This is a genomic window from Candidatus Tumulicola sp., assembly GCA_036490475.1.
In the GTDB taxonomy this organism is placed as follows: domain Bacteria; phylum Vulcanimicrobiota; class Vulcanimicrobiia; order Vulcanimicrobiales; family Vulcanimicrobiaceae; genus Tumulicola.
In genome coordinates, this window is sequence record DASXDT010000002.1 from 230,685 (window position 1) to 285,071 (window position 54,387).

Here is a 54,387-nt window from a genome sequence, read left to right on the forward strand (position 1 = left end):
TCCTCGTGATCGTGCGTCACGTAGATCAACGGTCCGGCGAAGCGCTGCCGGATACCGATGACTTCATCGCGCACCGAACGTCGCAATACCGGGTCCAAATGCGCGAGAGGTTCGTCCATCAGCAGAACGACGGGATCCGAAAGCAACGCGCGCGCCATTGAGACGCGCTGGCGTTCGCCGCCCGACAGTTCGCGCGGCTTGCGACGGCGCAGATGTCCGACGTGCAACGCTTCTGCAACGTCCGCCGTGTCGGTTTCGCTCTTTTTCGAATGCGAACCGAATCGAAGATTCGCTTCGACCGTCATGTGCGCGAACAACGCATCTTCTTGAAAAACGACGGCGATGCGGCGACGCTGCGGCGGCACGCCTAGGAGGCTGCGTCCGTCGAGATTGATATCGCCGCTGCGAATCGACAGCAGGCCGGCGATCGCGCGTAGCAGCGTGGTCTTACCTGCTCCGGATGGTCCGACGATCGCTAAGGTGTGTCCCGACGGGACGGCGGCCGAGACGCGATCGAGCGCGGCCGGGCGGTTCGCGCCGTAACCGGCGACGACGTGGAGAATACCGAGGGACACTCAGCCGACGATCGAGGCGTACTCGCGCCTGGCCGACTCGTCACCGGCATGAATGCGTTGCACGGCGTCGCGAACGGCGGTTACCGCGGCGTCATCGGCCACCTTCCCAGCCAAGACGAGACGCACGGCCATGAGTGCTAAGTCGGGCGTTCGCTCGCCAAGCAGGCGTATGCCCTCTAAGAAGGGCGCAGCCGGGCCGGAGGGCGGCAGTTTTGCCAATTGTTCGACGACCGATGCCTTCGCCGGCCGGCCGTCGAGAAGATAGCCGTCGAGCAACTCGAAATCCATGCCATGGGCTTCGTCGTCCGCGCTGCCGTGCTCTGCGTGCTGACTCTAGGAATCATTGCCGCCGCTCCATCGAGCGATCTCGGCCGGTTCCTCGATCGCATGCGCTCTGCGGCCGGTCCGGTGTGGAACGCACACTTCGTCTCGGTTTCGCGTTTGAACCTCGAAGGGCAAAGCACCGTCGTCGCCAGCGAAAGCCGCGGACTGGCGTTCGTATTGCGGCGGTGCAACGGCGAACTGTGTGCCGGGTCGTATTTCGACGGCGCGCACCTCTACGCGATCAACATCAACGATAGTGCCGTCCGCAGCGGCGACCCCGAGCCGTACCTTCGATCGCTGCGATTGATCGCATCGCTCAGCTTTCTTTCGCCATCGTTCTCGTCGCAACAAAACGGCCGCATCGTGGATGGCGGGATGGCCGCCTATCGCGGGGTACGATATCGAACGTTTTACATTACCGATACGATCGCGATACCGCTGCGGTTATACGTCGACCCGCACGACGCACTGATTCGATACGCTCGCGATCTGAACGGTGACGATACCTTCGAGTATCGCGACTACCGTCGAGCCGACGGATTCGACGTTCCCTATGAAGTGCTGCACAACGGCGTCGTGCTCGAACGCTACGACGACCGCACTGCCGTCGCGTCGGCATTCCACGCTCCGCACGGCTTGCTGCCGCGCTTCGCCGGATCGCCCGCACCGATCAAGACCGATCCCGCACACGTCACGCCGGTCGTCGACTGCACGGTTGCGGGCGTTCCGATTCACTGCTTGATCGATACGGGCAACTCGGGGATGTCGATCAGCACCGAACTAGCGGCACGCCTCGGCGCCGACGTGTTGGGCACGTATAACGTACGCGGGTTGGGCGAGTATGCCACCCAGGTGGTGCGAGCCGGCCCGCTACAGGTCGGAAATGCGACCTTTCCCGAGGCCTATTACGTCGTACTGAACGACATTTCGCGCTATGGCTACGACGTCGTTCTCGGGGCGGACTTCGTGGGATCCAGCGGCTTGACGATCGACGCTCACGATCACACCGTGTCGCTTGGAAAGGCGGTTCCAGCCAACTCGATCTCGATACCGTTATCGTTCGAAAATTTCGTGCCGGTCGTGAACGTACGCTTGGGCGACGTCGACGCCCGCCTAGCGGTCGACACCGGCGATGAGTCAAATATCAACTTGTCGTACGGCTTTTACACGTCGCATTCGACGCTGTTTTCGGTCACCGAACGCAAGCTCGTTAGTGGCATCGGCGGCGAGAGCGTCGAGCTCATGGGCAATATCCCGCAGGTCACGATCGGCGCGTATCAGACCGGGCGGCAAACGATCGGCACCACGCAGATGCTGCACGGCACGGCGCTCGGGCATCTAGGCGCGGCGTTCTTGCAGCAATTCACGGTGCAGTTTGATTACGACGCCGGCGAATTGCACTTGCTCCCGAATCCGCCGCCCGGCTAGCGATCTAGGGGCCTCCGGTGCGTTCGACGATCCAATGGGCGATCGTCGCCTCCACAAAAGCGGCTCGGTCCCGGTGCGGCGTGTGCCCGCATTTTGCGAGGACGAGCGAGTCGGCGCCGCGATGGCGACGAACGATCGCGTCGACCTGGCGCAACGTTCCGTACTCGTCATCGCGCCCTTGCAGCAGGAGCATAGGGGCCGTTATCCGGTCGACCGCCGGTTCGATGTTCCAACTTGTGAACTCGGGCGAAAGCCAGACGTCGTTCCAACCGTAAAACGTGCTGTCGGCGTTGGAATGGTGGCGGCCGAGTCGGTCGCGCAGCGGTCCGTATTCGTATTGCGATCGAATCGCCGCGATACTGCGAACCGAAGTTTGTTCAACGAAGACGTGCGGTGCCTCGAGAACCAGGCCGGCGACGCCGCGCGGATATTCCGCAGCATAGAGCAGCGCGATCGATGCGCCGTCGCTGTGGCCGATCAACACCGTCGACTCGATCCGTAACGCGTCGAGCAGCGCTGGTAAAGCCTGCAACGCCTCCTCGTGCATGTACTCCGGGCGGCGCGCTCGGTCGAGCACGGTTGAAAAGCCGTTGCCGTATCGAGAGTACATCAGCCCTGGGGACTTGGTGCGCGCGCAAACGTTCGACGGAAAGTCGCGCCACGTGGAAATCGACCCGAGGCCCTCGTGGAGAAATACGAGCGTTGGCTTAGAACGATCGCCGTTTATGAGCGCGTATTCGAGGTCGACGCCGCCGATGCTCGCCGTCGAACGGGGTAGCATCGCGGTTATTTCGTGCGGACCGCCATCATGCTCCAGGCCGGAAGCGTGATCGTAAAACTCCCATTCCATGCTGCGAGCACCTTGGTTACCGGCTTTTTCCACACGTTCTTCTTCGACGCGTCGTACAGCGCTTTGTCGTACAACACCGTCGTGCCACCGGATCCGGAACTCACACCGTCGATCGACACCGGAACTTGAATCGAGGATCCTTTGTCGAGATTGAAGAGCATGAGAGCATATCCGCCGTCGTAGGTGGAGGCAAAGGCGCGCACGTGCGGAGCCGACGCGATCTTCACTCCGAGCATCCGTTCGCCGTTGCGAATGAAGTTGGAAGCGACTTGGAACGCGCGCGCGGTCGGAAGCACGGTCCCGCGTGGAACGTCCGTGCCGGAGCAACCCTCTTGCACGGTGCCGTCCGAAAAGAGCATGTAACCGCCGAAATCTTGCCATCCATACAGGCTCGAATCGAAGTCGCCGCCGCCGCCTTCGGCATTGCAGCCGCCGTAACCAAGCCACCACGTCGCGCGGGCAACGCCGTTTTCGAGCAGCTCTCCAATAACCTGTCCGGCGTACAGCGCCTGCGTGATCGACATCGTCTGCTTGCCGGGCGTCCCGTACGTCGAGCCGATTTCACCCACGTAGATCGGCGTGTTAGCGCGGCCGGCGGCCTTTAGCTCGCTCTTCAAGGCGCCGAGGTATTTGTTAAGGCCGGGCGCCGCTTTTTCGATAAGAAATTGATCGTCGACCGTCGTCCCTTGCGGATAGTAGTGCAGCTCGACGCAGTCGTACTTTGCATTTGCGAGTACCGTAGAATCCCAACCCGCCGTTTCGGGATCGACGTCGACGCAGACGTCGATCGGGGATTTCGATGCGGCCTTCATTTGCGGATAGAAATCGCTCGCAACGTTCTGCGCGTACTGCGATGGATCGTGTGGCTGGGTGTGCAAATCGGTTTCCCACGAACCATATTGTTCGTTGCCTATCGACCACCACTTGATCCCAAGGTTCTTGGTGTTATTCGCGTACTTCACCCAGCCGGCCGCTTCGCTTGGATCGGCGCCGGCATCGCACGACGGATTCGAGCCGTAGTTGACGGTGATGGCAACGTCGAGATTCGCCCGGTTGACGATATCGTGCAAGAAGCTATCGAACGTCGTGTTCGGATTGACGTAACCGGAATTGCACGATCCGCTCCCGAGCGAGTTCGTTTGCCAATGATAGATGTCCGACTCGGATCCGCCAGGCCAGCGCGTGGCCGTCATTCCGGCGGTCTTGAAGCCCGGCGCCAAGTTCGACTGTGTGACATCGTACCAGGTCGCCATATTGGCGCCCAAAACGAGCGACGACACGACCGCTCCACGATTCGATGGATCGACGGTTATCGCGGCCGATGCTTTCGACGTAAACTCAACGATCTGTGGCGTGACGGGTAGAGTGCCGTTCACCGCGGCAGTTTTTCCCGAACACGCTGCCAGGCCGGCGACCAACAGCACGGAAACCTTCGCAAGCATACGCATATAGTTCTTATACCGCCCGCTCCTCAAATCGTCAATGTAACCAAGCGCTGGGCCGCGCTCATGCTTTCTCGTCCAGGCTGCGATATAATGCGGCACAGACGAACGTATGAACTCTTGGCTCGTGTCATTAACGGTAGGCGCCCTCGCCGTGGCGGCGGGCGCCCCGACACGGCCGGTCGCAGACATCGCACAAGACGCTCCCGCTACGTACACCTTTCATATGGGAATCCAAATGGCGATGCGCCATTTTCCGTGGTTCCATTTTCATATGGAAGGCACCGGCGACTATACGCGTGGCGACCGGTACGTCGTTCATCTGACCCAAACTCCGGCGCTGTTTTCAAAGATGCGCGACATCGATCTGTCGATGATCGACCCGGCAATGTGGCCGAAGCGATATCGATACGCACGTCAATCCGACACGAGCGGGACCACAGTCTATGCGTTGAGCGCACTCGACGATCCGTCGATGCGCGGCGCCACGGTCGGCTTGGGACCGAATGGAAGCGCGCGCTGGGTCGACGCGCACTATTCCGACGGCATGCACGTGCACATGTCGCTCACCAACGATAGCGTCGACGGTTACGTCTTGCCGGTCTCACTCACCGCGGACGTCGACTACCCGCACATGCCGATGTCGGCCAACGCGTCTTTTACGAACTACATCTTTCCGACGGCCCCGCCACCGGCTCCCTAATCGCTCGGCTACGCGGCTACGCTTCGCTCGACGTCACGACTGGGTCGTTCCATCCTCCGGGGGGCGCGAGCGACTGCTCGGCCTCGGGTCCCCAGGTACCGGGTTTATAGGCATTTACCGCCGTGGCGTCTCCCAGAATCGGGTCGACGATGCGCCACGCTTCTTCCACGTAGTCCTCGCGCGCGAACATCGTCTGATCGCCGATCATCGCGTCGCCTAAGACGCGCTCGTACGCATCTTCTTCTTCGGCGGTCGGACGGCGGCTGACCATCATCTCCATCGGGCGGGCCGCATCGTCGTGCTCCGATAACGCGGTGACGCCCATCGCGAACTGCACGTCCGGGCTCAAGCGCAACCGAACGTAGTTGTAGTCGGCCGCCACCGTAAAGATATGTGGCGCCTTGCGCAGCCGGATCAAAATTTCCAACGCCGTGACCGGAAGATTCTTGCCGGCGCGGATGTAGAACGGCACGCCGCTCCAACGGAACGTGTTGACGAACAGCCGCACCGCGGCGAACGTCTCCGTCGTCGAGTTGTGAGCGACCCCCGGCTCGTGCTGGTAGCCGTCGAACTGGCCTCGGATCACATCTTCGGGACGCAGTGAGGGGACCGATTCCAGCACTTTGACTTTTTCGTTTCGCACCGACTCGCTGTCGGTTCGCGTCATCGGCTCCATCGCAACGTTGCACAGCACTTGAAAGATATGGTTTTGAATGACGTCGCGGATCGTGCCGGTCGCGTCGTAGAACGCGCCGCGTCCCTGGATGCCGAAGTCTTCGGCCATCGTGATCTGCACGCTCTCGACGAAGTCGCGGTTCCAGAACGACTCCAGCAACGGATTCGAGAAACGAAAAAAGAGCATGTTGCGAACGGGTCGCTTTTCGAGATAGTGATCGATCCGAAAGATCGAATTTTCGTCGAAATAGCGATGCAACACCAGGTTGAGTTGCTGAGCCGACGCTAGGTCGTGTCCGAACGGTTTTTCGACGATGACCCGAGCGCCGGTCGAACAACCAGCCTTGGCTAAGCCTTCGGCAACCGTCTCGAACATGGACGGTGGAATCGCGAGATAATGTGCCGGATGCACCGACGACCCGAGCTGGCGCTTCAGCTCGGCGAACGTTTCGGAGTCCCCGTAATCGCCGTCGACGTAACGCAGCAATGCGCACAGTTTGGCGAACGCATCGGGATTGACGCCGCCGTGCTCTTCGAGACTATCTTTAGCGCGCGCTTTGAGCTGGTCGAGGTTCCAGCCCGCCTTCGCGACGCCGATGACCGGCACGTCGAGCTTGCCGCGCACGATCATCGCCTGCAGCGACGGAAAGATCTTCTTGTACGCGAGATCTCCCGTTGCGCCGAAGAAGACCAGCGCGTCCGAATGTACTTGACTCATTTCTGTTCCAGGTGCCCGCCGAACTCGAAGCGCATGGCCGACAGCAACTTGTTTTGAAAGTCGGCATCTCCGCGCGAAGAAAATCGTTCGAATAGCGCGGACGCCAGGACCGGAACGGGAACCGCTTCGTCGATGGCCGCTTTGATCGTCCAGCGTCCTTCGCCAGAATCCGAGACTCGGCCGCCGAACTTCGAAAGCGCCGGATCGCCGTGCAGCGCCGAGGCCGTGAGGTCGAGGAGCCACGATGCAATCACGCTTCCGCGCCGCCAAACCTCGGTGATATCCGGCAGATCGAGCTCGTATTTATAGAGATCGGGATCGCGCAGCGGCGTCGTCTCGGCGTTAACTTCTTGCTTCTGATTACCGACGTTGGCAGACTTCAATATGCCGAGGCCCTCAGCGTAGGCTGCCATGATTCCGTATTCGATACCGTTGTGCACCATCTTGACGAAGTGACCGGCGCCGTTCGCGCCGCAGTGCAGATAGCCGAGTTCGGCGCTAGTCGGCGCACCGTCGCGTCCCGGCGTGCGATCGATCGAGCCAATACCCGGAGCCAGCGTTTTAAAGATCGGATCGAGGCGCTGCACGGCCTTGTCGGGACCACCGATCATCATGCAGTATCCGCGATCGAGCCCCCACACGCCGCCGCTCGTTCCGACATCGATGTAATCGATGCCGGCCTCCGCTAATGCTCGCGCACGCCGGATATCGTCGACATAATATGAGTTTCCACCGTCGATCAACGCGTCGCCGCGCTGCAGTAGCGGCCGCAACTCACCGATCGAGTCGTCGACGACGCCGGCCGGTACCATGAGCCACACGGAGCGTGGAGCGTCGAGCTGCTTGACGAACGACTCGACCGAGTCGGCGCCTTTAGCGCCATCTTTTGCCAGCGCGGCGACGGCATCGGCGTTACGATCGTAGACCACGCAAGTATGTCCGTCGCGCATCAAGCGGCGAACCATGTTAGCACCCATTCGGCCGAGGCCGATCATACCGAGTTGCATGTTACGACTTCTCCTTGAGACGGCGGTACTGCCGGATAAGCGCGTTGGTGGAACTGTCGTGTGTAAGGTTTGGCTCGGTCGCCGCAGTCAGCTCCGGGATGATGTTTTTCGCTAACACTTTGCCCAGTTCGACGCCCCATTGATCGAATGAGTCGATGTGCCAAATCGCGCCCTGCGTGAAAACGTTGTGCTCGTACAGAGCCACCAATTTGCCCAATGCTCTCGGATCGAGCCGTTCGAGGAGTAGGGTGTTCGTCGGCCGGTTGCCTTCGAACACGCGATGCGGCACCAGCCATTCAGGCGAGCCTTCGGCGCGAACTTCGTCGGGGGTCTTGCCGAATGCCAGCGCCTGTCCTTGCGCGAATACGTTCGACATCAAGATATCGTGATGCTCGCCGAGCGGGTTGAGGGTCTTTCCGAATCCGATGAGATCGCACGGAATCAGCCGCGTTCCTTGATGGATCAGTTGATAGAACGAGTGCTGTCCGTTCGTTCCGGGCTCGCCCCAATACACCGGACCGGTGTTGGCATCGACGGGAACGCCTTCGAGGGTCACATGCTTGCCGTTGCTCTCCATTGTGAGCTGTTGCAAGTACGCCGGAAAGCGCTTCAAGTATTGCTCGTACGGCAATACCGCGACGGTCTGCGCGTCGAAAAAGTCGTTGTACCAAACCGACAATAGACCCAATAGCACCGGTAAATTGCGCTCGAACGGCGCCGTGCGGAAATGTTCGTCGATTTCGTGGAAGCCGGCAAGCATATCCGTAAAGTTGTCGGGGCCGATGGCCAACATGGTCGTCAGGCCGATCGCCGAGTCCATCGAATAGCGGCCGCCGACCCAGTCCCAAAACTCGAACATGTTAGCGGTGTCGATGCCGAACTGAGCAACGCCGGGTCCGTTAGTGGACACGGCAACGAAATGTTTGGCGACCGACGACTCGTCGCCCAGCGCTTTAACCGACCAGTCGCGGGCGGTGTGCGCGTTCGTCATCGTTTCCAGCGTCGTGAACGTCTTCGAGGAGATCACGAAGAGCGTCTCGGCCGGATCGAGATGGCGAACGGCTTCGGCGAAATCGGTGCCATCGACGTTAGAGACGAAGCGGAACATCATATCGCGACGGCTATAGTGTTTGAGCGCCTCGTAGGCCATGACGGGTCCGAGATCGGAACCGCCGATGCCGACGTTCACGACGTTGACGATGCGCTTACCAGTATGGCCGAGCCATTTGCCGTCGCGAATCCGGTTCGAAAAATCGGCCATTTTGTCGAGCACGGCGTGCACGGCGGGAACGACGTTTTCGCCATCCGTTAGAATTTGCTCGTCTTTGGGAGCACGCAAGGCGACGTGCAAAACCGCACGCCGCTCGGAAACGTTTATCTTTTCTCCGGCAAACATGGCGTCGATGCGCTCGCGCAAGCCGCACGCCTCGGCCAGTTTCAGGAGCAACGAGATCGTCGTATCGTCGATGCGATTTTTGGAATAATCAAGATAGATGCCGGCGGCCTCAAGCGTCAATCGCTCGCCGCGCTGCGGATCGCCGGTGAAAAGCTCGCGTAGATGCTTGCCGGCGATCGCAGCATGGTGATCGCTGAGCGCGGTCCAAGCCGCGGATTCGGCTTGCGACCGCGTCGACGTGGTCATGATCGTGCCTACCTCTTCTTTTTACGTTGCTAGGTACATCGTGCGCTCGGGGATATCGAGCGTAAAGACTTTATCGCTCCAAAAATTGTTACCGACGTTGCAGTCGTACACGAGATCTTCGAAGACTACGGTGGGATTGTGTAACACAGCGCCGGACGCCGCACTCAGAGCGAGCGATGGGATTGTGGTTTCGATCCCGTCGCCGAGCGGCGTTTTGACATGTCGCAGTCCCGGTGCGTTTAGGTTCACACCCATCTTTTTGGCGAACCGGCGGTCGATAAGAATTTGCGGGAATCCGGTGTTGACGACGCACGTACCGGTTTGCCCGTTGCCGAGATCGAATTGGGCAAACAGGCCAAGCGCGATGCCGAGTTCGTCTTGCAACACCAGCGGTACGCGAATCGCCGCTCTGCGCCGTTCCGGAAAACTCATCGCGTCTTCGATCGTAATCTGGTTGGCATGATAATCGAACGTCGCGGTTACCGTGCGGAACGCGGTCGCCGAAACGATTCCTTGATTGGGACTTCCATCCAGCCCGTCCCAGATGCCGACGGTCGGATTGTCGAGCTTATACTCGCCGAGCGCGAGCGATACCACCGTGCCGATCGGCAGGTCGACCCGCTGACCTGTAAGGCTCAAGGTGACGTATTTTCCGTAGAGGTTGATTTCGCGCGTACCGAGATGGCGAGAGAGCACGTCGACGCCCGCCCCAAGGTCGACCAGCATCGGCGCAGCTTGGTTGTTGACGGTGGCTTGCACGGTCAACGCGCCCCCCGTCATCGTAAATGGAATGTGCTCGATGGCCCGCGCGGTCCATGGAACCGCGGCAGCCACTGCGCACGCAAAAAAGGCCGTGAGCCGAAGAACTACCCATCGCATGGGCGGCTGCTTCGCTTATCGGCCCGACCGCTCCGCCCCAAGATACGCAAAGAGAGGCTACCGCATCGCGGTAACCTCTCTTCCCCATTCACGCTAGTCTCTCGCTAGGTCGCGTCGCGTACATTCCTCTTGGCCTCATCGTAGCTGGCCTGTGTCGATTCCTTCACCTGATTCGCCACCGAACCGACTTTCTCGCCTGGCGTCATCTGATCGCCTGCAACGTCGCGTTTTACTTGTTCCGCTTCGGCGTTACTCCGATGCGTCGCCTCAGCGATCGCGTCCTTAACGTCCTTCACTCCCTTGACGATCTCGTCTTTTAATCCCATTCGTTCCACCTTCCACTCGGCTCGGTCGTACGTTGCCTCAATCGTTGTGTAACTGTCGTACCCGCCGACCCACGATCTCAACCGTTACGGCGAATGCTGAGGATTAACCGACAATACGTGCTTAACGTTATGGAGTCGCCGATCATCCGCTCTCCGTAACCGACATCATCAGATTACACTCGCGGCAAACCGGCACGAGCTTATCTTGCGCGCGCCGGACATTCCAATCCATCGGCCCGTCCCACACGCCTTCGGTCTCTCCCCACGAGCCGCTTTCGCCCCACGATGGAGCGTCGGCAGTTGAAGAACAATTCTTTTTGCCGGCGTGCGGGGTTGCCTTACAGCCCGAAACGTCGCATCCGCAGTGTACAGTCGGCATGAAAGCCCTCCTATTTCGACGAGGCACGTTAATGCGGTTTGCGTTCGTCGTCGAACTGCTGTTGCTCTGCTGGGCGCCGCGGCCCGCAGATCTTCGTTCGTGGATGATGTCCGGCGTTGCCGGTGGCAGGACACCTCCGAGGCCGTCCTACCCGGACGGTTGGCCATTCAATCGCTGTGACGTAAACGCTGGTAGCAGCAACACTATGGTATGATGGACGTAGCGTATTCATCCTAAACCGAAGTCTCGCTTATAAAGCGAAAGGAGTCCACGTGCCTCGAGGCCGTCTCAGCAAGAATAATTTTTACGTGGAACGCCGCCCCGGCGGGGATTACACCGCCCGGCGTGGCGGCTCGGAGCGAGCCAGTTACATCGGCGAAACGCAAGGAGAGGCTGCGCGCAAAGCGCACGCCGGCGACCCGAATGCCGAAGTGTTTGGCTTACGCCTTCGCGCCCGCAACGGCGAACCGGCCGGAATATGGCGTAAATTGTTCTGAGCCTACAGCGGCCCGCTTAGCCGCATTCGCAACGCGTGCGTAACGAACCGAGTAGTAGTTTTGGGGCGACGTCCCTCCCCCTTTAGCGGTTAATCGCCTTCCGAAAGCCAAACAAGCGATCCATGATTGAGCCGCCGATTATGGTGCTCGGTGCTACCCTCGGGGGCATAGCCGGAGTCGCTGAACCGCTCGCAGGGATTCTCGTCGCAATTAAGGTTTTTTTGTAACCCAATAATGGCTAAGCCGCTCGAGCAACCCGCATCGCACGAAACGCTGGAAATCCGACTCTTCGGACAGCTCGAGATTCGGCGCGGCGGTGTACCCGTCGTATTTTCGACGCCGCGCAAGTCGCTCGAAGTACTGGCCTATCTTCTGCTCAACCGCAGCGCGCCTGCCGGCCGAGAATACCTGGCGTTCATGCTCTATCCCGACGACGAGGAGTCATCGGCTCGGGCGAAATTGCGCGCGACGCTCAACGACATGCCGAAGATTTTGCCCGCACCCTTCGCGCAGTACGTGATCGTCGACAGCGATAAGGTGCGATGGAATCCGGACGCGCCGCTATGGTTGGACGTCGATGCATTCGGAGCTGCCGCTGCGGATCCGCAACGCCATGCGGACGCCATCGATCTCTATCGCGGCGACCTCTTACCGCAGATATACGACGAGTGGATCGAAGCGCCGCGCGAAACGTATCGCAACGCATACGTGCGTTGCCTCGACTCCGCTATTGCGGCGGCCCGATCCAAAGCCGATTTTCCCGCTGCGATCGAAGCCGCGCGCAAGGCGCTGACCATCGATCCCTGGCGAGAGGATGTCGTGCGCCGAATCGTGTCGATTCGATATCAGAGCGGCGACCGCGCCGGAGCGCTCACCGAGCACGACGCATTCGTAAAACGTCTACGAACCGAAATGGATGCCGAGCCGATGGCCGAGACGATCGCGCTAGCCGATCGAATTCGCAAGGGCCTCGAGCCCACGGACGAGCCGGAAACCCTGGCGCCGTCGCCCTCGGCCACGCCCGTATTGCCATTCGTGGGCCGCGAAGACGAGTTCGCCGAGTTGATCGATGGTTGGAGCCGCGCGGTACAGCGTCAAGGAAACATCGCCTTCGTCGGCGGTGAAGGCGGGATTGGTAAGTCACGCCTTTCGCTCGAATTTGCACACGCCGTCGAAGATCGCGGCGGCCGCGTGTTAAGCGGCGCGACGAGTTTCCCAGAAGCGATGCCCTACGAGGCAGTGACCGACGCGCTGCGTTCCGCAATACCGCTATTGAGTGCGTTGCCGCAGAACCAAACGTTGGCAACGCTTGCAACGATCGTGCCCGAGTTGCGCCGTCGCTTCACGCTACCCGAGCTTGCGCAGTTGGCAGCCGATAGCGAACGAATTCGACTCTTCGACGCCGTAGCCCGAGCGCTCACCGACCTCGCCGCGCAACGCCCTTTGCTGTGCATACTCGAGGACCTGCAGTGGGCGCAGCAAGCCACGTGCGACATGTTGGAATTTCTAACTCGCCGTATCGCCGGAACGCGGATCATGCTCTTGATCACCTATCGAAACGACGAGATGCCGTCTTCGCATCCGCTGCACAAGGTGCGCGCGGTCGCGCAAAGAGCGGCCGGGATCACCAGCATTACGCTTCGCCGGTTAGACGCAAACGATATCGCGAAAATGCATTCCCTGCTCGGCGCCGCTGCGAAGCTCGGCGTCGCCGAACTCGCCGAGGTGTCTGCGGGTCATCCGCACTTTTTGACGCAGCTAATCCTCGAAGGCCGTGAAGATCCCGGAGCGACGGTTTCCGAGACGATCGAACTCGCGTTAGGACGCCGCCTCGAACGGCTTTCGGACCAAGCACGTACCGCAGCAGAGATTGCTGCTTATATGGGCGACTACTTTTCGATCGATGCCGTTCGGGAAGTGAGCGCCTGGGACGATACGACCCTAGGGAACGCGCTCGACGAACTGCTCGACCGTCGAATCGTGCGCGAAAACCCGGCACGCAGCCTATTCGATTACGCGTTCGCGCATCACGCAATACAACAAGCGATCGTTAAGGATGTTCCGCCGCAACGCGCGGCGACGCGCCGGCGACGAATCGCGCGCGTCCTAGAAAGCCTGTATCTGGAGCACGCACCGGAACTCGTTACGTCGATCGCTCGACAATACGATCTTGCCGGCGACGCGGAAAACGCCGCTCGACGATATCTCGATGCGGTTCGCTATTTGATCTCGGTCGGCGCCCTCGAGGAGGCGGGGGACCTCGCCGAGCGAGGCACCGAACTCGCGACCGAGCCGCGCCGATTAGTCGATCTTCGTTTCGAGCGCGTCACGGTCGAGTCGCGCCGAGGCGATCGTGACGCCTGGGAACGAGCCCTTGATGCTCTCGAAGCAGCGGTCGCCGCCGATGGTGATCCAGAAAAATCGCGGCTCGCACTATTGCGACGCTTCGAATTCGCCGACAACAGCAACGACACAGAAACCGAGTCGCGAATCATCGAACGGCTGCGCGCTGCCGTAGACGGATCCGACCCGCATTGGCTGGCGCAGCTGCGGCTCGCCGAGTCGACGGCCTCGTACGACGCCGGACATTTGGCCGAGGCGGCAACCGCTGCCGAACATAGCCTGGCTGCATGCCGCGAAGCAGGCGACGTGGAGATGGAAACGCGCGTACTTCTGCAGCTCGCGGCCGTGCAAGCGGAACGAGGCAATTTTTCCGAGGCCGATCGCGTTCTCGAGCAGACGCGAGCCGTCGTCGAGCGATCGTCAAGTCCGCAAGTACGGCTCAATGCGTTACGCAGTGAGTGGCCGATCGTGTATCGCCAACGGCGATCGGAGCGCGCCGCCGAAGTCGCTGCCGAGCTGCTCGCACTGGCCGAACAAATCGGCGATCGACCGACGCAAGGGCGCGCGCACGACCGCCTCGCGGTTTCTTTGACTGCAACGGGTCGCGACGTCGCGTCCGCGCGACGACATTGGGATCAAAGTCGCGAACTGACCGAAGAGAGTGGTCAAATCGCCTTCGCAGCCGGCAGCTTATCGAACGCGGCGGTTCTCGAAACGAAGCTTGGCTTTTTCGAACGAGGTCTCGAGTTGACCGAACGCTCGCTAGAAGCGTTCGAGAAGGCGGGGTTGCCACGCGGGTTGGCCGTCATTCTCGACAATCTCGTTTTATTGCGTGCGTACACCGGCCGGTTCGACGGAGCGCGTGAAGCCGCACGACGTGCCTCGGAGCTCGCGGACGAACTCGATTTTGCGATGCAGAAAGCTTCGATCGTGGAGAACCTGGCGTTTGTGGAGGCGCAAACCGGGGACTTCGAACTGGCGATCGCACTGGCGGAAGAATCGGTCGAGCGTCGCAAGGCGTTTGAACCGAACGTGTGGTCGTGTAAAACGTTGGCGGACATGGCGATTTGGCAAGCCAACGTTGGAAATCTGCCGGCCGCGCGAGAGGCCATCCGGCTGTTGTACGAGCACGAAGACGACATCGTTCGTTCGACCGACTTTCCGACGTATTGCTACTGGGCAGCGGCGCAGATATTTCATCTGGACGGGCGCTCCACCGATGAGCGCCGAGCGCTACAAAAGGGGCGCCAGATCATGCAAACGATGGTTCAGGAGCTCGATGATGTCGATCGCGCGCAATATCTTGGAATTCCTTGGCACGCCGACATTATACGCGCGAGCGACTCGAACGAGTGGCCGTCCCCGCCGCGCTGAGAAAGCGGGCGGCTCCCGCCGAAGGCGCAACACGAAACGCTGCTTGCTCGTTCCGTGCCCTCCGTGCGAGAGCCGACCACATCTTGCCCGCTGCTTCCTACTGGGCCGACGCCAACCGGACGATCCGGGAACGACGAGGGCTGCGATGGCGGCGTTGGAGCAACGATAGCAAACACGCCGTACGAAAACGTACGGCGTGTCATTTTGGATTGGGTCGCTCGTCCCGAGAAGAGAAAGCGAACTAGAGGGCTTTGATCGTCTTAGGCGTCCCCCAGCCGGTCGGCCCCGAATAGGCTCCGAACTGGCCGGTACCGGCCGTGCAGAGATAACTGCCGCCGCAGCTTCCATCGTTGCCGGTTTTGACGGGATGCAGACGCTTTTTCATCTGCTTTGCCGACATCTGCCAAATGGATTGTCCGGCGTTGAGCTTCGACGCGTTGCCGGCCAAGGCAACCACGCCCGCGACCAGCGGCGACGCGGCGCTGGTACCGCACTCATAGAACCATCCACCGTATAGACCCGAGTACATTGCGACGCCCGGCGAGCATCCGGCTTCGGCCGAGATATCGGCAGCCGTCCTGTACGAGCATCCGGGATCGGATTGCCACGAGGGTTTGGCTACGGCCGTCCCAACCACCGATGCGCTGCCACATCCCGCGCTCGCGCCGTTCCAGGCGCTTTCGGTAAATTTGTTACCGCTCGCCTCCAACTGCGTGCCACCGACGGCGATGACCGACGAAAGGATTGCGGGGCCGCCGATTTCACCGTATCCACCATCCCCCGATGCCGCTAAGTATGCGATACCTTTGGTATTGAAATAGTTCGCGAAATTCGGATCGCCGCATGTCGAATCGCCGTAGCAGCCCCAACTGTTGCTGAGAATCTTCGCACCCAGGGTAACGGCGGTCGCTTCGGCTTTTTCCATGTCGCTAATCGAGCCGTCCGCTTCCATCACGTAGATCGTACATTTTGGACAGGTTGCGGAGACCATGTCGAAATCGAGCGCGGTCTCGACGCACCAGCCAAAGTCTTCACAGCTATTTGGATAGTTCGACTGCTGGCCGCTGGAGTTATAGCGCTGGATATTCGCGGTACCGAGGCCATATTCTGTACGGTAGGTAGCCACGTCGCTGGCAGCGGCCGAGTAGTCGCCGTTTTCGATCAGCGCTACAACCGTGTTCGTACCTTTGTTCAGTTTCTTGGTTAAGCCGTATGCTTCTTCGATCTGTTGAGCCGTGAAACCGCACGACGACGACGGGTTGCACATTGCCGGGACGTCCAGCACGCGCAACGCAAAACACGACGGCTTACCGACGACTTGCGGGCAGTCGGGCCTCGCCTGATGTTTCACGAGCCATTCCGGCGGCGCGTGCTTCGCGCTTGTAAAAACGCCTTGCGACGCGGATGTACCCGGCACGTTCGACGACGAACTGCCGGCACTACAAGCGGAGATAGTTAGCGCCGCTATCAGCGCGGCTCCAATCCTAAACGATACCCTCATTAATTGAACTCCTTTTGAACGTACGATTCGCAAGAAGCTTTCGGTTTACAAACCGCCCGGGCAGGCCCTGCCCCGCAAACGACATGCTCAAGCGTTTGCAGCTGCAACTGTCGATTTCAGTGAGCGTGGACTTCGGTCAGCAGTTACCTCGAGGATGAAACGGCCTCGAGGCTCCGAGCGGCATTCGACTCCCCGGCCGGTATCGCACGAGCCGCAGCGCCGGACGGTCGAAAGGGCTTCGGACGTCGACGGACGGGTGATCCGGCGAGTCCATCGTCGCCGTCGTCGGTCACTCTTGGCGGACGGGCCGGGCCAAGGCTCAACCGATCGCGTATGCGACGGAGAATACTCGGCAAGAATGGCTGCGACGGAACGAGCCGGCTCATACGATGCATTGTACGCCTCATTCGAAAGAAGCTCCAGCTATACGCTCGAACTTTCTTCCGCAGTGCTCGCCTTTATATCACTTTGAGCCCGGCTCGCCCAGCCACGATGTGGCAACGGGAGCTACGCCGGCAAGCCAATCCGCGATAGTTGAAGGCGGAAACCCGTTACGAGTGCTGCAACTTCGAAAGGTCGGACGCCACGTCTCGATATAACGTGCGAGTAGCCTGAGCCAACATTTCAAGCACCCGAAAGAGGGCGTCACCAGAGATCGTAATCGCTTGCCATTCGACCGCCGCGTGGCGATGTACGAGTGCGTAGGTATCGCTGCCCACGTCGAAGATCGCGAATTCGTTCGATTCCGCAATCAAGGTAGCGCTATCGAGCGTTTTGGCGTCTATGGTATGCACGAGTTTCATGAAGGCACCCCTCTAGATATAAGGCAATGGGTCGAATCGAATCCAAGACGTCGACGAGTAAATGACAGAGGTTTTGTGAAATGACCTGCGCGACTTCTGCTGCCGTTGCAGTTCCATGCCGAGCGTAGCTAGGGGACGCGGCATCAGCGACGTTTTGTTAGCGCGCTCTTTTTACGTCGTCGGGCGTAATGGTAGGCGAATGGTTACCCCACGACGTGCGTTCGTGATCGATAATCGCAGCTACGACTTGATCGGAAAGCTGCGAAAAGGACGGCATAGCGGATCCGAACGTCTGTCCCGCGATCGTCTTGCCCCGTAACCCTCGAAGGACGATCGCAATATGTTCCTTCGGGTCGGTTGCGCCGACCACCGGGTCGCCGGCGAGCGATGGGAATGCGCCTGGCACTCCCGCGCCGACCGCTCCATGGCAAGCCGAGCAATTCGTAGCGTAACCGGACGCACCCGAAGCTTCATAGTCAAATCCGCCCGCCGTGCTCTTTCCGCTGTAGGCGGGCGCCTTCTGCGTCTGATCGCCGGCGGCAGGCTCGCTTGCGGCGGCAAGGGCGGGATTACTCGCGTACGTTGGCGTTGCCACAAATTCCGCCGGAGTATTAAAAAATTCCAAACCGTACCAACCCGCCCACGCCGTAACGATCGCAATCATGACCCAAGTCCAAACCGGAATCGGTCCGTGCGATTCGGCACGCTCGGGATCGAACGGTTCGTCGCCGCCAAAGGAGTTGATTTCGATGTCCAGCAGGCCGTGGACCGTTGAGCCCTCGCGCAGTCCGGTTATCGTGATTCCCGGCCCGTTGCGAACCGTAAAGCGAACGATTCGGGTACCCGTCGTTCCCAGGGCGTCGACGGCGATTAGGCGCAGCCTGTGCTCTCCGTCTTCAATCTTGGTCGTGTCCAGTTGGAACGTCGCCGGCGGGCGGTACGTGGCGAGCTGCTCCGTATCGTCATCGAGATAGACCGAGATCGATCGGGGACCCGCTGCTTCCATCACCGATCGTCCTTGAGTATCAGTCGTTTGGGATGGTCCGGACCGGTTTCGGCGGGTGATACCATAGCGCGGACCGCAAAAACGATCGCCCACACGGTCACGACGGTACCGAGGACGGCGATGAGCCAGCCGATCGGATCCGCGCCGAACGGCTCGACGTTCATCGCCATGCCGTTCATCGCTTGACCGCACCTTTGAGTGGCACTTGTTTGAGCGACTCTAAGTATGCGACCAGAGCTTGGGCTTCTTGGGTGGCGATGACGACCCGTCCGCTGGGGGCGTAGCCGGGGGGCACCGCGACGACGACGTCGCCTGGATCGGCGTGTTTTTTCACGCGAAAGAACCAGGGGTATGCCGGCATGATGGAACTCGAGACGAGCGATCGCGGCTCATACAAGTGAATGTATTGCCACACCTCGCTGGGTTGGCGCGATCCGATGTTGCTCAAATCCGGCCCATTACGCTCCGACCCGAGAAGCTCTGGTGTAGCATACGCATAGTCGCCGGCAATTGATGGGCGTCCAAAGACGAGGTCCTGCTTGAGCGGGCGCACCTGCTGTGTGTGGCAGTAGGAGCAACCCTCCGCAACATAGGTCGCACGCCCACGGTCTTGCTGCTCCGTCAGCGGCACGACCCCCGGCGCCGGAGGCGTTTGCGAAAGAACCCAACCCGGCATTGCCCCCATCAAAATCGCAAGCACTTCGTAAATGAGGAACGGAATGCCAACGAGCAGGACGACGTTATTCATTCCGCCCTTCATGCGCGCACCGATTCGCTTGCGTTCAGGTTCGGATTGCGCCGCGCAAACGTCATCAGATATACGTTGTAAGCGAACAACAGATGCGACACAAACATCATCGTGCCGCCAATCGATCGCGCCATCCAATACGGCGCGGCCGATTCCACCGATGCAATGAACGGATCGCCTTGCGCCCAGTTCAGACCTTGGATCGTTCCCCCGATGGAAAGTGCGACGACGTAAATCGTCACGCCGATCGTGGCCAACCAAAAGTGCAGCCCGGTAACCAATGGGTTCGGTTCCTTGCCCGTCGCTTTCGGCAACAGCCCATAGATGCAGCCCCAAGCGATGAACGTGATAAACCCATACATGGTTGCGTGGGAGTGCCCGACGGTATAACTCGTGAGATGCCAGATGGTCTGAAGGCTGCGCAGCGCCTCCACCGTTCCCTGGGCGGAGCCTAGAAAGTAATACGCGATTCCCACAACGATGAACGGCAACGCCACGGAGCGGCGCACGCGTTCCCACCTGCCGGAAATCGTCAGAACAAAGTTGCCCGTTCCTGCAAATACCGGCACCAGCATCCCAACGCTAAAGACGATCGCTAGCGTTTGAAACCACCAGGGTATCGGCGTGAACTCAAAATGATGGGCGCCGATGATCGGGTAGAAAACCAGATTCGTCCAGAATCCTAAAACTCCAAGCGCGTAGGAATAGATCGGCCTATTCAGCAGCTTTGGGAGCGTATAATAAATGGCGCCAAGCGCAAGGAACGTAAACCACATGCCGACCGCATTGTGCATGTAAAAGCCCTGTACGGCGACCTGTCCCAGACCGCGCTGGTACAACGGAATCGCGGCCGTAACCGCCAGAATCGTCGTGAAGACGTACGCGCCTACGATGTACCAGTTCGAGATGTAGATGTAGCGCTCGGCACGTTTGGCAATGGTTCCGACGATCGCAATGGCGCTCAGGACGACCGCCGCCACGAAGAAGATCGTGACCCACCAGACCCACTCGCGATATTCCTGATCCCCATTGTTGATCCCGAGATCGAGCGTAATCGTTCCGAGGATCGCGGCAACGTTGTAGCACCAAAGCGCTGCCCATGCATAACTCTTGCCCCACAGCGCGATGCCCGACGAACGCGCCGTGACGTACATCCCGACGCCTGTTAACGCAACCGAAGCAAAGCCGTAAAACGTACCATTGGTGTGAATCGCGCGCAAACGCCCAAACGAGAGATAGGGGCTCGTCGCGAGATCGGGGTATGGAAATTTGAAGCTTAGAAGAACTCCGACGGCCGTGGCTAACAGCAGCCAGAACGTGGCGGATATGGTAAACGCCGCGAAGAGTTCGGCGTCGGCGCGCGCGCTTAGCGTTGCAGGCTGGGCGGCCGTCACCCTCGTTGAACCTGTTCCTTCATGGATCATTCCGTGAGAGTTGCTCGAAGCTCAAACAACGTTACCCAGGAGTGCGCGGAGCGTCACTATGTCGAAGCTCGCCGAGAGCATTTTGCGGCTCCATGACTCATTGGTGGATGCCGTTATCTAAGCGTCGGCTTACATCGCTTACGATCATTTCTCCGCTCGACTTCCTCGCCTTTTCCGCGAATCCTAGTTTCTAGAATGTCCCCGCGAGCGTTCTTCAATAGCGTCATTTTCTGCCCGGAAGACTCATTTCGCAGTGACCCCGGTTATTGACGGAATGGAGTCGGGCGTGCGCGAGCTAACCGTAGACGCGGCTCTGGATCAAAATCCGTCTTTCGTGATCCATCTGGTCGTCGACTGATGCTGAGTGTGCGTTCGAAATGATATGGATGCGCTTTTCCTCCAGTAGCCGCTTTCGTCACTGGTGATAAGCCAGGCTTCGGATGCGATGGCTTGGAGTGGCAAAGAGATCTCTGTCGCGGCAAGCCGGTCCACCAATTCGCGTTCGAGCTCGTCTCCAAGCGTAAGGTGCGGAATGATATCCGAGAAAGCGTTTCCGTATGGAGGATGGGTCGGCCATCGTTGGGCGATATGTGCTGTCATTTCGACGAACGGTTCCATTGGATCCGGCCGAAGGTAGACGCACCTATCGAACGTTCCTATATCGCTCAGGCTGAAGTGGAATGCTTCGAAATCGCCGAGCATCTTGCAAAGGTTTGGGAGTTCTTTTATTGCTTCTTCAAGAGGCAACCACGGAAAAAGCAGCGTTATGTGAGCCGGAACGCCAAGTTTGGCGGCTGGATCATATTCTCCGCGTATGGCCGCTACAGTAGATTCGGCCATAGGAACTGGGACGATGATTCCGGTCTGACATTGCATTTCTTTGAGGATTTTACCGTGGACTCTATAGGCCTTGTAAAGCAAGAGGCAAGTTGTCTAGACATGGTTTTTGCCGCGTAACGTGTGTCCGACAAAAGCTCCGAAAATAGGTGGAGAATCCTGAGATGTGGCCTCAGAGGAGTTCGTCGTGAAGAAATCCCGGATCAGCGAGGTAACCGTTACGTGGCGGCACCGCGTATCTCGAGTGCATTCTCAATGTACCTTCGGTATTTCCGGTCTGGCGCTGTTCCGGAACCTCGGATCGAGATCGAACAGTCACAGTTTCATCGTGACGATCCGGCCACCGTTCGGCAGATATGGAAGCGCGGCTTGATTCGCCACGAACGGAGCGCGAACGTTCACTTCCAACATACGATCGAGATCATCGAGCGCGTAGCCTTGCGCGAACCGGCGAACGATTGCGGCACCGATACCGCGCGACCCTCCGGTTACGAGAACGACCTTACCGCTAAATGGGCCGAAAGAATCGAACCTGAAGCGGACGCTATTTCGGAACGGCGCTTACAACGACTCCGAGCGGCAAAGAAAAGCCGGTTACAACCTTGACGGGCTTTCCGCCTTCCGGATACGGGAAGACGTCCACACTTGCATTGCCGGCGTCGGCACAGACGAGCCGATTCGAATAGATGTAGGTGGCAGCACAATCGCTCGAGCCCGTAAGAGGCGTCGACCCGGTGACGGTGGCGGTAGTGCCATTTACGCGCATTTGGTAGTTAACTGCGCCTTTCTGGTCGACGATATTGAGAGCTTTCTCGGTGTATTGCACGCTCCCGGGAAATGCGATGGTCGCTCCCGCAACCGAGATTTTTTCGATCGTTTTTGACCCTTTAGGCAATTCGAAGAGTTCGAAATTCTTCGAAGAGTCCAAGCCGTCAACGAATAAGTTGTCGTGTGCGTCGTACCCGAGGAAAGAGATGCTGTAAATGCCTTTAATGACCGCGGGTTTACCGTTTGCGTGCGGAAATAACAGTATATCCTCCGCCTCACCGGTTGTAATAAAGGTGCCAACCGCAAGCGTTCCGCTGCTCGGACTAACCGCGCAAAAAGCACCCGCATAGCCAAGCGGAACTTTCAGCGAACGCAGCGGCACCGTCCCGCCGTGTGCGTATTCAACGACCTTCTTCTGGCTTTGGACGGACCAGATGTTGCCGGCCGAATCCGCGCAAGAAGCAACGAATGGAAGAGTCTGATACAACGTATACGCAGGGTAAGCGTACACGGAAGTCTGATAGTTTCCGCCGTCGTAAATATAAGCGAGGACCGGCGGCACCTTTGCCGGGCGGCCTAGCGTGCTAGGTTGCTGGAACGAGCTGGTAGTGACGCCGGCGAACGGCGTCGTCCCGGCGGCGCTGCAGCCACACATTGCGGTGAGGATCAGACTCGCACCAAACGCACGAGCATCGTCGCGAAATGTCATTACGTATCGCTCCGTTCCAAGTCGTTGCTAATTACGACGGCACGTTTTGCGAGTTCGGTTTGAATTGGAGCCCCACCCTTGGCATCAGGCACAGCAAACGTCCAGGTATGAAAGCCGCCGCAGTACTGTTTTGAGAAAGCGCTCGGCGCCAAAGTCCGGGAAAGGATAAAGGCCCAGACGTTCTCTGGGCCCTTCTTTTATGGCTCCCGGTGCTGGACTCGAACCAGCGACCCGCTGATTAACAGTCAGCTGCTCTACCAACTGAGCTAACCGGGACCGTTCTCGACCTGGCGGATTGTACGCGGGCGGTGCAAATCCCCGCCAGACGGAGCGGAACGGCCGGGCGGTCCGCTAGTAGTGCGTCGATTGCCGGCGGAGCGTTACCGTTTGATCGAGCTGTACCGTCGCACCCGCGCCTTGCGGAACGTCGAAGTTGGTCTTGTTGTTGGCGCCGATCATGGCGCCGCCGATCAGGCCGATGGCGCCGCCCGCGTTGCTATGGAATACCGTCTTGCCGATGGCGTTGCCGATCAGCATGCCCGCCAACGCGCCGACGGCGGCCTTGGCGGCCGTTCCGCTCGTACTCTTCTGCGCCGCGATGCTCGTGACGCTGCCGTGGATGCCGACGACCGTTCCATCGTACATGCGAATGTACTGCGGTACGATCACGATCTCGGGATTGCTGCCTTGGCCGGCGCGCTGTACTTTGGTCACGACGCCGCTGATGGTCGCTCCCTGAAAACCGGGGTCGCCGTTCGGATACGGCGGCACGACGGTCAGGCTGAACGGATCGCCGACGTGCGCCGAGCCCGTGCTTAAGCTCTGATTCAGTTGGCCGTACAGGATCGCTCCGGCGTACAGCGTCGCTTGCTGCGCCGATGCAGCCAACGCGGTGCTTGCGAACGTCGCGACCAAGGTCGCCGCCGCTACGATGTTTCGAACCGTCATATTCTCTCCGTCCTGCCGACGGCTCGTCGTTACTGAACCGTCAAGTCGTGCGTCAGTTGAATCGTAACCGGCGCGCCCGGAGGAATAACGATAGTTTCATTAGATTTCTGCGCGTACAGGTAACCGCTCGTATTGCCCGCCGGAGGCGGCGTCACCGATGGCGCGGCATCTTTGCGGAAGGTCATCTGCCACGCTATTGGGCCCGGCGTGACCTTGCTGGTCGGCATCGGCGGCAAAGAAAACTTCATCTGCTCTTTGTGCACGGCCGCAGTATTCGATTGCACGACGTTCTTATTGAGAATGATTGCGTGAATCGCTGCACGCGTTCCACTCCGAAACGTCAGATAATCGAGGACAAAGCCGATGCGTGCGCGGGTGAGTCCGGCCGGCTGTGCGACATCCGTGATGCGGCCGTGAATTGCAGCGCCCGTCAATGCTGGTTGCGACGGATCGTCGATCAGCAACTTAAACGTATCGCCGACGTGCAGGTTGGCCGAGTTGACGGGACCACCGAGCACGCACTGTAATTTCGTGCCGGCGGTAATCTTCGAACTGGTTGTAAGGGTTGCCGCAGCCGACGAGGGCGCTGCAGCGATGGCCGTTGCGGCGACGGCCAAAAACGCCAGCGCGAATGCGATCTTATTGCGCAAAGTTCGGTACCCGTAGCGCTTCACCGGTAAAACCCGTGGCATTGCGCAACGCCTCCACGCGATCGAGCCGTTCCCACGGCAGGTCTAAATCCGGTCGTCCGAAGTGTCCGTACGACGCGGTCTGCTTGTAGATCGGGCGGCGGAGATCTAACGCTTGGATGATGGCCGCCGGACGCAAGTCGAAAACGTCGGTGACCGCTTTGGCAATCACGGCTTCGTCGATCTTTGCAGTTCCGAACGTTTCGATGAAAACGTTCATCGGATGCGCGACACCGATCGCGTAGGCAACTTGGAGTTCGCATCGATCGGCTAAGCCGGCCGCTACAACGTTCTTAGCAACCCAGCGCGCCGCGTATGCGCTCGAGCGATCCACCTTGGTCGGATCCTTACCCGAGAACGCGCCGCCGCCATGACGGGCCATGCCGCCATACGTGTCTGCGATGATTTTGCGTCCGGTTAATCCGGCGTCGCCCTTCGGGCCGCCGATCACGAAACGTCCGGTTGGATTTACGTATACACGCGTGTTCGAGTCGCGCATCGAGGCGGGGATCACGTGGTCGATCACCTTCTCGGTAATCTCGCGGCGAATCGTTTCGAGCCCGATATCGGGGTCGTGCTGCGCCGAAATCACGACCGCGTCGACGCGGATCGGTTTGTGTCCGTCGTACTCGATCGTCACCTGTGACTTGCCATCCGGCCGAAGATATGGAATGTTACCATTCTTACGCACGGCCGCCAGATGACGCGTGAGATTGTGAGCCAGCGTGATTGGCAGCGGCATCAGCTCGGCCGTTTCGCGACACGCGAAACCGAACATCAGCCCTTGATCGCCGGCACCAATCAGATCGAACGGATCGTCGTCGCCGCCTTTTGCTTCGAGCGATTTATTGACGCCGACGGCGATGTCGGGCGATTGTTCGTCGATCGAGATGCTGACGCCACACGTGTCGGCGTCGAAGCCGACCGACGATCGGGTGTAGCCGACCTCTCGAATCGTTTCGCGCACGAGTTTGGGCAAATCGATGTACGTCTTAGTCGTGACCTCGCCGGCCAAATGAATCTGGCCGGTGATCGCAAACGTTTCGACCGCGACGCGCGAGAGCGGATCTTTTTCGATCAGCGCATCGAGCACGGCGTCGGAAATTTGATCGGCGAGCTTATCCGGATGACCTTCGGTCACCGATTCGCTGCTAAAGAATCGCCGGTACGCCACTTAGGTTCCCTCCGACCAAGATGCCATGTACTTCTCCTGTTCGGGCGTCAGCACGTCGATATCGATTCCCATCGATGCGAGCTTGAGCGCCGCGACCTCCTCGTCGATCTCGAGCGGCACGTCGTACACTTGCTTTTCGAGATTTGTATAATTCTTGGCGAGATACGCAGCCGCCATGGCTTGATTGGCAAACGACATATCCATCACCGCCGCCGGGTGACCCTCGCCGGCCGCGAGGTTGATCAACCGGCCTTCGGCCAAAATGCAGACCTTACGGCCATCGTGCATCTCGAACTGCTCGACGAACGTGCGAGGCGTCGTGACCCCGCGGCTCAATCGCTTGATACCGTCGAGATCCAACTCGTCGTTAAAGTGCCCTGAGTTGGCGACGATCGCGCCATCCCGCATCAGCGCGAAATGCTCCTCGCGAATCACGTGATAGTTGCCGGTCACCGTCACGAAAACATCGCCGATCTTCGCCGCGTCGGCGATCGGCATCACGCGGAACCCGTCCATCTGTGCTTCGATCGCTTTACGCGGATCGACTTCGGTGACGACGACGTGCGCGCCCAGACCGGCCGCGCGCGAAGCGATACCGCGTCCGCACCAGCCATAGCCGACAACGACCAGAGTTCGCCCCGCAAGCAACACGTTGGTCGCGCGGATGATGCCGTCGAGCGTCGACTGTCCGGTTCCGTAGCGGTTATCGAACATATACTTCGTTTGCGCGTTGTTGACCGCAACGACGGGATACGGTAGCACGCCGTCCTTCTGCATCGCCTTGAGGCGAATGACGCCGGTGGTCGTCTCTTCACATCCGCCGATCATGCCGTCGAGCAGCTCGGGATGTTTGGTAAAGATGGTCGTCACCAAGTCGCAGCCATCGTCCATCGACATCTGCGGATGCGTCGCGACCACCGATTCGATATGCCCGTAATACGTGGGGTGGTCTTCACCTTTGATTGCATAGGTCGGAATCCCGTACTCGCACAGCGCTGCCGCGACGTCGTCTTGGGTCGACAACGGATTGCTGGCGCACAGCGAGATCTCGGCGCCGCCGGCTTGCAGGGCCAGCATCAGATTGGCGGTTTCGGTCGTCACGTGCAGACACGCCCCAATGCGAAGGCCGGCTAGCGGCTTCTCCTGTTCGAAGCGCTCGCGAATCTGCGCGAGCACGGGCATGTATGCCGCCGCCCATGCGATTCGCGAACGGCCCGCCTCGGCTAATCCCATGTCCTTGACGTCGCCGGCGGTCCTATCCAAAACTGGCACGAATTCTGTTCCTTCCTTGCGTTGGTTCGATATGCCGACTGCCTTCGGCGCTGCCGCGCTTACCTCCGCCGGTACGTTCCAGGGCGCCGCAAGCGCCTGCGCCAACGTTGATTGCGTGGACACGATCGACGCCTATCTCGAACGGCTGGCTTCGGACGCGCCGGTACCCGGCGGCGGCAGTGCGGCCGCAATTGTCGCAGCGCTCGGGGCCGCCCTGGTCGCAATGGTCGGACGGCTCACGTTCCGCGCGGCGAAGTTTATTGCGTTCGCACCGGAAGCCGCAGAACTCGTGCGGCGGGCCGACGTGTTGCGGCGCGGTCTCGACGAGGCCCGGGCTCGTGACGAGCGAGCCTTCAGCTCGGTCGTCGACGCGCAGGCGATGCCGAAAAATACAGATGTCGAACGCTCGGCTCGTACTGCGGCGCTGCAACTTGCTCTCACCGAAGCAGCAGATGCACCGCTGCATTGCGCCGCGCTCGCGGGCGACGTGATCGAGTTGGCGCAAGGGATCGCCGCCGCCGGCAATACCGGGCTAGCGAGCGATGTGGGCTGTGCAGCGGAATTTGGAGCGGCGGCAGTCGCCGCGTGCGCCTATAACGTTCGCGTCAACCACCGCTACATGCGTGACGAAGCTTCTATAGAACGGCAAAAGCAGGCGCTCGAAACCATCGAACGCGATGCCGCCGGCCGTGCCAATGCCGTACGCGATCTGGTGAACGCCGCGCTCGCGCGCGCTTAGGCGTACACTTCCACAAGTTCGAGGAAATCGGCCACGTCGGCAGGGTCGACGTCCATCCCGACGCCCTTGGTGTGATAACGGATGTCGTGAAAGTCCATGCCCGCCGTCATAACCAAGCCGTAGTGACGCGCTTTCTCACGAAACTCGGCGACGTCCGCCGGCTCGTGCAACGGATAAAACACTTCGATACCGCGCAACCCATTGGGTGCGAGTTCGTCGATGAGTTCGCGATCGCGCAAGCGACCCGGATGCGCGAGCACGGGAATTCCACCGGCCGCTAGGATCGAGTCGATCGCTTTTTGCGGGGTGGTGTAGAGCTGCGGCACGTAGCCCGGCTTGCCGTCTCCAAGCAGGTCGCGAAAGGCGGTCGAAACGCTCTCGGTCATCTCGGTGCGCACCAGCGCCTTGGCGACGTGGGGACGTCCGACGGAGTCGGCCTCGCCCGCTTCGCGCAACACGTCCTCGATCGTCAGACCGTAGCCGGCGGCACGCAATTGGTGCACCATTTTATGCGCGCGTTGGCGCCGCTGTTCTTGATTGTATTCCAGCAGCTCGTTAATCGGCGACTCGCCCAACGGCACGTTATAGCCCAAAACGTGGACTTCGTTCTGGCGCCACGTCGTGTTGATCTCGATGCCGGTGATGTACCGCGTGCCCGCTCCGGCCTCGAACTGGCTGTATGCACCGAGCGTATCGTGATCGGAGATGCAAAAAATCTCGACCTTGCGTTCGGCCATGAAGTCGGCCAGCGCTTGTGGTTCGAGCGTTCCGTCGCTCACGTTCGAGTGTGAATGAAAATCGACTACCATTATAAGGAGGCTTCTCCAGTTGAGATGGGCCGGCGTTCGACCACGAGCGAGATGCCGGTGCGCTCGTTCTCACCGATCGCGACGGTGACGAACGCGGGAACGCACACGACTTCAAATCCGGATGGCTTGAGATAGCCACGGGCAATCGCCACGGCTTTGACTGCCTGATTGATAGCTGCCGCACCGACAGCCTGCAGTTCGGCCGATTCGCGTTCGCGCAGCGACGCCGCCAGCGCGCCAGCGACCGCGTTGGGACTGCTTTTGCCGGACACTTTGAGCGGACCGTCGACGCTCACTTATGCCAGGCCTCGCAAGAATATCCGTTTGATTGCCGACGCGGTTCCGGTCGCCGCGTCGATGGTGACGACCGCGGCGCAAAACTGTTTTGGCCCGTCCTTCTGAACGTTGAAGCGGTCCGAGACTCCATTGAGAAACCGATCGAGTACCGCGCGCGACTCCATCCCAATGACACCCGCGGACGGGCCGGTCATTCCGACATCGCTGATGTATGCCGTACCCTTGGGCAAAATCTGTTCGTCGGAAGTCTGTACGTGCGTGTGCGTACCGTACACGCAGGCGACGCGTCCATCCAGATACTGACCTAATGCGACCTTTTCGGACGTCGCTTCCGCGTGCACGTCGACCACGATGACCTTCGAGCGCCGGCTCAGGTCTTCGAGCTGCTCGTCGGCACAGCGAAACGGGTCGTCGACCGGCGGCATAAACGTGCGGCCCATCAAATTCAGAACGCCGATCGTGACGCCCCCCGCCGTGAACGTACCGCTCCCGTGGCCGGGAGCGGTGGGCGGATAGTTGGCCGGCCGAATCACGCGATCGCTCGACTCGAGGTAGTCCTTGAAGTCGCGTTTATCGTAGATATGATTGCCGCTCGTGATGAAGTCGACGCCGCTTTCGAACATTTCGGTCGCCGTTTGCGCGGTCAGGCCGAAACCGCCGGCGGCGTTTTCGCCGTTCGCGATGCAGGCATCCACAGCGTGCTGCTCGCGCGCCAGCGCCACACATCGCTTGAGTGTATCGCGACCGGGCGAACCGACGACGTCGCCGATGAGCAGGATGGTAATCGTTGTTGAGGTTATCGCCGCGCCGACGCCTTGGCTTTCTTACGCGACTTGAGAAAGTACACGAGCACGCGCTTCTCTTCTCGAAATCCGACGAGACTCTTGGACTGCGCCGGATCTCTCAGCGCTTCGACGGCGTACATGGCCGCCTCGTCTTGCGCGATCGGATCGGCCTCGAACTGGTCGTCGGGAACCGGCGTCCGCACGAGCGAGTCACCGAAGCGCTGCTTGAAATATGCGACGTGCAGTTCAAGCTCTTCCTTAGAGACGCTCTCCAGATCGCGGGTAATATGAACGAACGTCATGGAACGATCGCCTTCACACTCGACGCGGAGCACTCGTGGCTCTTCTTGCGCGAGCGAGAGAAACGATCGAACGTGGTCGTCGATCATCTCGATGAGAGCGGTTTGCGCGGCGCGGTCGAGTCGTTGGCGCAACGCCATCGTCGAACGCAACGTCCGTTCGGGCGGCAACGACCGGATCGACGCGATTTCCGGAAAACGTTCCAACAGCGCGCACACCAAGCTCACGGTGTCCGCATTTTCGATCAACGAGCGCGTTCTCACGACCCTAACCTGCTCAGCATCACACGAATTCTCCACTCCACCCTGAGAAGACCGCATCGGCGGGCCACGTCAGTACGACGCGGGTCCAAGGCCTCCTCGCGGAAGTATCAGAAACAACCCGCGTGCCCGTCCGGAAGATGCCTGGGGCCCTTGGCCTCGGCCTCCTCGCCTCTCTATTCACCCACGCGGTGCTCTTCGGCAACGGGCATGCCGTCGGCGGCGATCTTCACGAGGCCCTGATCCAGGGTGCCGTCGCGGTCGCTTCGGCCCTTGCGCTCGCCTGGGGCGCTCTCGCCTGGGACGCACGCCGGCTCGCAGACGGGACCGTGCTCGGGGCTCGGCTGAGCTCGCACCTTCCCGGCTGGCCGGCCGTCGCGGGCTGCGCTGCCGCCTGGTACTTTCTCATCGAGCACGCCGAGGCGCCTCATGCCGGCGCCGGCCTAGGCATCGTTCTGGCCGCCCTCGTGGCCTGTGCGGCCCTCATCTGCAAGGTCGCCCAGTTTCTCGTGCGCTCGATTGCGGCGGTCGTCGTCGCCATCGCTCGTACCCGTTTCTCCCCCCGCGCGGTCTTCGCGCCTCCGGCGTACCGCCGGATCGTACGTCCCGCCACTCCGGCGCTCCGGCGCCGCTATGCCCGGCCTCCTCCGATCGCGAGCCTCTGCGCCTAACCGGCGCCCAATCGCTCGCACTTTCTCCCCTCGATCGAAGGAGTCTCATGCCTCGTTTCGTCCTGGCGGCGCTGGCCGTCATCTTGTTTTGCGTACCCGCGGCGCCCATTTCTGCCGCGGTGACCGCCCTCGTTCGCGGCACCGTCACCCTCGATGGTAAGCCGGCGGCGGGTGCCACCGTCGTCCTCGAGGGCGAAGGCTCGCGCTTCACGGTCACTTCAGATTCCCAGGGAAACTACGTCTTCTCACAAGTGCCCTTCGGAACGTACCGCATCATCGCCAAGTTGCCCAACGTTCACGAACTGCAAATTCCGGTCACCGTCTCGAGCGACACCGTCGCCACCATCAACGTCCCGCTGACGACCCATTTGCAAGAGATTGCGCGGACGACCGTCGTCGCCACCGCCGGCGTACAAGCCAACGCGCCGTCGGTGAATCAGATCAACCGCTCGGCCATCGCCGCATCGCCGGTGCAGAACAGCCTCGACAAGCTCATCTCGACGCTCCCGGGAGTCGTGCCGTTCTCGTACAACGAGCCGATCGTCAACGGGTTCCATGGCGTCACCTACAACATCGACGGTGCGCCGTTGCCGCTCGCGACGACGTCGAACTTTGCCGAGATCGTCGATCCCAAAAACATCGACTCGCTCGAACTGTTGACCGGCGCTATTCCGGCCGAATACGGTGGCGACCGTATGGGCGGCGTCGTCAACATCATCACCAGCCGGCCCACCGATCTACCGGAAGGTTTTTACGGGACGCTCGAAGCCGGCGGCGGAAACCAAGATCAGCTGATCGGCAGTCTCGATACCGCCGCGCGCTTTGGTTCGAGCGAAATTTTCCTCAACGCCAATTCGCAGAGCACCAGTCGCGGATTAGACGCTCCGACGTTGGACCCGATTCACGACAACTCGTCGCAGAGCGATCAGTTCTTGCGATTCATCACGCAACTGAGCCCGCGGTCGACGCTGGCGTTCGATTACTCCAATCAGCTAGCGATTTTTCAGATTCCGATCAATACCGATCCCAATAACCGGTACGACCCGATCTATACGCCGGCTGCAACCGACGACGTACAGCGCGAATACGACAAGTTTTCCAATCTGAACTTTACGCAGACGTCGAAAGACGGCGACGGCGTTTTTCAGGTCGTTCCGTGGTGGCGTTCGACGCGCGTCAACTACGACGGCGATTTACCCAACGACGTTCTCGGCGTTACGCCGCCGTTCGGTGCCGATCTCCGTTGTGCTGTGTGTGCCCAACCCGATGACGGGTCGGGCGCGACGCAGAACGTCGGCCTGCTCTCCAACACCGACGCGTCATACGTCGGATTGCGTATGTCGGATTTTCGCGCAACCAAACATCACGCTTGGAAAGTCGGCATCGATATCAATCGTGAGAATTTGACGGCAAGTCAAGCATTTGGATGCTATTATCCCGACTGCGCATCGGGAGGCGAGCACTCGCAACCGTATTACCTCGTGGCGTCCACCGATCAGGCCCAAGCCGGCTCGCAAGTCGGCGCGTACATTCAAGACAAGTGGCAGTTTTCGCCCAACGTGGAGCTCAACTACGGTTTGCGATACGATCACTCGACCGGATACACCAGCGGTTTCCAATGGAGTCCGCGCATCGGACTCAACATCTGGGACGGTGGTAAGAATACCGCGCACGTCTACTACGGTAAGTTCTACGCCGCCCCACTACTCGAAGACGTGCGACAGGATTGCGTCGTCTTACAAGGTTGCTCGGGAACGCCGGTCTACAATTTGAAACCTGAAAGCGATTCGTATTTCGAAACCGGTTTGGTGCATACGTTCAGTAACCAACTTTCCGGTTCGATCAACGTTTTCCGCAAAACCGCCGTCAACATTCTCGACACGACGCAACTGCTCGACACGCCGTTGTTTGCCGTATTCAATAACGCGATCGGTCTCGACACCGGTATGGAAGTGCGCCTGAACGGCCGCGTGCCGAACGGCAACGAATGGTTCCTTACCGGAACCGTTTCGGGATCGTATGCTGCGTGCGTGTCGGGGTCGACGTTCTTGTTTCCGCCCAATACGAACGCGCCCGGTGAATCGTGCGTCGCGCAACTCTCGCCGGAAGACCACGATGAAACGGTCGTATCGACCGCCGGTTATACCTGGCGGTTTGGTAAGCGCAAACAGTGGTTCACCACGCTGCAGGGCAACTACGGCAGCGGTTTTCCGGTCGAATTCGAAAGCTCGAACACCGTTCTCAGTGGGCGCTTACCGGCGCATACAACGTTCGATCTGGCGGCGGGGCGCAGCCTGGCGCCGGGCCGCGGAACCGACCAGGGACTCGGAGTCTCGTTGATCGTGAGTAACATCCTCAATCACCAGTATCCGATTAAAGTCGCCAACGGATTCAACACGACGCAAATCGCGAACGGCACAAACGTGTTGTTCCGCCTTAGCGCCCCGTTCTAAGGCTTCGAGCGTGACGGGAGGCGTCGCCGCGAAGGACTCGCCGAAAGGCCCGAGGGATTAGACCGCAATGACGGATCTCTCTAGCCGAAGGCTCGTCGTCACCGGCGGCGCCGGTTTTATCGGAAGCGCTCTGGTTTGGGCGTTGAATCGTCGCGGCATCGACGACATCTTGATCGTCGATCGCCTCGACGAAACCGAGAAGTGGAAACACTTAGTGCCGCTGCGCTTTGCCGACTACGTCGATGCCGACGACTTTTTGGCACGCGCCCTCGATGGCGATGACTTCGGCGACGTCGGAACCATCGTGCACTTAGGCGCGTGCTCGTCGACGACCGAGACGGATTCCGATTATCTGATGCGCAACAACTTCGAATATACCAAGCAACTCGCGCTGTGGGCGGTGGATAACGCCGCCCGGTTCGTCTATGCTTCGTCGGCTGCAACCTACGGGGCACGCGAAACCGATCTTTCGGATCGTCTCGATCTTCGCGACCTGCGACCGCTCAATATGTACGCGTATTCGAAGCATTTGTTCGATCTCTACGCCGCGCGCACCGGACTCGACAGTGCGATCTGCGGAATCAAATATTTCAACGTCTTCGGGCCGAACGAAGACCATAAAGGCAACATGCGTAGCTTAGTGCATAAGGCGTTCGAGCAAATTCGCGATGGCGGTACCGTGTCGTTGTTCAAGAGCTACCGGCCAGAATTCGCCGACGGCGAGCAGCAACGCGATTTCGTGTACGTGAAAGACGCGGTCGACATGACGCTGTTTCTCACGGAGTCGGAGGCATCCGGTCTGTATAACGTCGGATCCGGAAAAGCCCAGACGTGGCTGGAGCTGGTGCGCCCGATCTTCGCAGCGCTCGGACGCGACGAGAAAATCGAGTTCGTCGATATGCCCGATCAACTTCGGCCCAAATATCAATATGCGACGTGTGCGCGGATGGACTCGCTGCGCGAAGCCGGATACGCAAAGGCGCCGACGTCGTTGTCCGACGCGGTGACCGACTACGTTCGACACTACTTAGTTCCGGGCAAATCGCTCGACCCAGCCGACGAATCGGCCTCATAAAAGAAGGGACTCGATGCCACAACCGTCTCGCACCGATCGCCGCCGGCAAGTGCGCGGGGGCCCGGGTGCGCCGCCGCCGCGGCGCGATCCGATGTTCTTCGTGTATGTCGGCGTCGGCGTTCTCGTCGTCGCCATTATCGGTATTTTCGCACTCATGCGGGTGCAGCAAGATCAGGCGCTAAAAGCGGCATACGCAACGCCCAGCCCCGGCCCCAACGCGTCAGCAAAACCCGTCACACTGACCGACGGCGGGACGATCGGCGCCGGGCATTTCAAGATCGGTAATACGCGGACGGGTGGCGCGGGCGCGCCGGTCGACGGTATAACCTGCCTGTCCGAAGAAGGTGCGAATCTGCACATTCACACGCACCTCGCGCTGTACGACAACGGCAAGCAAATACAGATACCGAAATACATCGGATTCGCGCAAAACTCGGTCTTGGCGCCTCGCGGGTGTTTATACTGGATTCACACCCACGATCAAACCGGAATCATCCACGTCGAATCGCCCGAAATCAATCCGCCCGGCGGCGGTCCGTACACCCTGGGCATGTTCTTCGATATTTGGGGGCAGTCGCTCGATCGCAACGGCGTCGCCGGCCTCAGCGGCCCGGTAACCGCCTACGTGAACGGCGCGCGGTACGACGGCGATCTTCGCTCTATACCGTTGCTGTCGCACCAACAAGTCACGCTGGAAGTCGGGCAGCCGACGGTGCCTCCGCCCAACTACAAGTGGCCGCCGAACGACTAGCGCAACGCGGTATCGAGAGCGGCGGCGAGATCTGAATATTTCAGCTCGCCGCTGTTCAAATACGTAACCTTACCATCCCGTCCGACGATCGCGAAGGTCGGAAAGCCGCCCCGAAGGTAGCTGTTGGCGACGGTCAACGATGGATCGTATGCGATCGGATAGGCAACCTTGAAGCGCTGCATCCACGCCAGTACGTCGGCTTGCGACGCCTCGCTCGTGCCGTCCATCCCTTGATTGCTGCCAGAAACGCCGATAAACGACGCTCGCGATTTATACGCATTATACAGCTGGTCGACAACGGTCGTCATGCGCTGGCAGTGCGGACACCACGTTGCAAACACTTCCAGAAACACCGGTTTGCGCGCTTTTTGCATGTCGAACAATCCGTCCGTCGTCGGCAGAACGAACTCTGGAGCGATCGTTCCAACCGTGGCTTGACCGAGCGGTGGAGGTTGCGATGCCGATTCGACGCGGTGCGAGGGTGCGGCGAAGTGCCACACGACCGCGCCTACGACGATCGCAGCGATGATTGCCACGGTGGCGACGGCGAGGTTTTTCTGGTTCACGACTTTCGCAATCTCCTATCGACGGACAGTGGGCCAGGCGCTCCGAACGCGACGACGGCGCCGACTAGTGCGAGTCCGAGGTCGACCGCTACATGCGGCCAATCGGCGGTCGCGGTATCGGTCGGACCGAAGCACCCGCACGAAGCCGGAATGCCGCGCACGACCGCCGAGGCGATCGCGCCCGCGTACACCACGAACTGCGCGCAGGCAACCCATGCTGCGATGCGCGTGAATAGGCCGATCGCAACGTATAGGCCCACCAGCACTTCGAAATAGGGCAGCCCTAACGCGAGCGGCGCGACGACGCCCGCGGGCAATAGCCGGAAGCCGGCGATGGCGGCCGCCAGTTGTTCCGGGTGCGGGATTTTGAGTGCGCCGGCCGCGATCAACGTCGCGCCCAGGGCGACGCGTAATAACAAAACGATCGCGGACATCCCTATTTGGTTGGGCCGCGCGGCGCCGCAGCCCTGTCACCGACAGATTTACTATGCGGCTGGTAGCGCGAGGCGTACAATCGGCGTATGTTCCGGCATGGCGCGGCAATCGCGTCGCTCGTCTTGCTCGTTGCATGCAGCAACCGTCCGTCTGCCGCCAATTTTACGCTCGTTTCGGATTCCGGGGAAGCATGGCAGTTGTCCAATCAGCATACGGCCGTGCTCCTTTCGTTCGGTTTCACGCACTGCGCGGACACGTGTCCGGCGCTGCTCGCACGCTTGTCGCATCTCGCCGCTTCAGCGCGAGAACACGGCCAAACCGTCGGCGTCGCGATGATCACGGTAGATCCGCAGCGCGACCGGCCGGCCGAATTGCACGCGTTCGTTTCGCGTTTTCCCGGCGTCACCGGTTTGACCGGCACGCAAGCCCAGATCGACGCGGTCGAAACCGCTTACGGCGTGTGGGCGCAACGCCTGCCAAAGAACAACGGCGACTACGATTACGCGCACGCCACCGCGATATATTTTATCGATCCGAACGGACGTATCGCTGCGGTTCGCGACGATACCGACACGGATGCGTCGCTGCTTTCCGCACTCAACCGGGCAGCCGCGACGTGATCGCAGCGATTTTCGCGCTCGTGTCGTTGCTCCCGGTGCACGGCGTCGTAGTGCAGCACGCCGGCGCGAACCGCGCCATCGTACGAACCGATACGGTGCAAGATACGCTACCGAGCGGCATTCGGCTGGTTCGTATTCCAAATGGAATGGAGCGGCTACCGGCAGATACCGGGTTCGACGCGATGCTCGATCGATCGACCGCGCCCTGGACGCTCGTCGAACCAGTGGCGGCCGGCCCGTTTGCGCCCGGCTTTCCACAACCAGGCCGCGTGATTCCGGTGCAGCTCGGATCGCAGCTTCCGCGCGCGCTGCTGGTCGACCAAAACGCGCGACCGCTGCAGTTGCAAACGGCCTTTATCGGTCGAACGACGCTGCTGTCGTTCGTATTTACACGCTGTCCCGATCGAACGCTCTGTCCGGCAATCAGCGGCAAATTTGCATATCTGCAAGCGCACCTCGACCCAAAGCGCTTCGCATTGGTAGAAATAACGCTGGATCCGCCGTACGATTCCCCGCAAGTGCTGCGGCGGTATGGTTCCGCATACGGAGCACGCGACGAGATGTGGAGCTTGCTGACCGGACCGGGCTCGACTATCGTGCGATTGCTCGATGAGTTTGAAGTTCCGTCGATGCGTCTGGCTCCCGATAACTTCTTACATGGAGACAAGCTCTTTATCGTCACCCCGCAAGGACGCGTCGGATCGATCGTCGACACGGCGTCGTGGGACCCGCAAGCCGCGCTCGCCGAGGCGCGGTCGATCGCGGGCATGGGAAGTAACCCATTCGAGCGATTCAAACTGTCGCTACTGGCCAACGTAGTGGCTTTTTGCGGCGGCAGTCAGTTCGCGGGAATCGTCATGCTCGAGCTGGCGCTATTTGTCATCATCGTTGCCGTCGTCGCGGCCGGCCTTTGGTGGGTCGCCAGGGTGCTATGGGCTAAGTAGGTCCGCAGTCCGGAAGGGCCGTGCGAGCGGTTGGTGATAAACTGCCAACTTCATGGCAGCATCCCGCAGGCCTGACGAGGCGCCGTCCGACGAACAGACGGCGTTTCTTGAAAGCGTCGTCGAGCAATACGGTAAGGCGACCTATAACTTCGCGTTGCGCCTGACGGAGAATGAAGCCGACGCACGGGATCTCACGCAGGACGCGTTCGTCCGAGTTTACCGGGCGTGGCGCAGCTTCAAACCCGGAACTTCGTTCCTCTCTTGGATCTACCGAATTGTAACGAATTTGCACCGCGACGAACTTCGGCGGCATAAAGGACGTTATCTGGTAGAACTTCCCGAGGAGAACGACTCCCGAGCACTGGCAGGAGCGACGCTGACCGAAACGCCTATCGACGATTACGTCGAGCGGCAGTTCAGCGAACCGATCGCTCGTGCGCTGGACGGGCTCTCCACGGAGCAGCGCCGGATCGTGGTCCTTGCGGATATCGAGGAGTGTAGTTATCAAGAAATCGCAACGATCGTCGGCTGTTCGGTGGGAACGGTCCGCTCCAGGCTTCACCGCGCTCGCACGCAATTGCGCAAACTGATCGACCGGCATATGAAGACCTCAACATGAACGACACACATCCGACTTTCGAGGAACTCCTCGACTACGCTCACGGCGAATTGGCGCCCGCTCGCGATGCGGCCCTGCACGAGCATTTGGGCGCGTGCCCGGATTGCTTCGAAGCCTACCAGGCCGAGTTACAGGTCGGCGATTTGCTTCGCGCACATGCACGCGAGACCGAACGCGAACTCCCGCTCGGATTTGCGCAGGCGATCGTTCGCAATGCGACCGAGCGCCGCGAAAGCTTTTGGGAGCGATGGTCGTCGCTGCTTCGTCCATTGGCCGCCGTTCCCATCGCCGCGGCCATCTTGCTGGTCGCATATTTTGGATTCGCTCGCCACGGCGGCACTCCGCGGCGATTCGACCCGACCTATTATCTAGAGGATCATGCCGCACTCGCAGCCAGCGTACCGTTCGGAGACGCGGCGGCGTTGCCCGCGATGCTAACGTCTGATGAAACGGCCGAAGGCTCGGACAACACCCCATGAAGCGAATCGCGATTTCTGCCGGTCTCGCCGCCGCAGCCGCAACGCTCTCGATTTCGTCGGCGTCACCCGCGCGCGACCCGGTTGATGCGATCGTGTACGCGGCATCGACCGCGCAGGCCGGACTGACGTATACCGGCGTCGTGCAGTCGGTCGTGTTCGGGGATGAAGACGGTGAGGCGGCGGTCTATCGCGTCGAACACCGGCCTCCAGGGCTCACCGAACGCACGTATTTGTCACCCTCACGCCTCAAGGGCGACGTCGTGCTGGTACGCGGAACCGAAGGCTACTTCGTCGATTCCAAGCGACGGCGCGTCATCGAAACTGAAAACGATGCGCTTCGCGACCCGATCGATCGCGACGATAATTACACGCTTATTCGTCAAAACTACCGCGCGGACTCGCATGCCGACGAGACGTTCGACGGCCGGCACGTCAAAGTTGTCGGACTCGTCAATCGCTATACCGGATCGACGACCATGCTTATGCGCATCGACGATTCGACCAAGCTCGTTCTCGACCGTCAGGAATATGCGCCGGACGGCACGCTGCTATCCGAGACGCGTTTTCAAGAGGTTCGCTACGTCGCCTCGCTGCCCAACGCCGATTTCCAAGTGCCGGCGAGTTACGCCGTCGTGCACGGTCCGACGTTCGGAGTTTCGACGAGAAACGTTTCGAGTGTCGTTCGCGATGCCGGCTTCCCAGCGCGCGTACCCAAAACGTTAGCCGAAGGATTCTGCGCCGTCGAAGGTCACGATGCGACGGTTCGTTCCACCGCGACGGTACACGTCTTGTACTCGGACGGCGTGCGAACCGTCTCGATCTTCGAGAACACTGCCGGCTCGGCAACCCCGCGCGAGGGCGCATCCTCGACGCGAGTCGGAAATAACGACGGCGAATATCTCGAGCGTGGACGAAATACGGTGCTTTCCTGGAATGACGGCACGCTGCACTACACCCTGGTCGGCGATCTCAGTCTGGACGAGCTCAAAAAGCTCGCTGCGTCGCTAACCCCGTAAGTTATCACCGACCGCGATCGACTTCGGCTAGGGCCGTTCAGAGACCTCACCGAGGTTCCGATCTGAAAAAATAGGCTCGTCGTGTTGATGCCAAGCCTGGTAGATGGTGTGTCCGATCTCGCGATATCGCTCGAGCTCACCAACGATTCTTAGATTATTGGCAAACTTGCTTAGGAAAACTTCGTGGATCACGCGTGGAGCATCGTCCGGCGTTGCAATCGAAGGTAACGCCCGGAAAACCGCTTTCGCCTCGGGTTCATATTCGCGGCAAGGAGCGCCCGAACCAACGATAAGATCGATCGGGTCGCAGCCATCAAGATAACCTACAAGCCAATGATAAAAGTTTTGAGTATTATGTCTCATGTTACTCATCTGAAAACAAAGAGGCCCCCGCTTTCGCGGAGGCCCCTTTTGGTGTTACCAGTCCAGCGATACTAGACGCGAATATTCGCGGTGAAGTACATCTGGAACGGAGTGACCGTCGAGCTGCCGTTTTGGTTGAACGGTCCGAACAGCGGGCTGTACGGATACTTCACAAACGGTTGAACGATCGATCCGTTGAAACCGGCCGGGTTGGCCGTGTTTCCGACCGGGTTGATCTCACCCGCGAATCCGCCGGCGCCGTATGCGCAGACGTTATGATTCGTCGTCGTCCACGGTGCTTGCGTGCCGCCCCAACACGTGTTGAGGATGTTGGCGAAGACCGCATTCAGCGTGATACGGGGAGAGACCTGATAGCTCATTTGCGCGTTCATCGCAATGAGGTTCGGTTGCGTGAACGAGCCGAGTGGATCGAAGACGCCCGTGTAGGTGTCGGGAATGGCGGTCACCTGACCGCACGTCAATCCGTCGTAACGGCCGCCACCGTTTGCGCCGGCAACGCCCGGCAGCACGGCACCGCACGCCGCCGGATTGATTCCGGGATTGGTTTGCGGGACGCCGTATTTACCGCCGCCTTCGAACTGGAACGACGGGGTGAACGTGAACCGGTCGTGCTTGTAGTTTAGGATGAGCGATGCGAAGTACGGTACACCGTACGCCGCTGCACCACTCCCGATGCCGCCCGGGAAGATGTCGAACGTCGGGAACGCCGTTCCCGGGTCGATCTGGAGTTGCGCGCTCTTGTTCCAGTACGGGTTGCCGACGTCGGCAGTCGTACAGTTGCTCAACACGGCTACGCCCGCCGTCGTATAACAGGGAGCCGCCTGAACGGTATTGCCATTAGCGTCGGTGGCCGTGCCACACATCGGTACGTGGTTGTAACCGATCTTACCGTAATACTTGCCACCCGGAGCGCACGCCGACGTATAGGCGTTGTAGTCCGAGATGACTTGATTGGTGCCGGTGATCACGGTCGTGCCATACGCACCAGAGGCCAGGGTTCCGTAATGGATGTACGAGTTAGTGTACGTAAACGAGAAGACGCCCGCAAAGCCGTTGCGCGCGAAGTCACCCTTTTGGAATTGAAACTCCACGCCTTGGCTACGCTGGTCGCCAACGTTCAGGCCCGAGATGAACGCCGTTTTCTGATCCAAGAAGAAGTTCTGGATCTGGTCTTGCGTCTGACGCAAGAACGGCGTGATCTTGAACGACATGTCGGTTCCCTTGAAGACGTGCTCCCACGAAAGATCGTAGTTCAGCGACGTCGAGGGTGCCACCGGATAGCCCGGTGACGTGCGACCGAACGCGTAGAAGTTGGTCGCGTCGTAGTCGGCGAGGTCGTTCTGCAACGTATTATACTGTTCGTACGCTGCGTTCGGTGGCTCGTCGTAGCGGCCGTACGAGAAACGCACGACGTTGGTCGGATTGACCGTGTACGTGCCACTCACACGCGGCTGCCAGATATCGTAGGTGAAGTTCGCCGGAGTGTTCTGCCAGTTTGCGGCCGAGTAGCCGGTCGGGCATGCCGACGTCACCGGAATACCCAGCGTGCCGACTTTAGGAGTCGGCTGTCCGCTGATGTTGTTGATGCAGTTGTCGATATTGAAAGCACGCGTGAAGAAATCACGCGCTTGTCCAGTATCGGTGTTCGAGCCGTTGTACGTGTACGTATCGACGCGACCGCCGAGGTTAATCAGCCACTTGTCCGACGGACGAATCTCATCGGTGATCGAGGCTGCAAAGAACTGCGGTACCACTTGGTTATAGGTTGCGTACATACCGTTTTCTGCTAACAGGTAGGTACACTTCGTCGATTTGACGTTGGGATCGGGACAAGACCCCGGCAATGCCCCTGCCGGACCGAAGATATTCGGCGAACCGAGGTTACCCCACGTCGCCCATTCGGCGCCGGCACCCTTGGCGCAGGTCGTTAACTGCCCGCCAGCCGAGTAACAGTATCCGCTATATGGATCCGCAGCGTTAACTGCCACAGCCGCGTACGAGCGCGCGCCGCTGAAGTTGACCATCTGCGTGTTGTTATCGCGAGTGCTGTTCGCGGTAACATACGAAGCGGTTACCGACAGTAGGTTCATCGGATTTAGCTGATCTTGGAACTGCAAGCTGCCGCCACGCGTGTGCGAGTTCAGTTCGTAGTCCGGCGAACAGCAACCGGCATAATCGGCATACGTGGATTGCGGGCCGTTTTGCAGCCAGTCGCTATAGTACGTATAGCCGTAGAGCCGCAAGAACGCCGTCGATCCGAAGTTCTTGGTGTACTGCAGCTTGACGATCTCTTGATCGTTCCAGATCGTGTCGCTGGCACTGTTGGGAATCGCGCACGCCGAAGTGGGCGCCCCACCGGTCGCACAGTTAATGAACGACGCGGTGCGATTTTGGCTGTTCGGGTAATAGTACGTCTTGACGCAACGCGAGCCGAGCCCGTTCAGACCGCCAGGCGAGAACGTTCCGCCGACGGCGCCCTGACAGTTCAACTGGTAACCGTCCAGGTACTGCGGCGTCCCGAGGCCTATGTTATTTGCGCATTGCGTGCCGTTCGTGGCGTTTCCGCAACCGCTTGTCGACGTGATGTCGTTGGTCGTCGAATAGAACAGGTTGTGTAGGGATTCGCTGTCCCACAGTAACTGCACGTCGTCACGACCGGAGTCGTTCTTGTGCGGAATATACATGTGGAGGTTCGCGACGACGTCGCGAGCTGCGATGGACGACAACAGACCGTAGTTGAACGGCCCCATTGCGTACTGGGTGCCGCCCGCGTACGAGATGTCCGAGATCGGCGCTAACGGCGCTCCGACCCAGTTGTCGTACGACGATCCGTTTTCGTTGTCGAGATAACGGAAGTCTTGGTTATATCCCGCCACGCCGACATAGTACGAGAACAGACGATCCGGGGTGGATCCTCCGACTTCAACTTCGGCGCGGTGATAGAAGGTCGGCGTTCCAACACCGAGCTGCGCGTCGGCGTAGCCCGGATAGGTGCCGGTCTTGATGACCTGGTTAATGAAGCCGGCCAAACCTTGGCTCTCCGAGTTAGCCGGGCTAGAACCAGCGTAGACTTGGACTTCCGCGTTGCCCAGCGACGATGCCGAGCCGGACGGATAGTTGTCGAACGAGCGGTTGATCGGCACGCCGTCAAACTCGTAACCGACTTGGTCGAAGTCGCCGCCGCGAATCGTGATCGTCTGATAGTAGCCGGTTTGGTTCATCGGCACGTATGCGCCGGGAACGCTGGCCACTGCCGAATATGCGGAGTTCAGCGAGCCGCCGCCACCCAAGGTCGCGCTAGCGTGCTGCATGGTCGAGTTGACCGAATACACATCCGAAGTCGTGCCCGACTTCACCAGCGACCCGGCCGCTGTCGCCGCAACGTGAGCGATGGTGCGTAACGATGGCGAGAAGCGAAGCGTTAGGGTTTGGGTGGTGTCCGCAAAAACGGACTGACCTGGGACGCTAAGGTCCTGGTATCCCGTCTTGGTGACCGACACCGTATACGTGTCAGGGGGTAGGGTAAGGAATGCGAAGTGGCCGCTCGCGTCGGTCGTTCCGGTCGAAACGTTCGACGGGCTGCTAATTTGGACTTTGGCTCCCGCAATGGGAGCGCCGGATCCGGCATCGAGGACCGTTCCGCTCAAACCACCCGTCGTGCCGGCCAGTGCCCATGTTTCCTGTCCGGCAAAAGCGACGAGTAGAACGAGAACGGTTACGACGTGCCGGAGTGGTCTCCGGATCATAGTACCTCCTCAAATAGCGATGCTGCCCGGGCGCACCAATGGTGCGACCTAAGCAACTAGCCTCCAATTCGTGGCGCCCGGCGCCTGTCCTTGAGAGCTTTCTGAGAATTAGGAGAGGAGGCGGGCGATTGGCGGCGGGATCGCGCCCCAGTCGGCGCCGCTCGGCACCGGAACGCCGGCATCGCTCACATCGGCCACGGCGGATATACCGTCGCTCAGCGCTGCGACGAGGTAGCCGCCCTCCAGGACGTAGGCTACCCTTGATGCGCAGCACTCTGCGGCGGCGCGGCATATCGCCCCGGCGATCCCTCGGGTCGCCGAAACGTCCACCCCCAAGTCACCCACCGGATCGCCGGCGACGAAATCGAACCCCGCGCTGACCACGATGAGATCGGGACGAACGCGAGCTGCCGCGCCGGCCACGAGCCGCTCCCAGATCGCGACGAAGGCTTCGGTCGAGACCCCGGATGCCGGGAGCGGAACGTTGAGGATCTCGCCGGCTCCGCGTCGTCCGCCGCGCCCGCCGGTTCCCGGGTATGCTGGCCACGCGTGGGTGGAGACGTACGAAAGACCGTCGCCTGCGACGGCCTGCGTTCCGTTGCCGTGGTGGTAATCGAAATCGAGGACGAGCACCCGGCCGCCGTGTTCGGCCAGAAAATGCCGTGCGGCGACCGCCGCATTGTTGAACACGCAAAAACCCATCCCGGCGTCGGGTTCGGCATGATGCCCGGGCGGACGGACTAACGCGAATACCGCCCTGTCGCCCCGCACGGCGGCATCGACGGCGACGATCGCCGCGCCGGCAGCACGATAAGCGGCTTCCCGGGTGCCCGGTCCGACGACCACGTCGCCGGTGGATAGGTAGCGCGCGACCGCGAGCCGGTCGGTTTCGCGATGCACGAGATCCAGATAGGCCGGCGTGTGCACACGCAACAGCTGCTCGGCCGTCGCGTCGACGGCCGAGAGTTCTTGGGAGATGGCTCCGGCGGCACGTAGTCGAGCCGCTACCACCTCAACCCGTTCGGGTGCCTCGCAATGCGGTACCCCGCGCAGATGCTCCCCGAAGATCGGGTCGGTTACGAATATCAGTGCCCGTGTTTCGACGTTGACGCAGCGTGGCAGGTTGCAGTCGACGACTTCTGCACGTTGGTGTAGTCCTTCGTGCCTTTGCGCATCATCGGAAGCAGTCGCTTGTAGGCAGCCACGGCCTTGCTGCACTGAGCGGCGCCTTGATACGACTTGGCCGCAATGTACAACAGCGTGGGATTCTGATCGAGAAACCCATGTGCGTTGTGATCGAGAACGTCGAAGATCTTCGCCGCTTCTTTGTAGTTGCGCAGCTCATAGTCAGCTCCGGCGACGCATCCCAACGTTTCAGGCGAGCGTTGCAGCTCGAAGCTACGGCTGCACGAATCGCGCGCGCCGGAATAATTGTGCGTTTGCGAATACGCTTGTCCTAGCAATGCAAAGCCTTGGGCGTCGGGCGACACCTGCGTGTATTTTTTGAAATAACCGACGCTATCGTTAGCGTGGCCGGATTGCATCGAGACCTCGCCCAGCGTGAGCAACGCCGGTCCGTTATTCGGATCGATTTGCAATGCTTGCTGCAATTTGGCGGTGGCCTTGTCAAGCTGGTGCTGCGACGCGTAATACGTGCCGTATGCGACGTATCCCGAAGCGATCTTGGGATACTGCGTTATCACCTGCACCAGGATCGCTTCACCTTGCGGGTATTTCTTCTCGGTGATGAAGTAGCTGGCTTTGCGCTCCATGATCAGCGCCTTATCGTCGTCGCTCGGCGCCGCGACCACCGCGTCGTCGTAGGCTGCGGAGGCTTGCGCGTCATCGTGCTGCTTCGCGTACAGATCGGCCTTATACACCAGTGCCTGAACGCTCTTCGGGTCGATCGTCAATGCCCGGTTGATCGTTTGAATCGCCATCGGGATATTGTTCTGCTGCGCGTATGTCGTCGCGATCTGATAGATCGGCGAGACATCTTTCGGGTTGAGCAGATACGCCTGTTCGAACGAGGCGCGAGCGTCGTCGAACTTCTGCTCGGCCGCATAGACGCTACCGAGCGTCATCAACGCCTCGGGCTCGGTTTTGTTGAACGTCGCGCCGCGTTTTGCGATGCGCTCGGCGTCCGCCGGGCGATTCTGCTTGAGATATACCTCGGCGAGCTGCGCGAGCACGCCTAGGTTGGTGGGGTCGAGATTCGACGCTTGCTCCAAATCATAGGTTCCGACTTGGTCGTTACCGAGTTGCTCCATCGCGACGCCGTCGAAATAATACACCTGCGCCGTTTTATCGCCGATCTGAATGAGATGATGCGTCAACTGCGCAGAGAGGTCGGGACGATTGATCTGCAAGAATTCGGCGGCGAGCTGTGCCATCGTTTGCTGATCGTTCGGATTCGCTTTCAACTTGGCTTCGAGCCGCGGAATCGCGACGTTCGGCGGTTCCGGGCTAGCCGTCGGCAACGCCGACGGTATGGGTGAAGGCGTCGGCGACGATTTGCTGCCGCCGAACAGTCCGGCCTGTGCGGCGGGCGTCGTCGCGGCGAACGCTCCAACCGTGCCGGCAACGACGATAAGCGAGAGGATAAGTCGTTTCATGATTCCTTACGTTCGCCTACGACGACGCGTTGGCGGATTCGAGCAATTTCGTTAATTCCGGAACGATTGCGAAGGCGTCCCCCACGACGAGCAGGTCGGAGAATTCGCCGATGGCGGCCGAACCATCTTTATTAATGGCGACGATCGTGCCGGCCGAGCGCATGCCAACCTTGTGCTGGATCGCCCCCGAGATGCCGATGCCGATATATAGGTTCGGCGTGACGGTCTTGCCGGTCTGGCCGATCTGCAGGCTGTAAGGCACCCATCCGGCATCGGCGGCAGCTCGCGAAGCGCCGACGGCGCCGCCGAGCGCGCGCGCCAACGGCTTGAGCATGGTATCAAACGGCTCGGGTCCGCCGAGACCGCGACCGCCTGCCACGACGACCGGTGCCTCCTCGAGCGCCAGTTCGCCGGCGCCCTCTTCTACGTCTCGCTCTATCTTGGCAACGTACTGCTTGCCGGCGGGCTTCTCGATCGCCTCGACCTGCGCGCCGGCTCCGGCGGTTTGCGCCTCGAACGCGTTCGGGCGGACGGTAGCAATCCCGTAGTCGGCCGGCAGGATGGTGCAGGTCGTCACGAGCGCGCCGCCCATCTTCGGAGCGGTGCAGGCGACGGCGCCGTTATCGACACGGAACTCGGTCACGTCGGCCGCGAGACCGGCCTTGAGACGAGCGCTGAGACGGCCGGCCACGTCGCGGCCCGACAACGTGTTGGGAACCAGCAGCAACGCCGGTCCGGTAGAACCAGCGACGGCGGCGACGTAGTCGACGACCGGGTCGAGCAAAAACGCGTCGACGTCGGAGTCTTCGCTGACGTGCACGATGTCGATCGGATAGGCTGCAAGTTGTCCCGCGAGGCGCTGCGCGCCGCTACCGAGGATGACCGCGTGCGCTTTGCCGCCCAGCGCGTCGGCCAATGCTCGAGCTTGCGTAGCCATTTCGAAGGTGACCTTGCGGGTCTGTCCACCGCGGTGCTCGACGTAAACGATGACGTCTTTCATCTTAGGCCAGCCTCTTCTCGCGTAAAAATTCGAAAATCGCGGCCGCTCCGGCAGCTCCGTCGGCAGCTTCCACAACGCGACCCCGTCCACGGGCTGGCGGCGGAGCGAAGCTCTCGATGGTCACTTTCGACCCAGCGGCACCGACCGGCGCTTCCAGCTCGAGGTCGGCGGTCGACAAAGCGGCGATCGTCTTTTTCTTGGCTCCCATGATGCCCTTGAGCGATGCGTACCGCGGCTCTCCAAACGTCAGGGCGGTCGTGAGCAGCGCGGGTAACGCGACGTCGACCGTTTGGTAACCGGTGTCCGTCTCGCGCTCCACGCTCAAACGATTGTCAGCAATTTCCGCCTTGCGTGCATTAGTAACGCATGGCACTTGCAGATGCTCGGCGAGAGAACCCGGAACGGCGCCGGTGCTTCCGTCGTCCGTCAGTCCGCCGACGATCAAGAGGTCGAATCCAATTTTCGACAGCGCACGGGACATCGCGAGCGACGTCGTCCAAACGTCGCTGCCCGCCAATGCGGGGTCGCTAAGAAAGACGGCCTCGTCGGCGCCCATCGCGAGCGCTTTACGCAACGTCTCTTTTAGCGCTTCAGGCCCCATGCTAAACACCGTCACGGTCGACCCGGGCGCGCGTTCGCGTAATTGCAGCGCGGCCTCGAGCGCGTACTCGTCGTACGGATTGAGCACCGTTTCGACGCCGGTCCGCACGAGGTGCTTCGTTTGCGGATCGAGGCGCTTCTCGGCGTTTGGGTCTGGAACAAGTTTGACCGTTACCACGATCTTCACGTGGATTATAGACCTCCTGGCAAAGGGCGTGGAGAACCTGGCGCTATTGGTTTTTCCTGCTAGCCGGACCTGCCGGAGGCCGGAGGTGCGCCAGGCATCGCTAAGAACCGGGCTCCCATGCATCGTTGGATTCGTCTTTTCGCGGCAGTCGCCGCGGTTGTAGCGGTTGCGGCGGCAAGGAACCAAGCGCAGGCCGCGCCGACCGTTACTTTGGTTCTCGACGCGTCCTCGGCGGCGCGCGGAATTATGTACGTTCACGAAACCGTTCCGGTAACTCCGGGCCGGTGTACGCTGGTCTATCCAAAATGGATTCCCGGAGAGCATGGGCCGACCGGACCGCTCAACGATCTGGCCGCCATACGTATTTCGGCCGGCGGCAACGCGCTCGACTGGCGTCGCGACGACGTCGACATGTACGCGTTTCACGTGACGGTGCCACCAGGCGTGCAGACGTTAGACGTGAGCTTCGATGTTTTGATGAACGCGCCACACGACGTGATGTCGACGCTCTCGTTGGCGATCGTCAACTGGAATCGCGCATTACTGTATCAAGACGGCGTAAATTCGCACGATTATCAAATCAAACCGTCGATTTTGTTGCCCGCCGGCTGGCAGTACGCGACGGCGCTTCGCGATCCAGTGCAAACCGGAAATCGCGTCGATTTCGCCGTCACGCCGCTGGAGATGCTCGTCGATTCACCGCTGGATCTCGGACGGTTCGTGAAAAAATGGAATCTATGGCAAGATGGAACAGCGTTCGTCCAGCTCGACGCGTTCGCGGATCAGCCGCAGGATCTCGATATCCCCTCCGATCTGCTCGCGGCGTATAAGCGCGTGCCGGCCGAAGCGTTCGCAATGTACGGATCGCGGCATTTTTACGACTATCACGCGTTACTGACGCTGAGCGACTCGGTCGACCCGCAAGGCATCGAACATCATCAGTCGAGTGACGATCGCGCCGACACCGGTTTTCTTACCGATCCGGACGAGTCGCTGGCCGACGGTGACTTAATTACGCACGAGTTTTCGCACTCGTGGAACGGCAAATACCGGCGCCCCGCGGATTTAACGACGCCGAACTTTCAAGTGCCGATGCGCACGGATCTGCTCTGGGTGTATGAGGGCATGAATCAGTATCTCGGCGACTTGCTATCGTTTAGAGCGGGCATCCGCGAACCAAAGAAATATCCGGAGTATCTGGCGACGGAGTATGCCGACGAGGATCTGGAGTCGGGGCGTTCGACCACGCCGCTCATCGATCTCACGACGAGCGCACCCTATTTGTATCAGGCGCTAGGTTCGTACGACTCGATCCGTCGCAACTCGGGCGATTTTTATACCGAAGGCGAACTGCTGTGGCTCGACGTCGACACGATTATTCGCGCGCGGTCGCACGGCGCGCGTTCGCTCGACACGTTCCTGCATCGTTTCACGGCGCCGCCGCTGACCGGACCGATCGTCGACACCTACACCCGCGAGCAAGTCGAGCGTTTGTTGGGTGAAGTCGAACCGTACGATTGGCAAGCCTTCTTTGAAAAGTACGTGTATCACCCGACCGAACATCCGCCGACCGACGAACTCGAGCGCTCGGGTTGGAAAATCGTCTACACATCCGCGCCGAACGAATTTCTCGAAGCGAACGGCGACGGCGGAGTCAACGGTTGGTATTCGTTTGGAGCGTCGATCTCTGCAAAGGGAACGGTTCGCGACGTTCGCACCAACTCGCCGGCGTGGGCGGCCGGCCTGGCGCCCGGCATGGTGATTCAAGCCGTCGCGGGACAAGCGTTTTCAGGTGGCGCATTCCGGTACGCGCTTCGGGCTACCAAGGGTGGAAGCGGATCGATTCCGTTAATCGTTTCGCAGAGTGGCTGGTTCCAGACGCTCAACCTCGACTACCATGGTGGCATACTCTATCCCCATCTCGAGCGAATCGACGGCACGCCGGATATGCTCGGTGAACTCGCCGCGCCGCATGCGAAATAACGCTCGCAACACACCTCGCATCGCAGGCGGCTTGATCGCCGCCTGCCTATTTGCGTTTTTTAGCTGCTCCCCGGCGTGTGCCGCGTCGAAAACGCTCGTAACGTTCTTTTCCCCATGGACGTCTGCCGGCACCCTTCGGTTGGATTTTCACGTGGTCGAAACGGTAACCGGAAATTGCTGGACGGACTCGCTTTCGACGAGCCGAGGCGATGCCTATCGATGCATGGCGCACGACTCGATTTACGATCCATGCTTCGCGCCGACCGGGCATCCGCACGCCGTCGCGTGTTCGAACGACCCGTTCGCGAAACGCGTCGTTCTATTCAAACTCACGAAGCCATTGCCGTCGGCTCCGACGCCGATGACGCAATTTTTGCAGCCGCACAATCAGCCTTGGGGCTTGCGCTTGACGAACGGCGAGAAGTGCTTCTTCGAGACCGGCGCGACCGACGCGGTGCATGACGAACGCCTAAATTATCAATGCAAAGACCCTCGGTGGATCATCGGCCAGCCAGATAATTCGACCCCCTTTTGGACCGCCCAGAGCGTCAACTGGCCGAACAAGCGCATCACGCACGTCTCGATTGCACAAGTCGTCTTTTAGTGGCTAAAGCGAGATTCGGCGCACAAATTCAAGAGCTCGGCGAGCCGGCGTTTAAGCTCGAGAACTTTTCGCTTTGGATTCGCGGTTGGGAAACCGACTGGACCGATAACTGGATCGACATCACCGCTCACTTTAGTTCGCTCGCCTCGAGCACTCTTATCGCGGGCACGTTCGCTCTCGCCGACGATCTCTACGCCGGGTTGATACAGTTCGAGGACTTGCACAAGTCGTTAAAGGGTAAGGCGGTTTTCGAAAGCACTGAGCCGGGATTCAAAATCGAACTCACGGCAGGACTACGCGGTCAGCTCGAGTTCGAACTAACGATGTCGCCGGGATATTGGGAAGAGTACCGTTACGAAACGGAGATCGACCAGTCGTATTTGCCTGCTGCGATCGAGCAGCTGAAAACCATCGCGCAAACGTACCCGCCGAGTAAGCGCGAATCGTAACCACGGAACCGGCGCCTTTACGGAGGACAGGGCTCTGGCCTTACAACTTCGTTATTGGCGGTGGAGCGTTCGTCCTGACGGTGTGGCTAATCAGCCGTGTACTGGTAGCGATCGGTTTTCTTGCGATCCAGCGTCCTCATCTCGGAATGGTCACCAACTGGGATGGACGATGGTACGAGACGATCGCGACGACTGGTTACAGTTACTCGGCAAACGGCGGATATAGTTCCGTCGCCTTTTTTCCCTTGTACCCGCTGGTCGTGCGCGTGCTCATGTTCGCCCACGTACCATTCGATGTTGCGGCAATCGTCGTCTCGAATGGCGCGTTCTTGGCGACCCTCTGGGTCGTATTCGGGTGGATCCGCGAACGCATAGGTGTCGTAACGGCGCGCTGGACCGTAGCGGTCCTCGCATTTTTTCCGTTATCGCTTTTTGGCAGCGTCGCCTATTCTGAAGCGCCGTTCATGTTGCTATCGGCGCTCGCGTTGCGCGATTTCGATGGAGCGCGGTATGGACGCGCCGCTGTATGGACCGCGCTCGCATCGCTCGCAAGACCCGCCGGCCTTTGGCTCTTACCGGCTTTCTTACTCTCCGCCATTATCGAGAAGCGAAAAACCGCCGCATTCCTGTGCGCCGCGGCCGCAACGACCGGCGTTGTCGTAATGGGCACGTACTGCGGCATTCGATTTGGCGATCCGTTGGCTCCGCTGCACGCCGAAGCCGCGTGGCGTCAAATCGACGGCTCGGGACTATCGCGATGGGGCGTACTTGCAATGCGCGGTACGTATTCGTTCGAACACTGGCGTTTTCAATTGCAGTTGCTGTTCATCGCCGTAGCAATCGTCCTCTTGAAGCGAATGCCGCCGTGGCTGACGATATCGCTTTGGGCGTTTGTCGTATATTGGGAGCATTGGGCCTGGGCTAGGGATTTTCCAACCGCGACGATCATTTTGCTGGGCGGCTTCGCGCTCTGGTATTTTCGCAAGGCACTGGGAGCCGCCGCGGTCGTTTTTGGTTTTTCGGCAATACTCAGCCTGGTGGCCGGTGGGGCACCCGTATCCATCGATCGTATTCTGTACGCAGTACTTCCTTTTTCGATCGCACTCGGGTGCTTCTTCGCAACGTTTCCGTATGTGGGCGTGCCGATGGTATTAGCGTTCGGCTTCGATCTCGTTCGTCTAGCATCGGCTTTCGCTCGCTCCGAATGGACTGCATAGTCGTCGCAGACGGCGTTCGAAAGGCCCTATTCGATGGGCTGAGCCGGCGCCAGATTCGGAATCGGCTCGCCGGCACGTTTCGCCCATTGATCAATACCCGTTCAACGCTTGTAAACGACCAGGCAAGCAGGCCGCCTCTTTTGAAACTACCTTCAGGAAATGCGGCAGGCAACAATGCTGAGGGAGGGATGCCCGTGATGCGTTCGGATCTATGGAGCCTTTTTGGAGTTCTCGCATGCGTCCTAATAGCCGGCTGTAGCGGCGGCAGCGCCCCGACCGTGCCTCAACCTTCGTTTTCGAGCGGACCGGTCGTGCTCGGCCGCGGGACCGTTGCCGTCGTCGACCGGCAACCCTCGGTCACGAAAGTTTTGATCTTTCCACCGCATAGCGACACGTTCACCGGCGAACTTTCGATCCACACATCACGACAGATCGCCAACTCGGCGGCATTCGACCGGCGAGGACGTCTCTTTATCGGGCTCAACGACCCATCTGCCGGTGGCAAATACGAGGTTCTCGAGTTTAACGTCCAGACGCTCAAGCTCGTACGCGACATCACGAATCTGCCGTCGTGGTCGCGCAGTTCCGTTGCTACCGACGATGAAAACGTGCTGTACGTTAACACCAAGTCACTTGTCGGCGGCGACATTAAGCTCTACCGGCCTGGTGAAACCAAGCCTTCGATCGAAATTAAAGATCATCACAGTCCGGTTGCGATGACCGTCGCGAGCGGTTCGCTGTGGGTTGGATTTGAAGGCGCCTTCGCCGATGCGTTAGCGCGGTATCGTCTGCGCTCCACAATCGAACGTGGTTTGAGACGATCGGCAACCATTTGCCGCTAAAGCTAGCGGTCAATCCGGGCGGCTCGTTGATTGCGGCGAAGTTGTACCGTAATTCGAAAGGCGCGGTCGACGTGGCCGACGTTAGCTCCGGAAAGCGCAAGCGCATCTTGGACCTCGGTCCCGAAGCGATGGCGAGCGATGATTCGGGTAACCTGTACGCGGCGGAATTGCGCGGCAAGATTCACACCTGCACGTTCACCGGCTGCTCGGGTTCCTTCGATACCGGTGCCACGAACTTGGCGTTGGCCGTCAGCCCGATCGGAGGATTAGTGTACGTTGCGTGCATCGGCAAAACCAGCCTTCAAGTTTTCGATCCGCGGAGCAGAAGCCTAACGTACATTCCCATCCAAGGCGGCGGAATTCTGAGCGCTATCGCGATCGAGCCGTAACCCGATCATCGGTGCTGGGATGGCGCTAAGTTTGGAATCGGTTCCCCGTTGTGAATTTTCCATTGCTCTCGATCGAAAACCCAGTTGGGCTCCGCGTTCGGAAACGAAACGTCGAAAATGTGCCATTTCGAAGTGCCTCCTAGATGGGCGTTCGCGCCTTCTGCCGCGACGTTCACGAGGTAACCGTCGATGTTGCGAGCGTCGACTGTGATGAAATACGAATAGTCGTCGCCCGGATAATTTTCGACGAAGCGCTCCGCGATGTATCGCACGGGCAAGTTCGTAACGGTATCGATCCAGATTTCGCGCAAGACGTTGTGCTTTGGATTTCGCAACGGCGTGAGTTTGAGATGGTAGCACGGTCGTCCAGCGATATCGGCAACTCCGCGATCGGCGATTTGATATGCCAAGCCTTGAGAGGCCATTACGGTTGCGATCACCCTCAAATTCGCAGGCGTCGCCTCAGCGTCGCTTCCCTCGAAAAAATCCGGACGAGCCGGGCGGACGTACC

The 54,387-nt window shown here is 60.0% G+C and carries 55 protein-coding genes and 1 tRNA gene (1 of these 56 cut by a window edge); 20 read left to right on the forward strand and 36 right to left on the reverse strand.

Translation table 11 applies throughout. The features are described 5' to 3' along the window. Both VGF98_02555 and VGF98_02560 read right to left on the reverse strand, forming a co-directional pair. Positions 1–575 carry the 5' portion of an ABC transporter ATP-binding protein gene (locus VGF98_02555; protein ID HEY1680506.1) on the reverse strand. 391 nt of this gene lie to the left of the window's left edge, so only the first 575 of its 966 coding nucleotides appear in the window; its start codon is at positions 573–575; its stop codon lies beyond the left edge, outside the window. Further along, entirely contained in the window at positions 576–863 is a 288-nt protein-coding gene (locus VGF98_02560; protein ID HEY1680507.1) for a hypothetical protein, read from the reverse strand. Positions 864–866: 3 nt separating this feature from the next. On the opposite strand from VGF98_02560, the gene VGF98_02565 reads away from it, so the two are divergent. Next, complete coding sequence (locus tag VGF98_02565; protein HEY1680508.1) at positions 867–2,327, forward strand: retropepsin-like aspartic protease; 1,461 nt, start codon at positions 867–869, stop codon at positions 2,325–2,327. Positions 2,328–2,331: 4 nt separating this feature from the next. On the opposite strand, the gene VGF98_02570 is transcribed toward VGF98_02565, so the two are convergent. Next, on the reverse strand, positions 2,332–3,108 hold the full coding sequence (locus VGF98_02570) for an alpha/beta hydrolase (protein HEY1680509.1): 777 nt from the start codon (positions 3,106–3,108) through the stop codon (positions 2,332–2,334). A gap of 5 nt (positions 3,109–3,113) precedes the next feature. Further along, positions 3,114–4,619 (reverse strand): hypothetical protein, encoded by a 1,506-nt coding sequence (locus tag VGF98_02575; GenBank protein ID HEY1680510.1) that lies wholly within the window; start codon positions 4,617–4,619, stop codon positions 3,114–3,116. 127 nt (positions 4,620–4,746) lie between these two features. Between VGF98_02575 and VGF98_02580 the strand changes: the two genes are divergently transcribed. Further along, a complete protein-coding gene (locus VGF98_02580; protein ID HEY1680511.1) occupies positions 4,747–5,322 on the forward strand; it encodes a hypothetical protein in 576 nt (191 codons plus the stop codon). A 16-nt stretch (positions 5,323–5,338) separates the two neighbouring features. Here the strand turns inward: VGF98_02580 and zwf are convergent, their stop codons facing one another. The 6 genes from zwf to VGF98_02610 form a co-directional block, all read right to left on the reverse strand. After that, positions 5,339–6,715 carry a glucose-6-phosphate dehydrogenase gene (gene zwf / locus VGF98_02585; GenBank protein ID HEY1680512.1) on the reverse strand — a complete coding sequence of 459 codons (1,377 nt, stop codon included), beginning with the start codon at positions 6,713–6,715 and terminating at the stop codon, positions 5,339–5,341. Then, entirely contained in the window at positions 6,712–7,722 is a 1,011-nt protein-coding gene (gene gnd / locus VGF98_02590; GenBank protein HEY1680513.1) for a decarboxylating 6-phosphogluconate dehydrogenase, read from the reverse strand. Before gnd ends, zwf begins: the two co-directional genes overlap by 4 nt. A gap of 1 nt (position 7,723) precedes the next feature. Continuing rightward, positions 7,724–9,364 (reverse strand): glucose-6-phosphate isomerase, encoded by a 1,641-nt coding sequence (gene pgi / locus VGF98_02595; GenBank protein HEY1680514.1) that lies wholly within the window; start codon positions 9,362–9,364, stop codon positions 7,724–7,726. Between the two features lie 21 nt (positions 9,365–9,385). Beyond that, positions 9,386–10,243: a retropepsin-like aspartic protease gene (locus tag VGF98_02600; GenBank protein ID HEY1680515.1), complete on the reverse strand. Its 858-nt coding sequence runs from the start codon at positions 10,241–10,243 to the stop codon at positions 9,386–9,388. Positions 10,244–10,347: 104 nt separating this feature from the next. Then, the gene (locus VGF98_02605) at positions 10,348–10,569 is read right to left on the reverse strand and encodes a hypothetical protein (protein HEY1680516.1); all 222 of its coding nucleotides are present in this window, start codon (positions 10,567–10,569) and stop codon (positions 10,348–10,350) included. Positions 10,570–10,711: 142 nt separating this feature from the next. Further along, positions 10,712–10,948, reverse strand: coding sequence for a hypothetical protein (locus VGF98_02610; GenBank protein ID HEY1680517.1), 237 nt, complete (start codon positions 10,946–10,948; stop codon positions 10,712–10,714). Positions 10,949–11,220: 272 nt separating this feature from the next. On the opposite strand from VGF98_02610, the gene VGF98_02615 reads away from it, so the two are divergent. Continuing rightward, positions 11,221–11,445, forward strand: coding sequence for a hypothetical protein (locus tag VGF98_02615; GenBank protein ID HEY1680518.1), 225 nt, complete (start codon positions 11,221–11,223; stop codon positions 11,443–11,445). A gap of 234 nt (positions 11,446–11,679) precedes the next feature. Continuing rightward, a complete protein-coding gene (locus VGF98_02620; GenBank protein ID HEY1680519.1) occupies positions 11,680–15,162 on the forward strand; it encodes an AAA family ATPase in 3,483 nt (1,160 codons plus the stop codon). A 241-nt stretch (positions 15,163–15,403) separates the two neighbouring features. On the opposite strand, the gene VGF98_02625 is transcribed toward VGF98_02620, so the two are convergent. From VGF98_02625 to VGF98_02685, 13 genes are all read right to left on the reverse strand, one after another. Further along, entirely contained in the window at positions 15,404–16,663 is a 1,260-nt protein-coding gene (locus VGF98_02625) for a S8 family serine peptidase (GenBank protein ID HEY1680520.1), read from the reverse strand. Positions 16,664–17,214: 551 nt separating this feature from the next. Continuing rightward, a complete protein-coding gene (locus VGF98_02630; protein HEY1680521.1) occupies positions 17,215–17,466 on the reverse strand; it encodes a hypothetical protein in 252 nt (83 codons plus the stop codon). Positions 17,467–17,623: 157 nt separating this feature from the next. Beyond that, entirely contained in the window at positions 17,624–18,472 is an 849-nt protein-coding gene (locus tag VGF98_02635) for a c-type cytochrome (protein HEY1680522.1), read from the reverse strand. After that, positions 18,472–18,651 carry a hypothetical protein gene (locus VGF98_02640; GenBank protein ID HEY1680523.1) on the reverse strand — a complete coding sequence of 60 codons (180 nt, stop codon included), beginning with the start codon at positions 18,649–18,651 and terminating at the stop codon, positions 18,472–18,474. Before VGF98_02640 ends, VGF98_02635 begins: the two co-directional genes overlap by 1 nt. Continuing rightward, positions 18,648–19,220 carry a cbb3-type cytochrome c oxidase subunit II gene (locus VGF98_02645; protein HEY1680524.1) on the reverse strand — a complete coding sequence of 191 codons (573 nt, stop codon included), beginning with the start codon at positions 19,218–19,220 and terminating at the stop codon, positions 18,648–18,650. Before VGF98_02645 ends, VGF98_02640 begins: the two co-directional genes overlap by 4 nt. A gap of 8 nt (positions 19,221–19,228) precedes the next feature. Then, entirely contained in the window at positions 19,229–20,614 is a 1,386-nt protein-coding gene (locus VGF98_02650) for a cbb3-type cytochrome c oxidase subunit I (GenBank protein HEY1680525.1), read from the reverse strand. Positions 20,615–20,962: 348 nt separating this feature from the next. After that, complete coding sequence (locus tag VGF98_02655; protein ID HEY1680526.1) at positions 20,963–21,565, reverse strand: 2'-5' RNA ligase family protein; 603 nt, start codon at positions 21,563–21,565, stop codon at positions 20,963–20,965. Positions 21,566–22,025: 460 nt separating this feature from the next. Continuing rightward, complete coding sequence (locus VGF98_02660) at positions 22,026–22,958, reverse strand: hypothetical protein (GenBank protein HEY1680527.1); 933 nt, start codon at positions 22,956–22,958, stop codon at positions 22,026–22,028. A gap of 200 nt (positions 22,959–23,158) precedes the next feature. Next, positions 23,159–23,234, reverse strand: a tRNA-Asn gene (locus VGF98_02665). A 75-nt stretch (positions 23,235–23,309) separates the two neighbouring features. Next, positions 23,310–23,906: a glycine zipper domain-containing protein gene (locus tag VGF98_02670; GenBank protein ID HEY1680528.1), complete on the reverse strand. Its 597-nt coding sequence runs from the start codon at positions 23,904–23,906 to the stop codon at positions 23,310–23,312. Between the two features lie 29 nt (positions 23,907–23,935). After that, positions 23,936–24,556, reverse strand: a complete 621-nt coding sequence (locus VGF98_02675) for a hypothetical protein (GenBank protein ID HEY1680529.1) — start codon at positions 24,554–24,556, stop codon at positions 23,936–23,938. After that, positions 24,546–25,769 carry a methionine adenosyltransferase gene (metK, locus tag VGF98_02680; GenBank protein HEY1680530.1) on the reverse strand — a complete coding sequence of 408 codons (1,224 nt, stop codon included), beginning with the start codon at positions 25,767–25,769 and terminating at the stop codon, positions 24,546–24,548. The genes VGF98_02675 and metK overlap by 11 nt, the downstream gene beginning before the upstream one ends. Next, complete coding sequence (locus VGF98_02685) at positions 25,770–27,041, reverse strand: adenosylhomocysteinase (GenBank protein HEY1680531.1); 1,272 nt, start codon at positions 27,039–27,041, stop codon at positions 25,770–25,772. A gap of 16 nt (positions 27,042–27,057) precedes the next feature. Between VGF98_02685 and VGF98_02690 the strand changes: the two genes are divergently transcribed. Beyond that, entirely contained in the window at positions 27,058–27,780 is a 723-nt protein-coding gene (locus tag VGF98_02690) for a cyclodeaminase/cyclohydrolase family protein (GenBank protein ID HEY1680532.1), read from the forward strand. Here the strand turns inward: VGF98_02690 and VGF98_02695 are convergent. The 4 genes from VGF98_02695 to VGF98_02710 are packed head-to-tail and all read right to left on the reverse strand — an operon-like array spanning position 27,777 to position 30,234. After that, positions 27,777–28,589 (reverse strand): PHP domain-containing protein, encoded by an 813-nt coding sequence (locus VGF98_02695; protein ID HEY1680533.1) that lies wholly within the window; start codon positions 28,587–28,589, stop codon positions 27,777–27,779. The genes VGF98_02690 and VGF98_02695 overlap by 4 nt on opposite strands. Continuing rightward, positions 28,589–28,885, reverse strand: a complete 297-nt coding sequence (locus VGF98_02700; GenBank protein HEY1680534.1) for a stage V sporulation protein S — start codon at positions 28,883–28,885, stop codon at positions 28,589–28,591. Before VGF98_02700 ends, VGF98_02695 begins: the two co-directional genes overlap by 1 nt. Further along, a complete protein-coding gene (locus tag VGF98_02705; protein ID HEY1680535.1) occupies positions 28,886–29,686 on the reverse strand; it encodes a TIGR00282 family metallophosphoesterase in 801 nt (266 codons plus the stop codon). Beyond that, positions 29,683–30,234: a hypothetical protein gene (locus VGF98_02710; protein ID HEY1680536.1), complete on the reverse strand. Its 552-nt coding sequence runs from the start codon at positions 30,232–30,234 to the stop codon at positions 29,683–29,685. The genes VGF98_02705 and VGF98_02710 overlap by 4 nt, the downstream gene beginning before the upstream one ends. A 122-nt stretch (positions 30,235–30,356) precedes the next feature. On the opposite strand from VGF98_02710, the gene VGF98_02715 reads away from it, so the two are divergent. The 4 genes from VGF98_02715 to VGF98_02730 all read left to right on the forward strand — a co-directional run bounded on the left by VGF98_02715 (position 30,357) and on the right by VGF98_02730 (position 35,181). Continuing rightward, a complete protein-coding gene (locus tag VGF98_02715) occupies positions 30,357–30,902 on the forward strand; it encodes a hypothetical protein (protein ID HEY1680537.1) in 546 nt (181 codons plus the stop codon). Between the two features lie 47 nt (positions 30,903–30,949). Next, positions 30,950–33,355, forward strand: a complete 2,406-nt coding sequence (locus tag VGF98_02720) for a TonB-dependent receptor (GenBank protein HEY1680538.1) — start codon at positions 30,950–30,952, stop codon at positions 33,353–33,355. A 67-nt stretch (positions 33,356–33,422) separates the two neighbouring features. Then, on the forward strand, positions 33,423–34,430 hold the full coding sequence (gene rfaD, locus VGF98_02725) for an ADP-glyceromanno-heptose 6-epimerase (GenBank protein ID HEY1680539.1): 1,008 nt from the start codon (positions 33,423–33,425) through the stop codon (positions 34,428–34,430). Positions 34,431–34,443: 13 nt separating this feature from the next. Further along, on the forward strand, positions 34,444–35,181 hold the full coding sequence (locus tag VGF98_02730) for a hypothetical protein (GenBank protein HEY1680540.1): 738 nt from the start codon (positions 34,444–34,446) through the stop codon (positions 35,179–35,181). Here VGF98_02730 and VGF98_02735 read toward each other — a convergent pair. Both VGF98_02735 and VGF98_02740 read right to left on the reverse strand, forming a co-directional pair. After that, a complete protein-coding gene (locus VGF98_02735) occupies positions 35,178–35,747 on the reverse strand; it encodes a TlpA disulfide reductase family protein (GenBank protein HEY1680541.1) in 570 nt (189 codons plus the stop codon). The two genes, VGF98_02730 and VGF98_02735, sit on opposite strands and share 4 nt — an antisense overlap. After that, positions 35,744–36,181, reverse strand: a complete 438-nt coding sequence (locus tag VGF98_02740) for a MauE/DoxX family redox-associated membrane protein (GenBank protein ID HEY1680542.1) — start codon at positions 36,179–36,181, stop codon at positions 35,744–35,746. The genes VGF98_02735 and VGF98_02740 overlap by 4 nt, the downstream gene beginning before the upstream one ends. Before the next feature lie 87 nt (positions 36,182–36,268). Between VGF98_02740 and VGF98_02745 the strand changes: the two genes are divergently transcribed. The 5 genes from VGF98_02745 to VGF98_02765 are packed head-to-tail and all read left to right on the forward strand — an operon-like array spanning position 36,269 to position 39,860. Beyond that, positions 36,269–36,802, forward strand: a complete 534-nt coding sequence (locus tag VGF98_02745) for an SCO family protein (protein HEY1680543.1) — start codon at positions 36,269–36,271, stop codon at positions 36,800–36,802. After that, entirely contained in the window at positions 36,799–37,746 is a 948-nt protein-coding gene (locus VGF98_02750) for an SCO family protein (GenBank protein HEY1680544.1), read from the forward strand. The genes VGF98_02745 and VGF98_02750 overlap by 4 nt, the downstream gene beginning before the upstream one ends. A 52-nt stretch (positions 37,747–37,798) precedes the next feature. Continuing rightward, a complete protein-coding gene (locus VGF98_02755; protein HEY1680545.1) occupies positions 37,799–38,365 on the forward strand; it encodes a sigma-70 family RNA polymerase sigma factor in 567 nt (188 codons plus the stop codon). Beyond that, positions 38,362–38,844 (forward strand): hypothetical protein, encoded by a 483-nt coding sequence (locus tag VGF98_02760; GenBank protein HEY1680546.1) that lies wholly within the window; start codon positions 38,362–38,364, stop codon positions 38,842–38,844. Before VGF98_02755 ends, VGF98_02760 begins: the two co-directional genes overlap by 4 nt. Further along, complete coding sequence (locus VGF98_02765) at positions 38,841–39,860, forward strand: DUF4367 domain-containing protein (GenBank protein ID HEY1680547.1); 1,020 nt, start codon at positions 38,841–38,843, stop codon at positions 39,858–39,860. The genes VGF98_02760 and VGF98_02765 overlap by 4 nt, the downstream gene beginning before the upstream one ends. Positions 39,861–39,887: 27 nt before the next feature. Here VGF98_02765 and VGF98_02770 read toward each other — a convergent pair whose 3' ends face one another. The 6 genes from VGF98_02770 to VGF98_02795 form a co-directional block, all read right to left on the reverse strand. Beyond that, complete coding sequence (locus VGF98_02770) at positions 39,888–40,223, reverse strand: hypothetical protein (GenBank protein ID HEY1680548.1); 336 nt, start codon at positions 40,221–40,223, stop codon at positions 39,888–39,890. A gap of 71 nt (positions 40,224–40,294) precedes the next feature. Further along, positions 40,295–43,990, reverse strand: a complete 3,696-nt coding sequence (locus tag VGF98_02775) for a TonB-dependent receptor (protein ID HEY1680549.1) — start codon at positions 43,988–43,990, stop codon at positions 40,295–40,297. 108 nt (positions 43,991–44,098) lie between these two features. Further along, entirely contained in the window at positions 44,099–45,112 is a 1,014-nt protein-coding gene (locus tag VGF98_02780) for a histone deacetylase (protein HEY1680550.1), read from the reverse strand. Further along, on the reverse strand, positions 45,076–46,605 hold the full coding sequence (locus VGF98_02785; GenBank protein ID HEY1680551.1) for a tetratricopeptide repeat protein: 1,530 nt from the start codon (positions 46,603–46,605) through the stop codon (positions 45,076–45,078). Before VGF98_02785 ends, VGF98_02780 begins: the two co-directional genes overlap by 37 nt. 16 nt (positions 46,606–46,621) lie before the next feature. Then, complete coding sequence (locus tag VGF98_02790; GenBank protein ID HEY1680552.1) at positions 46,622–47,605, reverse strand: electron transfer flavoprotein subunit alpha/FixB family protein; 984 nt, start codon at positions 47,603–47,605, stop codon at positions 46,622–46,624. 1 nt (position 47,606) lies between these two features. Beyond that, a complete protein-coding gene (locus VGF98_02795) occupies positions 47,607–48,392 on the reverse strand; it encodes an electron transfer flavoprotein subunit beta/FixA family protein (GenBank protein HEY1680553.1) in 786 nt (261 codons plus the stop codon). Between the two features lie 117 nt (positions 48,393–48,509). Here VGF98_02795 and VGF98_02800 point away from each other — a divergent pair, with 117 nt between their 5' ends. The 6 genes from VGF98_02800 (at position 48,510) to VGF98_02825 (ending at position 53,876) form a co-directional block, all read left to right on the forward strand. After that, positions 48,510–50,375, forward strand: a complete 1,866-nt coding sequence (locus VGF98_02800) for a hypothetical protein (GenBank protein ID HEY1680554.1) — start codon at positions 48,510–48,512, stop codon at positions 50,373–50,375. Next, positions 50,365–50,979 (forward strand): hypothetical protein, encoded by a 615-nt coding sequence (locus tag VGF98_02805; protein ID HEY1680555.1) that lies wholly within the window; start codon positions 50,365–50,367, stop codon positions 50,977–50,979. The genes VGF98_02800 and VGF98_02805 overlap by 11 nt, the downstream gene beginning before the upstream one ends. After that, positions 50,979–51,428, forward strand: coding sequence for a hypothetical protein (locus tag VGF98_02810; GenBank protein HEY1680556.1), 450 nt, complete (start codon positions 50,979–50,981; stop codon positions 51,426–51,428). Before VGF98_02805 ends, VGF98_02810 begins: the two co-directional genes overlap by 1 nt. A gap of 80 nt (positions 51,429–51,508) precedes the next feature. Continuing rightward, positions 51,509–52,645 carry a hypothetical protein gene (locus VGF98_02815; protein HEY1680557.1) on the forward strand — a complete coding sequence of 379 codons (1,137 nt, stop codon included), beginning with the start codon at positions 51,509–51,511 and terminating at the stop codon, positions 52,643–52,645. A gap of 194 nt (positions 52,646–52,839) precedes the next feature. Next, entirely contained in the window at positions 52,840–53,487 is a 648-nt protein-coding gene (locus VGF98_02820) for a hypothetical protein (GenBank protein ID HEY1680558.1), read from the forward strand. Beyond that, positions 53,478–53,876: a hypothetical protein gene (locus VGF98_02825; GenBank protein ID HEY1680559.1), complete on the forward strand. Its 399-nt coding sequence runs from the start codon at positions 53,478–53,480 to the stop codon at positions 53,874–53,876. The genes VGF98_02820 and VGF98_02825 overlap by 10 nt, the downstream gene beginning before the upstream one ends. A gap of 5 nt (positions 53,877–53,881) precedes the next feature. Here VGF98_02825 and VGF98_02830 read toward each other — a convergent pair. Further along, positions 53,882–54,387, reverse strand: a 506-nt coding sequence (locus tag VGF98_02830; protein HEY1680560.1) for a hypothetical protein, incomplete at its 5' end; no start/stop codon positions are given.

What these genes read in the sequence shown, in the direction of transcription:
- VGF98_02640 (HEY1680523.1), bottom strand. Translation starts at nt 18,651, where the DNA reads ATGAACGGCATGGCGATGAACGTCGAGCCGTTCGGCGCGGATCCGATC.
- VGF98_02720 (HEY1680538.1), top strand. Translation starts at nt 30,950, where the DNA reads ATGCCTCGTTTCGTCCTGGCGGCGCTGGCCGTCATCTTGTTTTGCGTA.
- VGF98_02565 (HEY1680508.1), top strand. Translation starts at nt 867, where the DNA reads ATGGGCTTCGTCGTCCGCGCTGCCGTGCTCTGCGTGCTGACTCTAGGA.
- VGF98_02575 (HEY1680510.1), bottom strand. Translation starts at nt 4,619, where the DNA reads ATGCTTGCGAAGGTTTCCGTGCTGTTGGTCGCCGGCCTGGCAGCGTGT.
- VGF98_02770 (HEY1680548.1), bottom strand. Translation starts at nt 40,223, where the DNA reads ATGAGACATAATACTCAAAACTTTTATCATTGGCTTGTAGGTTATCTT.
- VGF98_02660 (HEY1680527.1), bottom strand. Translation starts at nt 22,958, where the DNA reads ATGACATTTCGCGACGATGCTCGTGCGTTTGGTGCGAGTCTGATCCTC.
- VGF98_02610 (HEY1680517.1), bottom strand. Translation starts at nt 10,948, where the DNA reads ATGCCGACTGTACACTGCGGATGCGACGTTTCGGGCTGTAAGGCAACC.
- VGF98_02605 (HEY1680516.1), bottom strand. Translation starts at nt 10,569, where the DNA reads ATGGGATTAAAAGACGAGATCGTCAAGGGAGTGAAGGACGTTAAGGAC.
- VGF98_02645 (HEY1680524.1), bottom strand. Translation starts at nt 19,220, where the DNA reads ATGAATAACGTCGTCCTGCTCGTTGGCATTCCGTTCCTCATTTACGAA.
- VGF98_02570 (HEY1680509.1), bottom strand. Translation starts at nt 3,108, where the DNA reads ATGCTACCCCGTTCGACGGCGAGCATCGGCGGCGTCGACCTCGAATAC.
- VGF98_02805 (HEY1680555.1), top strand. Translation starts at nt 50,365, where the DNA reads ATGCGAAATAACGCTCGCAACACACCTCGCATCGCAGGCGGCTTGATC.
- VGF98_02775 (HEY1680549.1), bottom strand. Translation starts at nt 43,990, where the DNA reads ATGATCCGGAGACCACTCCGGCACGTCGTAACCGTTCTCGTTCTACTC.
- VGF98_02755 (HEY1680545.1), top strand. Translation starts at nt 37,799, where the DNA reads ATGGCAGCATCCCGCAGGCCTGACGAGGCGCCGTCCGACGAACAGACG.
- VGF98_02625 (HEY1680520.1), bottom strand. Translation starts at nt 16,663, where the DNA reads ATGAGGGTATCGTTTAGGATTGGAGCCGCGCTGATAGCGGCGCTAACT.
- VGF98_02670 (HEY1680528.1), bottom strand. Translation starts at nt 23,906, where the DNA reads ATGACGGTTCGAAACATCGTAGCGGCGGCGACCTTGGTCGCGACGTTC.
- VGF98_02630 (HEY1680521.1), bottom strand. Translation starts at nt 17,466, where the DNA reads ATGAAACTCGTGCATACCATAGACGCCAAAACGCTCGATAGCGCTACC.
- VGF98_02730 (HEY1680540.1), top strand. Translation starts at nt 34,444, where the DNA reads ATGCCACAACCGTCTCGCACCGATCGCCGCCGGCAAGTGCGCGGGGGC.
- VGF98_02740 (HEY1680542.1), bottom strand. Translation starts at nt 36,181, where the DNA reads ATGTCCGCGATCGTTTTGTTATTACGCGTCGCCCTGGGCGCGACGTTG.
- VGF98_02785 (HEY1680551.1), bottom strand. Translation starts at nt 46,605, where the DNA reads ATGAAACGACTTATCCTCTCGCTTATCGTCGTTGCCGGCACGGTTGGA.
- VGF98_02635 (HEY1680522.1), bottom strand. Translation starts at nt 18,472, where the DNA reads ATGGAAGCAGCGGGTCCCCGATCGATCTCGGTCTATCTCGATGACGAT.
- VGF98_02560 (HEY1680507.1), bottom strand. Translation starts at nt 863, where the DNA reads ATGGATTTCGAGTTGCTCGACGGCTATCTTCTCGACGGCCGGCCGGCG.
- VGF98_02790 (HEY1680552.1), bottom strand. Translation starts at nt 47,605, where the DNA reads ATGAAAGACGTCATCGTTTACGTCGAGCACCGCGGTGGACAGACCCGC.
- VGF98_02760 (HEY1680546.1), top strand. Translation starts at nt 38,362, where the DNA reads ATGAACGACACACATCCGACTTTCGAGGAACTCCTCGACTACGCTCAC.
- VGF98_02600 (HEY1680515.1), bottom strand. Translation starts at nt 10,243, where the DNA reads ATGCGATGGGTAGTTCTTCGGCTCACGGCCTTTTTTGCGTGCGCAGTG.
- VGF98_02695 (HEY1680533.1), bottom strand. Translation starts at nt 28,589, where the DNA reads ATGGTAGTCGATTTTCATTCACACTCGAACGTGAGCGACGGAACGCTC.
- gnd (HEY1680513.1), bottom strand. Translation starts at nt 7,722, where the DNA reads ATGCAACTCGGTATGATCGGCCTCGGCCGAATGGGTGCTAACATGGTT.
- VGF98_02765 (HEY1680547.1), top strand. Translation starts at nt 38,841, where the DNA reads ATGAAGCGAATCGCGATTTCTGCCGGTCTCGCCGCCGCAGCCGCAACG.
- rfaD (HEY1680539.1), top strand. Translation starts at nt 33,423, where the DNA reads ATGACGGATCTCTCTAGCCGAAGGCTCGTCGTCACCGGCGGCGCCGGT.
- zwf (HEY1680512.1), bottom strand. Translation starts at nt 6,715, where the DNA reads ATGAGTCAAGTACATTCGGACGCGCTGGTCTTCTTCGGCGCAACGGGA.
- VGF98_02620 (HEY1680519.1), top strand. Translation starts at nt 11,680, where the DNA reads ATGGCTAAGCCGCTCGAGCAACCCGCATCGCACGAAACGCTGGAAATC.
- VGF98_02800 (HEY1680554.1), top strand. Translation starts at nt 48,510, where the DNA reads ATGCATCGTTGGATTCGTCTTTTCGCGGCAGTCGCCGCGGTTGTAGCG.
- pgi (HEY1680514.1), bottom strand. Translation starts at nt 9,364, where the DNA reads ATGACCACGTCGACGCGGTCGCAAGCCGAATCCGCGGCTTGGACCGCG.
- VGF98_02745 (HEY1680543.1), top strand. Translation starts at nt 36,269, where the DNA reads ATGTTCCGGCATGGCGCGGCAATCGCGTCGCTCGTCTTGCTCGTTGCA.